This is a genomic window from Enterococcus spodopteracolus, from assembly GCF_030441955.1.
GTDB classification, from domain to species: domain Bacteria; phylum Bacillota; class Bacilli; order Lactobacillales; family Enterococcaceae; genus Enterococcus_B; species Enterococcus_B spodopteracolus.
In genome coordinates this window covers 57,672-115,342 of the sequence record NZ_JARJHD010000004.1, presented here as the reverse complement: position 1 = coordinate 115,342, position 57,671 = coordinate 57,672, and the positions used below count along the sequence as shown (strand labels likewise).

Annotated in this window: 55 protein-coding genes and 1 riboswitch (1 of these 56 only partly in view); of the genes, 47 read left to right on the top strand and 8 right to left on the bottom strand. The window is 35.9% G+C overall.

Annotated features, from left to right (window positions below; all coding sequences use genetic code 11):
- The 17 genes from P3R27_RS07205 to P3R27_RS07125 form a co-directional block, all read left to right on the top strand.
- A protein-coding gene (locus P3R27_RS07205) for a DUF7657 domain-containing protein (protein ID WP_034688520.1) crosses the window boundary here: on the top strand, positions 1-736 show its 3' portion. It extends 1,277 nt beyond the left edge of the window; the window shows 736 of its 2,013 coding nt (coding positions 1,278-2,013); its start codon lies off the left edge, out of view; the stop codon is at positions 734-736.
- 118 nt (positions 737-854) lie between these two features.
- A complete protein-coding gene (locus P3R27_RS07200) occupies positions 855-2,084 on the top strand; it encodes an EpaQ family protein (RefSeq protein WP_034688518.1) in 1,230 nt (409 codons plus the stop codon).
- 345 nt (positions 2,085-2,429) lie between these two features.
- Positions 2,430-3,236, top strand: coding sequence for an ABC transporter permease (locus tag P3R27_RS07195; RefSeq protein WP_034688516.1), 807 nt, complete (start codon positions 2,430-2,432; stop codon positions 3,234-3,236).
- An 11-nt stretch (positions 3,237-3,247) separates the two neighbouring features.
- Positions 3,248-4,468 (top strand): ABC transporter ATP-binding protein, encoded by a 1,221-nt coding sequence (locus P3R27_RS07190; RefSeq protein WP_034688514.1) that lies wholly within the window; start codon positions 3,248-3,250, stop codon positions 4,466-4,468.
- Positions 4,458-6,044 (top strand): class I SAM-dependent methyltransferase, encoded by a 1,587-nt coding sequence (locus P3R27_RS07185; protein WP_034688512.1) that lies wholly within the window; start codon positions 4,458-4,460, stop codon positions 6,042-6,044. The genes P3R27_RS07190 and P3R27_RS07185 overlap by 11 nt, the downstream gene beginning before the upstream one ends.
- A gap of 31 nt (positions 6,045-6,075) precedes the next feature.
- Positions 6,076-8,214 (top strand): glycosyltransferase family 2 protein, encoded by a 2,139-nt coding sequence (locus P3R27_RS07180; protein WP_301356525.1) that lies wholly within the window; start codon positions 6,076-6,078, stop codon positions 8,212-8,214.
- A 212-nt stretch (positions 8,215-8,426) separates the two neighbouring features.
- The gene (locus P3R27_RS07175; protein WP_034688507.1) at positions 8,427-9,818 is read left to right on the top strand and encodes a sugar transferase; all 1,392 of its coding nucleotides are present in this window, start codon (positions 8,427-8,429) and stop codon (positions 9,816-9,818) included.
- Between the two features lie 17 nt (positions 9,819-9,835).
- Positions 9,836-10,876, top strand: a complete 1,041-nt coding sequence (locus P3R27_RS07170) for a glycosyltransferase family 2 protein (protein WP_301356524.1) — start codon at positions 9,836-9,838, stop codon at positions 10,874-10,876.
- A 44-nt stretch (positions 10,877-10,920) separates the two neighbouring features.
- Complete coding sequence (locus P3R27_RS07165; protein WP_034688503.1) at positions 10,921-11,637, top strand: IspD/TarI family cytidylyltransferase; 717 nt, start codon at positions 10,921-10,923, stop codon at positions 11,635-11,637.
- 13 nt (positions 11,638-11,650) lie between these two features.
- Positions 11,651-12,709, top strand: coding sequence for an NAD-dependent epimerase/dehydratase family protein (locus tag P3R27_RS07160; protein ID WP_126134001.1), 1,059 nt, complete (start codon positions 11,651-11,653; stop codon positions 12,707-12,709).
- 65 nt (positions 12,710-12,774) lie between these two features.
- Positions 12,775-13,857: a glycosyltransferase family 1 protein gene (locus P3R27_RS07155; RefSeq protein ID WP_034688548.1), complete on the top strand. Its 1,083-nt coding sequence runs from the start codon at positions 12,775-12,777 to the stop codon at positions 13,855-13,857.
- Positions 13,858-13,869: 12 nt separating this feature from the next.
- Positions 13,870-14,685, top strand: a complete 816-nt coding sequence (locus tag P3R27_RS07150; protein ID WP_034688499.1) for a LicD family protein — start codon at positions 13,870-13,872, stop codon at positions 14,683-14,685.
- Between the two features lie 11 nt (positions 14,686-14,696).
- Positions 14,697-15,680, top strand: coding sequence for a glycosyltransferase (locus tag P3R27_RS07145; RefSeq protein ID WP_301356520.1), 984 nt, complete (start codon positions 14,697-14,699; stop codon positions 15,678-15,680).
- Positions 15,681-15,697: 17 nt separating this feature from the next.
- The gene (locus P3R27_RS07140; protein ID WP_034688495.1) at positions 15,698-16,648 is read left to right on the top strand and encodes a hypothetical protein; all 951 of its coding nucleotides are present in this window, start codon (positions 15,698-15,700) and stop codon (positions 16,646-16,648) included.
- Positions 16,649-16,659: 11 nt separating this feature from the next.
- The gene (locus P3R27_RS07135; RefSeq protein ID WP_034688493.1) at positions 16,660-17,721 is read left to right on the top strand and encodes an EpsG family protein; all 1,062 of its coding nucleotides are present in this window, start codon (positions 16,660-16,662) and stop codon (positions 17,719-17,721) included.
- A gap of 116 nt (positions 17,722-17,837) precedes the next feature.
- Positions 17,838-19,262 carry a lipopolysaccharide biosynthesis protein gene (locus P3R27_RS07130; protein ID WP_034688490.1) on the top strand — a complete coding sequence of 475 codons (1,425 nt, stop codon included), beginning with the start codon at positions 17,838-17,840 and terminating at the stop codon, positions 19,260-19,262.
- A 151-nt stretch (positions 19,263-19,413) separates the two neighbouring features.
- Positions 19,414-20,373 (top strand): NAD-dependent epimerase/dehydratase family protein, encoded by a 960-nt coding sequence (locus P3R27_RS07125; RefSeq protein WP_034688488.1) that lies wholly within the window; start codon positions 19,414-19,416, stop codon positions 20,371-20,373.
- 111 nt (positions 20,374-20,484) lie between these two features.
- On the opposite strand, the gene P3R27_RS07120 is transcribed toward P3R27_RS07125, so the two are convergent.
- The gene (locus tag P3R27_RS07120; RefSeq protein ID WP_034688546.1) at positions 20,485-21,639 is read right to left on the bottom strand and encodes a serine hydrolase domain-containing protein; all 1,155 of its coding nucleotides are present in this window, start codon (positions 21,637-21,639) and stop codon (positions 20,485-20,487) included.
- Between the two features lie 216 nt (positions 21,640-21,855).
- Here P3R27_RS07120 and mltG point away from each other — a divergent pair, with 216 nt between their 5' ends.
- The 10 genes from mltG to P3R27_RS07070 all read left to right on the top strand — a co-directional run bounded on the left by mltG (position 21,856) and on the right by P3R27_RS07070 (position 33,742).
- A complete protein-coding gene (mltG, locus tag P3R27_RS07115; RefSeq protein ID WP_034688486.1) occupies positions 21,856-23,031 on the top strand; it encodes an endolytic transglycosylase MltG in 1,176 nt (391 codons plus the stop codon).
- A 139-nt stretch (positions 23,032-23,170) separates the two neighbouring features.
- Positions 23,171-23,650 (top strand): transcription elongation factor GreA, encoded by a 480-nt coding sequence (greA, locus tag P3R27_RS07110; protein WP_010735922.1) that lies wholly within the window; start codon positions 23,171-23,173, stop codon positions 23,648-23,650.
- A 180-nt stretch (positions 23,651-23,830) separates the two neighbouring features.
- On the top strand, positions 23,831-24,562 hold the full coding sequence (gene liaF, locus P3R27_RS07105) for a cell wall-active antibiotics response protein LiaF (protein WP_034688484.1): 732 nt from the start codon (positions 23,831-23,833) through the stop codon (positions 24,560-24,562).
- Positions 24,559-25,632 (top strand): two-component system sensor histidine kinase LiaS, encoded by a 1,074-nt coding sequence (liaS, locus tag P3R27_RS07100; RefSeq protein ID WP_019723158.1) that lies wholly within the window; start codon positions 24,559-24,561, stop codon positions 25,630-25,632. The genes liaF and liaS overlap by 4 nt, the downstream gene beginning before the upstream one ends.
- The gene (locus tag P3R27_RS07095; protein WP_010735919.1) at positions 25,629-26,261 is read left to right on the top strand and encodes a response regulator transcription factor; all 633 of its coding nucleotides are present in this window, start codon (positions 25,629-25,631) and stop codon (positions 26,259-26,261) included. The genes liaS and P3R27_RS07095 overlap by 4 nt, the downstream gene beginning before the upstream one ends.
- A gap of 282 nt (positions 26,262-26,543) precedes the next feature.
- Positions 26,544-29,612: an N-acetylmuramoyl-L-alanine amidase gene (locus P3R27_RS07090; protein WP_271524572.1), complete on the top strand. Its 3,069-nt coding sequence runs from the start codon at positions 26,544-26,546 to the stop codon at positions 29,610-29,612.
- An 84-nt stretch (positions 29,613-29,696) separates the two neighbouring features.
- A riboswitch (M-box (ykoK) riboswitch) is annotated at positions 29,697-29,872 on the top strand.
- Positions 29,873-30,016: 144 nt separating this feature from the next.
- Positions 30,017-31,408 carry a magnesium transporter gene (gene mgtE / locus P3R27_RS07085; RefSeq protein WP_034688479.1) on the top strand — a complete coding sequence of 464 codons (1,392 nt, stop codon included), beginning with the start codon at positions 30,017-30,019 and terminating at the stop codon, positions 31,406-31,408.
- A 186-nt stretch (positions 31,409-31,594) separates the two neighbouring features.
- Complete coding sequence (locus tag P3R27_RS07080) at positions 31,595-32,260, top strand: potassium channel family protein (RefSeq protein ID WP_034688477.1); 666 nt, start codon at positions 31,595-31,597, stop codon at positions 32,258-32,260.
- A gap of 15 nt (positions 32,261-32,275) precedes the next feature.
- A complete protein-coding gene (locus P3R27_RS07075) occupies positions 32,276-32,578 on the top strand; it encodes a HesB/YadR/YfhF family protein (RefSeq protein WP_034688475.1) in 303 nt (100 codons plus the stop codon).
- Between the two features lie 216 nt (positions 32,579-32,794).
- Entirely contained in the window at positions 32,795-33,742 is a 948-nt protein-coding gene (locus P3R27_RS07070) for a phosphoglycerate dehydrogenase (RefSeq protein ID WP_034688473.1), read from the top strand.
- A 55-nt stretch (positions 33,743-33,797) separates the two neighbouring features.
- On the opposite strand, the gene P3R27_RS07065 is transcribed toward P3R27_RS07070, so the two are convergent.
- Positions 33,798-34,604: a DUF1189 domain-containing protein gene (locus P3R27_RS07065; protein WP_034688471.1), complete on the bottom strand. Its 807-nt coding sequence runs from the start codon at positions 34,602-34,604 to the stop codon at positions 33,798-33,800.
- 188 nt (positions 34,605-34,792) lie between these two features.
- On the opposite strand from P3R27_RS07065, the gene P3R27_RS07060 reads away from it, so the two are divergent.
- From P3R27_RS07060 to P3R27_RS07050, 3 genes are all read left to right on the top strand, one after another.
- Positions 34,793-35,266, top strand: coding sequence for a GtrA family protein (locus P3R27_RS07060; RefSeq protein ID WP_034688469.1), 474 nt, complete (start codon positions 34,793-34,795; stop codon positions 35,264-35,266).
- A gap of 80 nt (positions 35,267-35,346) precedes the next feature.
- Positions 35,347-35,949 (top strand): superoxide dismutase, encoded by a 603-nt coding sequence (locus tag P3R27_RS07055; protein ID WP_034688467.1) that lies wholly within the window; start codon positions 35,347-35,349, stop codon positions 35,947-35,949.
- Between the two features lie 128 nt (positions 35,950-36,077).
- The gene (locus tag P3R27_RS07050; RefSeq protein WP_010735910.1) at positions 36,078-36,278 is read left to right on the top strand and encodes a cold-shock protein; all 201 of its coding nucleotides are present in this window, start codon (positions 36,078-36,080) and stop codon (positions 36,276-36,278) included.
- 98 nt (positions 36,279-36,376) lie between these two features.
- Here the strand turns inward: P3R27_RS07050 and P3R27_RS07045 are convergent, their stop codons facing one another.
- Complete coding sequence (locus P3R27_RS07045) at positions 36,377-36,712, bottom strand: hypothetical protein (protein WP_051536175.1); 336 nt, start codon at positions 36,710-36,712, stop codon at positions 36,377-36,379.
- Positions 36,713-37,116: 404 nt separating this feature from the next.
- On the opposite strand from P3R27_RS07045, the gene P3R27_RS07040 reads away from it, so the two are divergent.
- From P3R27_RS07040 to P3R27_RS07010, 7 genes are all read left to right on the top strand, one after another.
- Complete coding sequence (locus tag P3R27_RS07040) at positions 37,117-38,331, top strand: LCP family glycopolymer transferase (RefSeq protein WP_034688465.1); 1,215 nt, start codon at positions 37,117-37,119, stop codon at positions 38,329-38,331.
- 681 nt (positions 38,332-39,012) lie between these two features.
- Positions 39,013-39,138: a hypothetical protein gene (locus P3R27_RS07035; RefSeq protein ID WP_301356991.1), complete on the top strand. Its 126-nt coding sequence runs from the start codon at positions 39,013-39,015 to the stop codon at positions 39,136-39,138.
- A 158-nt stretch (positions 39,139-39,296) separates the two neighbouring features.
- Positions 39,297-39,554 (top strand): glycoside hydrolase family 18 protein, encoded by a 258-nt coding sequence (locus tag P3R27_RS07030; RefSeq protein WP_235186321.1) that lies wholly within the window; start codon positions 39,297-39,299, stop codon positions 39,552-39,554.
- Complete coding sequence (locus tag P3R27_RS07025; RefSeq protein WP_241234795.1) at positions 39,551-39,739, top strand: hypothetical protein; 189 nt, start codon at positions 39,551-39,553, stop codon at positions 39,737-39,739. Before P3R27_RS07030 ends, P3R27_RS07025 begins: the two co-directional genes overlap by 4 nt.
- On the top strand, positions 39,718-39,912 hold the full coding sequence (locus P3R27_RS07020; RefSeq protein WP_271524548.1) for a hypothetical protein: 195 nt from the start codon (positions 39,718-39,720) through the stop codon (positions 39,910-39,912). The genes P3R27_RS07025 and P3R27_RS07020 overlap by 22 nt, the downstream gene beginning before the upstream one ends.
- Entirely contained in the window at positions 39,842-40,192 is a 351-nt protein-coding gene (locus tag P3R27_RS07015; RefSeq protein ID WP_271524546.1) for a fibronectin type III domain-containing protein, read from the top strand. The genes P3R27_RS07020 and P3R27_RS07015 overlap by 71 nt, the downstream gene beginning before the upstream one ends.
- A 102-nt stretch (positions 40,193-40,294) precedes the next feature.
- Positions 40,295-40,423: a carbohydrate-binding protein gene (locus P3R27_RS07010; protein ID WP_268745022.1), complete on the top strand. Its 129-nt coding sequence runs from the start codon at positions 40,295-40,297 to the stop codon at positions 40,421-40,423.
- Positions 40,424-40,599: 176 nt separating this feature from the next.
- Here the strand turns inward: P3R27_RS07010 and P3R27_RS07005 are convergent, their stop codons facing one another.
- Positions 40,600-41,082, bottom strand: a complete 483-nt coding sequence (locus P3R27_RS07005) for a TspO/MBR family protein (RefSeq protein ID WP_034688463.1) — start codon at positions 41,080-41,082, stop codon at positions 40,600-40,602.
- A 367-nt stretch (positions 41,083-41,449) separates the two neighbouring features.
- On the opposite strand from P3R27_RS07005, the gene P3R27_RS07000 reads away from it, so the two are divergent.
- The 3 genes from P3R27_RS07000 to P3R27_RS06990 all read left to right on the top strand — a co-directional run bounded on the left by P3R27_RS07000 (position 41,450) and on the right by P3R27_RS06990 (position 44,853).
- Positions 41,450-43,000, top strand: coding sequence for a fibronectin type III domain-containing protein (locus P3R27_RS07000; RefSeq protein WP_301356996.1), 1,551 nt, complete (start codon positions 41,450-41,452; stop codon positions 42,998-43,000).
- A 341-nt stretch (positions 43,001-43,341) separates the two neighbouring features.
- Positions 43,342-43,920 carry a lytic polysaccharide monooxygenase gene (locus P3R27_RS06995; RefSeq protein ID WP_034688459.1) on the top strand — a complete coding sequence of 193 codons (579 nt, stop codon included), beginning with the start codon at positions 43,342-43,344 and terminating at the stop codon, positions 43,918-43,920.
- 216 nt (positions 43,921-44,136) lie between these two features.
- Positions 44,137-44,853, top strand: a complete 717-nt coding sequence (locus P3R27_RS06990; RefSeq protein WP_126134009.1) for a YcjF family protein — start codon at positions 44,137-44,139, stop codon at positions 44,851-44,853.
- Positions 44,854-44,967: 114 nt separating this feature from the next.
- Here the strand turns inward: P3R27_RS06990 and rlmD are convergent, their stop codons facing one another.
- Positions 44,968-46,344: a 23S rRNA (uracil(1939)-C(5))-methyltransferase RlmD gene (rlmD, locus tag P3R27_RS06985; protein WP_301357410.1), complete on the bottom strand. Its 1,377-nt coding sequence runs from the start codon at positions 46,342-46,344 to the stop codon at positions 44,968-44,970.
- 105 nt (positions 46,345-46,449) lie between these two features.
- On the opposite strand from rlmD, the gene recX reads away from it, so the two are divergent.
- From recX to ntdP, 3 genes are all read left to right on the top strand, one after another.
- A complete protein-coding gene (gene recX / locus P3R27_RS06980) occupies positions 46,450-47,250 on the top strand; it encodes a recombination regulator RecX (RefSeq protein WP_034688455.1) in 801 nt (266 codons plus the stop codon).
- A complete protein-coding gene (gene mutY / locus P3R27_RS06975) occupies positions 47,243-48,427 on the top strand; it encodes an A/G-specific adenine glycosylase (RefSeq protein ID WP_301357409.1) in 1,185 nt (394 codons plus the stop codon). Before recX ends, mutY begins: the two co-directional genes overlap by 8 nt.
- A gap of 92 nt (positions 48,428-48,519) precedes the next feature.
- The gene (ntdP, locus tag P3R27_RS06970) at positions 48,520-49,053 is read left to right on the top strand and encodes a nucleoside tri-diphosphate phosphatase (protein ID WP_010735893.1); all 534 of its coding nucleotides are present in this window, start codon (positions 48,520-48,522) and stop codon (positions 49,051-49,053) included.
- A gap of 47 nt (positions 49,054-49,100) precedes the next feature.
- Here ntdP and P3R27_RS06965 read toward each other — a convergent pair whose 3' ends face one another.
- The gene (locus P3R27_RS06965) at positions 49,101-49,547 is read right to left on the bottom strand and encodes a GNAT family N-acetyltransferase (RefSeq protein ID WP_034688452.1); all 447 of its coding nucleotides are present in this window, start codon (positions 49,545-49,547) and stop codon (positions 49,101-49,103) included.
- A 135-nt stretch (positions 49,548-49,682) separates the two neighbouring features.
- On the opposite strand from P3R27_RS06965, the gene P3R27_RS06960 reads away from it, so the two are divergent.
- From P3R27_RS06960 to P3R27_RS06945, 4 genes are all read left to right on the top strand, one after another.
- The gene (locus tag P3R27_RS06960; RefSeq protein ID WP_034688451.1) at positions 49,683-50,807 is read left to right on the top strand and encodes an AI-2E family transporter; all 1,125 of its coding nucleotides are present in this window, start codon (positions 49,683-49,685) and stop codon (positions 50,805-50,807) included.
- 138 nt (positions 50,808-50,945) lie between these two features.
- Entirely contained in the window at positions 50,946-52,322 is a 1,377-nt protein-coding gene (locus tag P3R27_RS06955; RefSeq protein ID WP_301357263.1) for a hemolysin family protein, read from the top strand.
- A 245-nt stretch (positions 52,323-52,567) separates the two neighbouring features.
- A complete protein-coding gene (locus P3R27_RS06950) occupies positions 52,568-54,148 on the top strand; it encodes a peptide chain release factor 3 (protein ID WP_034688449.1) in 1,581 nt (526 codons plus the stop codon).
- Between the two features lie 244 nt (positions 54,149-54,392).
- Positions 54,393-54,620: a flagellar motor switch protein gene (locus tag P3R27_RS06945; RefSeq protein ID WP_235186316.1), complete on the top strand. Its 228-nt coding sequence runs from the start codon at positions 54,393-54,395 to the stop codon at positions 54,618-54,620.
- Positions 54,621-54,633: 13 nt separating this feature from the next.
- Here the strand turns inward: P3R27_RS06945 and P3R27_RS06940 are convergent, their stop codons facing one another.
- Both P3R27_RS06940 and P3R27_RS06935 read right to left on the bottom strand, forming a co-directional pair.
- A complete protein-coding gene (locus P3R27_RS06940) occupies positions 54,634-54,954 on the bottom strand; it encodes a DUF1827 family protein (protein WP_034688448.1) in 321 nt (106 codons plus the stop codon).
- A gap of 193 nt (positions 54,955-55,147) precedes the next feature.
- On the bottom strand, positions 55,148-57,385 hold the full coding sequence (locus tag P3R27_RS06935) for an ATP-dependent Clp protease ATP-binding subunit (RefSeq protein ID WP_126134011.1): 2,238 nt from the start codon (positions 57,383-57,385) through the stop codon (positions 55,148-55,150).
- Positions 57,386-57,671 lie beyond the last annotated feature (286 nt).

Here is a 57,671-nt window from a genome sequence, read left to right as displayed (position 1 = left end):
TATCGCGTACATTTGGAAACACGATGTCATCCCTACGTGGTATAAATTCGTCTTATTGATTACTAATGCAGGTATCTATTACTATGCGTTACAAGGTTCCAAGATGGAAGGCTATTTCTCTGGCTTTGAGTTAACTAGTGTGATTGTTCTGGGGACACTCCTTTTAGCATTTGCACTGTTTCGACAACGCGTCTTTTTCTACCTTTCATTTAGTGCATTGATCATTGCTTCTGGTTTCTTTGTGAATCCAGTTGTCCAAGGAACAGGTGCAATTTTTGAAAAAACGTTAGCCAAGGAAATTCAAAAAATCGATCAACAGGATCCAGGTCAAGTATGGTTAACCGAAGATGAGCTCTATAATTTCACACCGGCTTTAGGGGTGAAGGCATTCAATACGGTCCGCTTTTATCCAGACAAAGCTGCATGGCAATTGATTGATCCAGAAGGGGAATATGAGCGTTTCTACAATCGTTATGCCCATACTAGAGCTTTTATTGCCAAAGAAGATACAGCCTTCAAGCTAGATCGTCCAGACATGTTCTCAGTGACTTTGAATTTTGATGATGCTGAAAAGTTAGGCATCAAATATGTCGTAACCAAGCGTCCATTAGATGACTATAATCAGCGTAATGAAGCGCAGTTCACTAAATTATATGGACCAGACGACGATGGGCACATGATCTATGAAGTAGCGTATCCAAACTATGCTACTTGGCAAACACCTACTGGTCAATAAAAAATTTGTAGTTTGAAGAAGATGTGTGCAAAAAAAGGGGATATTGGATCAGTTAGAAATCATCGTGATAACGCTGATCCAATGATCCGTTTTTAAAAAGTGTTATTTGGAAGAGGAGGTGGAAACCATTCAAACATTTGTCGAAAAATTCATAAATAAAATGAGTACTGGGATCTTGTTACTGATGCTGATCGCTCTTTTTTCTGTCTGGACGATCGGTATAGGCTCACCAGCTACTTTATTTTTATATGAACATAGCGCACAGTTCGTCACTTTTGGTGTATTTGTCTTAACAGGACTGAATATCTATAAAGCAAGAGGATTTGACTTTTTTTATCTAGGGGCAGCAGTTGTAATCTTCTGTTTCTATACGTATTTCAGTGGAATACGAGAAGGTTCTTTGGCAGGTAATCTGTTGATCCCAATCTTGATTCTGCTTGGATTGAGTGTAAAGTGGATCGAATTTGACAAAGTAGATCGGGGAATTTATTTGCTTGTCTTCTCATTTTTCCTTGCTGTGACGGTATATCGAGTATTTACAGAGATTCAAGTACCTGAAGGACAAAGTATATGGAACCAAGATAATAAATTATCCGATATTTGGATCAATACAAATACGATCGGTAGCTCGTTGATGATGCTTGGACTACTGATCACTGGTTTCGCCAGTTCATTTGAACGTTGGTATATTCGGATTCTTGGAGTACCGGCGATCCTTGCTGCATTTTTAGGAATCTGGGTATGCCAATCACGCTCGGCATTGATTGCGATCATCATTTTTGCTTTATTGGATATCTGGCCTAAAAGATTCTTTAAATTTATTCGTGCACCTTTTATTGGCTATTTAGCTATTTTTAGCCTGGCGCTACCGATATCCTATTTAGCTGCCACTTCTGAAGAGATTAATCTCTTCACTGGAAGAGAGGGCATATGGCTGAAATTTTATCAAACGATTTCCGAGAGTACAGAGCAACTACTGGTTGGAATGAAGCCTTTTCTTTATTTTCGTGGGGATGAGGTTTTAGGTAATCACAATAGTTATAACTCTATTTTGAATTTATATGGATTGATAGGAATCGCAATTGTAGGAATTTTATTGCTTGTTTTTGTTGGAAGACTAACACTGAAAGCTGATTTTTCGAATGGACAACTTACATTCTTGTGGGCATTCATGGCAGTAATGATCCAATCGTTTATGGAAGATACATTGACTTCTTTCCCTTGGATACCTATTGGTTACTTGTTGTTAGCGATGGCAAGTCATCGTTATGATCAGTCACCAGGTGAGAAAATGAAAATACAAAAGGATAATCAACTGTCAACTTCAAGAGTTGCACGCTATCACTAAATTTGAAAATAAGGGGTGGGAAACAATAGTAATAGTCACTTTTGTCTGTCACCTTATAATCGAATAAATGATTGGAGCAGGAACAAGAGCAAGCGCTTCGGAAATAAGGCTAAACACTTATGTTCCAACCTCAATAAAAAAAATAAAAACGTGGGTAAGCCTTTTTTGGCAGACCCACGTTTTTTGCTTCATTGCAATTAAGTATCATCTTTTGTAAAATAGTAACGTTGATAAAAAGTTTGCTTAATAGAAAATTAAGAAACAACGAATATCGCAGTCCTTAGCTTAATATGTGGTAAAATGGCTGTTGACTGTAATTAATTGAAACTGCTTGGAGGAACACAAATGTTGAAAGATTTGTTTTTATTTATGAAGGATATTTATCAAAATCGAAAGCTATTACTTCAATTCTCGTTAAATGATTTTAAATCGCGTTTTGCGGGTTCATTTTTAGGGATTTTATGGGCGTTCATCAATCCCGTGTTTACGGTTCTCATTTACTGGTTAGTCTTTGGCTTCGGCTTGAAAGCGGCGATGACTGATGGGAAGTATCCGTTTATCGTCTATTTGATCACAGGGATGGTCCCATGGTTCTTTTTCTCAGATGCGTTTACCTCTACAACACTTGTTTTCCGAGAATACACCTATTTAGTGAAAAAAGTGGTATTCAATATCCGTATCTTACCAACAACTAAAATCCTTTCAAACTTGTACTCACATATGTTCTTTATTTTGATTGGTTTAGTCGTAACAATGGGCCATGGTATTTTTCCAACGGTCATGTCTTTACAATTGATTTATTATCTATTTTGTATGGTTGCCTTTTTGACCGGATTGACGTGGTTGACCGCATCGATTCAACCTTTTATACCTGATATCATGCAATTTATCACGATTTTGCTGCAGCTGATTATGTGGACATTACCGATTCTTTGGAGTCCTAGTCAATTTAATCCAGCAATCATAAAGATTCTAAAATTAAACCCATTGTATTATGTTGTTCAAGGTTACCGTGAATCATTCTTAAGTCAAGCTTGGTTCTGGGAACATGGTGCTTATACAATCTATTTTTGGGTAGTTACATTAATCATGTTCGTAATCGGTTCCTTAGTGTTCCGTAGATTGAAACCACATTTTTCAGATGTGCTGTAAGGAGTATAGTTATGACAGAATACGCAATTAAATTAAACAACATCACTAAATCATACAATATGTATGCGAAACCGACGGATCGTTTTAGAGAAGCTTTGAATCCTTTCAAGAAATCGTATCATGATGTGTTCTATGCATTGAAAAATATTGATGTAGAGATCAAAAAAGGTGAAATGATCGGTTTTGTCGGTGAAAATGGTTCTGGTAAATCAACGATGCTCAAAATCATTACAGGCGTTTTGACTCCAACAAGTGGAACCATGGAGATCGAAGGAAAGATTTCTGCCTTACTTGAATTGGGTTCAGGTTTTAATCCAGAATATTCTGGGTATGAAAATATTTATTTAAATGGAATGGTTCTTGGCTTTTCACGTGAAGAAGTCGATGCGATGGTGGATGACATCATTGATTTCGCAGATATCGGAGACCACGTTTATCAACCAGTTAAAACTTATTCAAGTGGGATGTTCGTACGCTTAGCTTTTGCGGTAGCGATCAATGTCAATCCAGATATTCTGATCGTTGATGAGGCACTCGCAGTAGGTGACTTGGAGTTCCAATTGAAATGTATGGAAAAATTTACGGAAATCAAAAATTCTGGGAAGACGATTTTATTTGTTTCCCATGATATCAGCTCGATCCGTCGTTTCTGCGACCGTTCTTACTGGCTAAAAAATGGTGAAGTTGTAGAATTTGGTGATACGATGGATGTGACAACCAATTACGAAAACTTCTTAAAGAAAAAATCAGTAAAAACAGTGGATCGTAACAAAAATCAAGTGGAGCGTTTTGCTGCCCCAGATATCGTCGATGTGCTAAGTGCTGAGTTACTAGATGAAAACAAGCAACCAATCGATATGTTAGAACAAGGGGAAGATCTTTATATCAAGGTTACCTATGAAGTGAAAGATGATACCATCAAAAAACCTGTATTAGGGATTGCCCTGCGAACGGTCGATAATTTCTATGTCTGTGGCTTGAATACCTTACTAGACAATATCACGATTCCTTGGGAAAAAGGAAAAAACGTTTTTTATCTCAAGTATAAGAAGTTAGGCTTACTTGCTGGCGAATACTATTTCGATGTGGCGGTTTTTGAAGAAAATGCCACTGTTCCATTAGTTTATAAAACGAAATATATGAACTTATTTGTGACGGGTTCTTATATTGGTGAAGGGATCGTGGTCTTAGATCACCAGTGGAAAGAAGGAGATCAAAACAATGAAATATGATTTCGAGATGGATTTAGATGAACAAAGTAGCGTAGGTAAGATTGTCGGACAAATCAAACCGGGAAGTAAAGTCTTGGAATTTGGTCCAGGCAATGGACGCATGACGAAACATTTGATCGGTGCAAAAAACTGTGAAGTAAGCATCGTTGAACTGGACAAAGAGCTATTTGATTACGTCAATGAAATTGCACAAGATGGTTTTTATGGCGATATTGAAAGTTTTGAATGGGCAAAATATTATGCTGGTCAAACGTTTGATTATATATTATTTGCAGATGTCTTAGAACATTTAGTGGATCCTTTGAAGACATTAAAAAAAGTCAGAGAGTTTCTAAATGAAGAAGGCGAGATTTTGATTACTTTTCCTAATCTCGTGCATAACTCTGTATTGATCCACCTCTTTAATAACGAATTGCCGTGGGCTTCGTTTGGGCTACTAGATGAAACACATAATTCTTTTTATACCCACGAAGGCTTTCAAAAAGTATTTGCAAATGCTGATCTGCACATCAACATTGAAGATTATTTATATCTAGCAGTAGGGGATACTGAATTGAAGTCAGCTTATACTGACTTACCGGAAGCAGTTCGTTATGATTTCAAAATGCGCCCATTCGGCGAAGTGTATCAGTACTTCTTTTCATTGAAAAAACACCCAAATGTAGAAGCTAAAGTCAATTCACCGCAAAATTCAAATTATGTCAAAATGATGGAGATCATTAAAAAGAGTACGCAAGAAGAAACATTACAGATCCCGTTCAATAATTATACGGGAGAAAACCAAGTATTGACTTTTCCACTTACAGAAGAACCAGCAAGTTTTATTTTTCAATTTGAAAAGCAACCAAGTTACCTTGAGTTCAGTGTTGAAGTAGACGGAGTAAAGCTTGATTTTATCGCATCGAATGCGGTCATCAAAACAGCGACAGACTGTTATATCTTTGATGGATCAGAAACACCAAGACTAAAATTGACCGATATAAGTGGAGAAACGATCAAAATCTCTTGCCATTATCGATTCATTGGTGAATTACCAGCAACAATGGCTGAAGTCCTTAGAGAAATCAAACCCATGGCTGCTGTTCAAAAAGAACTATCTGCTGAAAACGAGAGATTAACAAAAGAAAACCAGCACTTACAAATAGAGAATAAAGAGTTGACGAAAGTCTTGAAGACTACGACTGATCGATATTTTGACTTGTTGCAGCCTAACAATTGGGCAATAAAGCCAAAAGGACGATTGGTGAGACCAAAAGAAACGGCAAAAAAAATCCAAGCCAAAGATCTTTCTCTTTGTATCGACGAAAAAAATTGGGATCCAGAAACAAAATTACTCAAAATCATTGGATGGGGAATTTCAAATGCGGAACGTAAACCTTTATCTTATAAGTTGTCTGTAGATCAATCACCATTCTTCGAGGTTCAGCAGATTGAGCGAGCCGAAGTGAATGAAGCCGAAAAACTTCCTCCCCACACAAAAGCTGGTTTTGAGATCCAGATAGCGTGTGAACAAGAAAAATCATTTTTGATCGAATTGATTGCAGAAAATGGGCAGTCTTGGCTAGTTGAAATATAAATAACTTATTAGGTAAAGGAGTACCAAACCAGTGCAAAAAAAAGAAATTGCTGTATTTATCGATAAAATCACTCGTGAGCGGGCGACCGGCGATTTATTGATCGTTGGTTGGGCAATCGATGAAGTAACGAAAGAAATTCCGACGATCCAAGTTGAAAAAGAAAATATTATAGCAAAAAATACACCAGTCGTGCGATTAGATATCAATCATCTCTATGATTTGGATGTAAAAACGCAAAGTGGTTTTAATCTTCGATTATCTGGAAAGATGAAGGGAAAAGCAATTTTAGATTTTCAAACGAAAGATCATCAAAATGGAATAGCCGTCAAATTGAATGGACGCTATCCTTATGATGATGGTATCGAGTCGAGTTTGGAAAAGAAAAAACGATTGTTAAAAAAAGGCTTGAACTATGCTCGAACGCATGGCCTAAAAAAGGCTGTACGTCGTGTGAAAATGGAATTGAAACCAGGTTCGATCGACTATGCACAATGGATCGCTAAGCATGAACAAATCGACGTTGTAGCACAAAAAACAAAAGCGCAAGCCTTTGCCTATCGTCCATTGATTTCTGTCGTGATGCCAGTTTATAACGTAGAAATCAAATGGCTAGAAAAATGTATCGATTCTGTGATTGCTCAAACATATGACCATTGGGAATTGTGTATCAGTGATGATGCCTCTACCGATCCTAAAATCCATAAATGTTTAGAACGTTATCAGCAAAAAGACTCACGGATCAAAGTTGTCTTTCGTGAGGAAAACGGACATATCAGTTTAGCCACGAACTCTGCACTTGAGATCGCAGAAGGGGAATTCATGGCATTACTTGATAACGATGACGAACTTCCTGTCAATGCATTGTTTGAAGTAGTCAATGTCTTGAATGATCGACCTGAACTTGATTTGATTTATAGTGATGAAGATAAGATCGATGCAGATGGCAATCGCTTCGATCCTCATTTTAAAGCAGACTGGTCACCTAATACTTTGATGGGAAATAACTATATCTCTCATTTAGGCGTCTATCGATTAAGTATCGTCAAAGAACTAGGTGGCTTCCGAAAAGGTTATGAAGGTTCACAAGATTATGACCTAGTTCTTCGTTTTACAGAAAAGATCCCAGCAGATCATATTTATCATATCGATCGTGTCCTTTACCACTGGCGTACGATTCTAGGATCTACAGCTAGTAGTGGAGAAGCTAAAAGTTATATTTACGATTCTGGTGTGAAAGCTTTGACGGATGCATTAGCTCGCAGGAATATCAAAGGGCAAGTACGCCCAGGGAGAATCTCAGGTTTTTATGAGATCAATTATGATGTCCTACAAGAGGATCTAGTCAGCGTCATCATCCCAACCAAAAATGGGTATGACGATTTGAAAATGTGTATTGATTCGATCATCGAAAAAACGACTTATCCTAACTACGAGATCATTGTAGCTGATAACGGCAGTACTGATCCGAAGATGCAAAATCTTTTTGATTCCTACAAGGAACAACTGAAAGAACGCTTCATTGTAGAGTTGATCGATATTCCCTTCAACTATTCTCGCATCAATAACCTTGCGGCTGAAAAAGCTAGTGGAAAGTATTACTTATTCCTGAACAATGATACCGAAGTGATTGCTCCAAATTGGATGACAACGATGGTCTCATATGCTCAGTTTGATTCGATCGGCTGTGTTGGCGCTAAGCTTTATTATCCAGATGATACGACGCAACATGCGGGCGTACTCGTTGGCATCGGTGGCGTCGCTGGTCACGCGTTGAATAATTATGACCGCACACATTGTGGCTATTTCGGACGATTAGTGATCGACGTCGATTATTTAGCAGTGACCGCCGCTTGCATGATGGTCAAAGCGGATGATTTCAAAGCGGTGGGTGGCTTCGATGAGACATTACAAGTTGCCTTCAACGATGTAGACCTATGTCTTAAAGTCTATGAACTTGGCAGAAACAATGTGTATGCTCATCAGGTTGAACTATATCACTTTGAGTCAAAATCTCGCGGGTACGAAGATACGCCAGAAAAGCAGAAACGCTTCGCGGGTGAAATCAAAAAAATGCAAGATAAATGGCCTAAATATATCGCACATGATCCTTTTTATAATGACAATTTGACAAAACAAGGAATTGGCGATTTTTCATTACGACCAGATTAACGAGTAGTTGATATACCTTAGGAGAGACTTGGAGAATATCCAAGTTTTACTTAAGGTATATTTTTGTATGACTCATTTTTATAGCAGAATCAAGCATATAAATCTGTCGCGAAAAACTTTGAATTTAGGTTACAATTTGGTTATTCACTATGTTTTTAAAGTGTGCTATGGTAAGATGATAGAGGTATTATTTTGTGGTTAGGAGTGTATACATGAATAAAAATGGAGAATGGAATGCTGCTCGTCGGATATTCATTATCATGCTGGATGTCTTAGTTTACAATGCAGCGATATATATAAGTTTCTTATTGAAATTTCAAGGAGAAATTCCCGCACGGAATTTCGAGACCTTTCAACATTCTGCAGTGTTTATATCTATTATCTTTATCGTCTTGAATATTTTATTAGGGGCATACGTCTTTTATAATCGAATGATCAGTGACATTATATTTGTGACTGTAATAGGGCAAGTATTGATGTCTTTAGGCGTAATGGTGGTAACTTTCGCTGGTCGATGGTTTGCTTTTCCACGGGCAGTTATTCTTTTATCTTTGGTAGTAGGAACAGTTTTACTAAGCTTATACCGTATCTTGGTCTACAAATTATATTTGAAAGTCAGTAGAGACAAGAAAGTAGTGATTGTTGGACTTGAAAAAGATGTTGCTCCAGCAATCCAAAATTTTCAATCCAAAAAAAATAATAAACATAAAGTTGAAGCGGTCGTTATCGATAACTATTATGAGAACATCAAGAAGATGATCGATACGATCGATATCGTCTACTTGTCATCACATATTGAAGAAAATGAAAAAATCAAGATCTATCAATTGATCACTAAGAAAGAAAAAAAATTATTCTTGAATACGACTTTTGAAAACTTAACAATGATCAATCCCAACATTATGAACTTTGAAGATGAAAGTATCATTGAAGCATCTGGTTTCAAGATACAACCAGAAGATGAATTGTTCAAACGCTTATTCGATATTATCATCTCCTTTATCTTACTGATCCTTGCATCACCTTTCATGTTGCTTACAGCAATACTAGTCAAAGTGACTTCACCAGGACCAGTGATCTATAAACAAGTCCGTATCACTAAAAATCAAAAAGAATTTTCAATCTATAAATTCCGATCAATGACAGCGACAGCGGAAGCGAAATCAGGACCTGTCTTAGCGAAAAGTAATGATGCGCGAGTGACACCAGTCGGTAAATTCATCCGTGCTGTACGTTTTGATGAATTGCCACAGATTTTTAATGTATTAAAAGGCGATATGTCGATCGTCGGTCCACGCCCAGAAAGACCTTTCTTTGTGGATCAATTCAATGCAGAAAATCCTTATTATTATTTGAGACATAATGTCCGTGCAGGCATCACCGGCTATGCCCAAGTTTATGGGAAATATGTTTCTGACTATAACAGCAAGTTACGCTTTGATTTGTTGTATATCAAAAAATATTCGTTAATGATGGATCTAAAGATCTTATTGCAAACGATCAAGATCCTTTTTGATAAAATGTCTTCCCAAGGGTTAGAAGAGGATGAAAATGCCAGCTCATTAAAAGAAATAGATTTTCCCCAAGAAAAAATTTATAGTTGAGTTGGAGGAGCTGAAAAATGAAAAAACCGATTTTCAGTATTATCGTTCCTGTCTATAATGCCAAAGATACGATCGAGCGTTCGATTAATAGATTGCAATCGTTAGAATTTAATGATTATGAAGTGATATTAGTGAATGATGGCTCTACGGATAAAACAGAACAGTTGATCCGTCAATTAGTCGACAAAAATCCTAAATTTCAATGGGTGACAACTAAAAACAAAGGACCAGGATTTGCACGTAATGAGGGGCTCAATCGTGCGAGGGGGGAATATATCCTCTTTTTCGATGCAGATGACACTCCGAATCGAGCAGTATTAAAAGAATATGAACAACTTTTGAAAAAACAACCGAATGCTGATTTGATTGTGAGTTCCTTCTTATTTCGAACTATTGATGATGAAAAAGTAATCTCTGAAAAGATAAATCAGGTCACCGAACATCGATATACGAAGCGAGAAGAATTTTTGCAGGACATGTACACATTGATGAATCAGCAGCTGATGTATGTTGTTTGGAATAAATGCTACCGTAAAGATTTGTTAGATAAATATAGTGTTCGATTCAAAAATTATAGTAGTTGTGAAGATCGAATTTTTAATTTAGATTATTTTGAATACTGTGATGAGGTCCTAATGAATCCTAGTATTGTTTATACCTATGAATTTCAAGGTGGCAAAGGAATAACAAATAAATATAATAAAAATAAGTTTCAAACATTTGAAGACTTTTATTTACGAGCAAATGAAGTGACAAATAATAATAATAAAGCAGGAATGGCTTCCCTTTTATTAAAAGGAACAACGTCAGTTCTTTTATCGATTGCTGAAACGTATCAGTTAACTAATATCGAAAAGAGACATGCAATAAAAGAAATTTTAAATAGTGATGTAATAAGAGAAGCGCGCTCGATTGCGTGTACTGATTCGATCATTAAAAAATTGACAAAGTTTTATTTCAACCTACCGAGTACAATCGCTTATCATACTATTATTTTTGCAAATAAGTTCCAGCGAATTAGCCCGCGATTAATCGCTTTATTAAAAAGAAAATATTAAGTTCTTACAGTTAGTTAAGATCACGAAAAGGAGAAAAACATTTTATGAATATTGCTTTATTAACTGCTTCAGGTACTGGAACTAGAACAGGACAAGATATTCCAAAGCAATTCATCCATGTGAATAATATTCCAATCCTAGTTTATACACTGAAAGCTTTTGAAGAACATCCAGAGATTGATGAAATTTGTGTGGTTATTTTAAAAGGTTGGGAAGAAATGCTGACTGCTTATGCTAAGCAATTCAATATCACAAAACTAAAGTATATTGTTGAAGGTGGTAATTCTGGACAAGAATCAATTTATAATGGATTGAAAGAAATCTACAAAAAAAGAGCAAAAGATGATGTTGTATTGATCCATGATGGTAATCGACCTATGGTCAGTGAAAAAATCATCAGTGAGAGTATTGCAGTTTATAAAGAAAATGGAAATGCTGTAGCAGTTATTCCTTGTACAGAAGTTGTTTTCACATTAGAAGAAAAAGGAGAGATAAGTTCAGTAAATTCATTGAATCGAGATCTTTTAGTTCGTACACAAACACCGCACACGTATCAATTGGGTGAAATTATCGAAACCTACCAATTAGCAGAAGAAAAAGGAATTAATGATATGGCAGCTTCATGTCAGTTGATGCAAGTTTTAGGAAAAAAATCTTACTTTTCACCTGGATCAGAGAAAAATTTAAAAATCACTACTCTAGAAGATTTAGAAATTTTTAAAGCATTATTGAATTCAACAAATGATGACTGGATCAAGTAAGGAAGGTAAGAAAATGAATCTATTAGAAAACGAAACTTATCTTTCAAATCTAAAAATGTGTGTTCAAGAAACTACTGATATATTTCAAAAATTCAAAGACAAATCTGTCATGATCACAGGAGCAAGCGGATTGATTTGTTCTGCGGTGGTCGATTTATTGATTATCGCTAATCAAGAACTTGATTTGCAGATGACAGTATACACTCTTGGAAGGAATATCGAAAGATTAAACACACGTTTTTCTACTTATTCGGCAAGTAAATGTATTGTACCAGTATTGTATGATGCGACGAAAGAGTTCACTTTTACTAATAAGGTAGATTATATTATTCATGGAGCGAGCCATGCGAGTCCTGAACTTTATTCAGAAAAACCTGTAGAGACAATGCAAGGCAATATTTTTGGGCTAAATTCATTATTGGAATTTTCAAAGAAAGAACAAGTTGATAGACTGTTATATGTATCATCAAGTGAAGTCTATGGAGAATTTAGTACAGATAGACCTTTACTTGAATCTGATTATGGTTATATTGATTTATTGAATCCACGCTCTTCTTATTCTATGGGGAAACGTGCAGCTGAAACATTATGTGTTAGTTATTTAAAAGAATACTCAGTCAAGAGTGTAATTGTTCGTCCAGGACATATTTATGGTCCTTCAGCAAAACAAGAAGATAAACGTGTTTCCTCAGCATTTGTTTTAGATGCTTTAAAAGGTAAAAAAATTATTATGAAAAGCACAGGTAGACAAATAAGGTCCTATACTTATAGTCTGGATTGTGCTACTGCCATGCTATATGCACTTGTTAAAGGAAATCCTGGAGAAGCCTACAATATATCTAATCCATGTTCAATTATCAGTATTGCAGAGATGGCTAAAACGATTGCGGAAATTGGAAATGTTGATTTGGAGTTTGATTTGCCTACTGCAGGTGAAGCAAAACAATTCAATCCTATGAATAACTCTAGCTTGAATAGCGAAAAGCTGAGTGCTTTAGGATGGAAAGCATTTTTTGATGCAAAAGATGGATTTAAGAATACTTTGGATATCTTATCAGAGAGTATCTCATAAAAATTCGTTACTTTTAACCGTTATAGAGTATTAAATATAGAAAAATAGGTGATCAAGTGAACAAAGTGAAAAGAGTGTTACATTTTCAGGGGAGAATGGGCAAAGGTGGAGCCGAATCCTTCATGATGAATCTATATAGAAGAATCGACCGTCGTAAAGTACAGTTCGATTTTTTGATTTATGATGATTTTGCACATGTGACAGATTATCATGAAGAGATAAAAAAACTGGGTGGAAGAATATTTGTAGTGACTAATCCAAAAAAAAACATCATAAAGTATTGGTTTGAGGTTAGAAAACTTTTAGCAGAACAGCATTTCGATATCGTTCATAATGAAGTGTATTTTGGCGGAGGAATCAACCTGTTATTAGCTAGAAAACGAGGAATAACACAACGAATAGCACATAGTCATGCCACTAGTGACGGGAAATCGTCTAATTTTTTAATGAATTTACTAAGGAAATATTTACATCATTTACTTATTAAAGAAGCAACTGATTTTTTAGCTGTTAGTAAAGAAGCTGGAGATAGCTTATTTCAAGGTCATCCTTATGAGATTATTCATAATGGTATTGATTTATCATTGTATAAGACGGATGAAGCTGTACGTGCGGAGAAAAGAGCGGAGCTGGGACTTTCCAAAAATGATTTTGTTATCGGGAATATTGGACGTCTCGAAAAGCAAAAAAATCAAACCTATCTCATTGATATCGTTAGCGAACTATTACAAAAGAAACCAGACGCAAAATTGTTGATTGTTGGAGCGGGTTCGTTGCAAAAAAGTTTAGAGAAACAAATAACTGAATTGAGCCTATCAAAAAATGTGTACTTGCTAGGTGAAAGAAATGACATTCCAGAGTTGTTTCAAGTTATGGATGTATTTTGTATGACATCTTTGTACGAAGGTCTTCCAATGGTCGGCTTAGAGGCTCAGGCAAGTAGAAAAAAACTCGTATTATCGAGTACGATTTCTCCAGACACGAAATTGACTCCAAACGTTACTTTTATTGGTCTTGATGAAGCTAAGGCAACTTGGTGTGAAGCAATTTTAAGTCAGCCTTGGAATAATGAAATAACACAAGAATTAATGGAATATGATGTTAGCCACACATTACAACAAATGTTAAAGGTATATAAGGTTTATTAGAGGGAGTAAACAATGTCTGATTATTTAAGTACAAAAGAAATCCATGAAGGTTTGCTAGATTTATTAAAATTTTTTGATCAGTTTTGTCAAGAACACGATATGACATATTTTTTAGCTGGAGGAACCTTACTAGGGGCCATTAGACATAAAGGCTTTATTCCATGGGATGATGATGCAGACATCATTATGCCAAGAAAAGATTACAATAAACTTATCAGCTTAGCACATAAATTGCCAGATTTTCTAGAATTAAAAGCTTTAGAAATCGATAATAAATGGGAATATGCTTTTACAAAAATAAACGATACACGAACGTATATCGATGATGATTATCGAGTTGCTCAGCATGGATTATTTTTAGATATTTTTCCGATTGATTCTGTACCAGAAAAAACTTTTAGCCAAAAATTTTTAGTAAAAAGAATGAAGTTATTAGATGTTTTTAGAGGTGCAGAGAGTAAGAAAAAGTTTAAACCAGAAGAAAAATTTATTTTTATCAAAAAAATGATTGCTAAGTATGCTAAACGTAAGGGTGCGAATCACTTTGCTAGGAAGATGGATCAACTCGCTAAAATTACGAATGAGCGACAGATTGATTCTAGTTTAAAAGGAGTAAGTGTATCAACTATTTATGGAGTGAGAGAATTCTTACCATCTAGTACTTTTTCTGAAGCTATCTATGTAGAGTTTGAAGACGCGAAGTTATCGATTCCAAAAAATTACAAAGTTTATTTAGAGAGTTTATATGGAGATTACATGCAATTGCCACCTTTAGAAAAGCAAAAAGGAGATCACTATAAAATAAAAAGACATAAGAAAGAAAAGTAGGTAATGTAAATATGAGAGATAAATCTTTTACAGTTTCAGTGATTATGCCGACTTATAATGGTGAAAAAAATATCATTGAACAATTAGAATCAATCAAAAATCAAGAACGTATGCCTGATGAAGTATTATTATGTGATGATGGTTCAACCGATCGCACGGTTGAGATCGTAACTAATTTTATAGAAGAACACCAATTATCTGGATGGCAGTTGTTGATCAATGAGGTAAATATCGGTTGGAGAGAAAATTTCATCCGCTTGATTCACCAAGCAAAGGGGGATGTGATTTTTTTTAGTGACCAGGATGATATTTGGTACCCGCACAAAATCAAACATATGTCTGAAAAGATAATGTCCGACCCGGAAAATATAAAAGTACTAGTTTCTAATTATGATGAGCTACTTGAAGAAAATGGTGTCTCTTATCCATGTGAAAAGAGAAAGATACCGACAAAACAACCAAATGATCATATTTGTTTTTCTAAAAAAAATGTATTTTTAAATCGACCAGGATGGGTTTATGCTTTTCAAAAAGACTTTATTCCGACTTTCGATGAGTTCCTCGAAACATCACTTTATCCAGTTCATGATATGGCGATGTGGTCTACAGGTGTTTTAACAGACAAGTTGTATCTACTAGATGAAAAAACAGGATTATGGCGAAAACATGGAAGTAGTGCCATGCAGATTGAAAATGAAGAAACAGAAAAAACTGCAGAAACTAAGAAAAATATACGGTTAGGAAAACTGGAGTTATTAAAAATTCTAACAGAATCAAATTTGAATTTTGTTCAACGAGTTGATGTGCCAAATAGAGAGTATAAAATAAAAACATTGAAAGCTTTATTAAAGGAACTAGAAACAAGATTAAAGATTATCGAAGAAGATAAACCAATGGCTGTATTGACATCTTGGAACTCTTATACAGTTTTGCATTCTTTTCTAGCTGATATCTTATACTTTACAAAAAGCAGAGTGAATAAAAAATACCGGTAATAAATGGAGGAAAATACATGTCCAATAATAGTCTGTCGCCTAAAGATATATATTCTTTTTTTAGAGATCATTTAAAAGTATATGTTGTTTCATTTATAGTAAGTTTACTTCTTGTAGGTGGGTTATTCTTCTATTCAAATTATTCTCAAAGTAAGATTGAAAATAATAATCAAATAAATCGTCCACTATTCTCATTTATTTTAGAAAATAGTCAAGGTAACATCATGACTGCTTCAGGGGCTGTAAAACAAGTATTTTTAACTAGTTTACAGGAAAAAAATCAATTTTCAGATGAGACACTTGAAAAACTAAGTGTAGGATACAATGATATCCAAAATACGATTGATGTTCAGTTTACAGATGATGTCCCAGAGCAAGAACAAAAACAAATATCTGAATTATTGCAAAAGGAAATGACTAATAATGAGTTACCATTTTTTGATAATAAAACGTTCTATTATATCAACAAAGATATCCAATTTAATAAAACATTGCCAGCACAAGTGAGTGAAGGAATCAGTACAAAAAAAATCATTTTGTTAGTATTAGTAATGATAGTTATTACATTGGGGCTAGGAACTCTTTTAGTAAGTTGGAAAGAGTACAGAACCAAAGTTATCACGCAAAAATTCACACTGGGAAATGATGTTCAAGCGATTGATATCAATTCCTTAGACTTATCAACAGTAGAAGAAAAACTAAATATTATCAATTCACTATTGAATGGCACATCTGAAAATAAATTCTTGATTTTAGAAGAAAATAATACCATTGATAAAAATAAAATTTCCAAGCGTGATAATACAAATATTTATTCAAATTTAAATCATATTATTGAGCCTGTGTCGTTTAAACCAGATGAGATTTTAATTGTTTGTTTCAAGAAAAATACGACAAAAAAATGGTATAGAGAACAATTAGAGATTGCAAAAGCTTTAACTAATCTCATTAAAATAATCTATATATAAGGAGAACAGCATTGTACATTTATGTAGGAACATTCGCACTGCTAGCGGTATTGTCAGTTTTGGAATATTTTACTAGAAAAAAAATATTTTTTTATGCTGGTATCGTATTTTTAACGTGTTTAGCAGGTTTTAGATTTTCTACGGGATATGATTTTTCTTCCTATAACAATTTTTTTGATAGGTTAATTAATTGGGATAAAATATTCGATGGTAGTATTGATGCAGAACCTGGATATCTTTTATTAAATTATATCGTACGTGAGCTAGGAATGAATTTTTCAACTTTTATCTTATTATTTTCTATAATAAGCATGCTATTGCTCGCTTATGCACTTAATAATTATTTTCCAGTTCCATCAATCGCACTACTCTATTACTACTCTAGATTTTTTCTAGTACGTGATATGGGGCAAATAAGATCTTCTATTGTGGCTATCATATTCTTATTGGCTTTACCAGCGTTCAAAAAAAGAAATTTAAGAAATATTATTCTACTTTCGTTAGTAGGTTCATTATTTCATATTGTTTCTATTTTTATTATTCCTGCGTATCTTTTCGTACAGATTGTTAAAGAGATCAACGTCCCTAAAGAAATATTTCTGATTTCATCTAGCGCATTTGTAGGAATCATTTTCTTTTTCCCAAATTTATTTAGGTTTATGATTCCAGATCGTTACTATGGTTATTTATCTGGGTACTATGCACAAGGTAGTTGGATTTTTAATCCGGTATTCATAATGCAATTAGTCATATTGATTGGCGCAACTATTTTCGTAAAAAACAATAATACAGTTTTTACAGAAAACTTTAATATAATATTGTCTTTATATTGCTTATCGACGATTCTGTTAGTGTGTTTTGGACCTTTAGCAACAATTGGTGGAAGAATCAGTACAATATTTTCAACAGTAGAAATTTTTATCGTACCCATTGTACTGGAGAAACTTTTTAAAAATAAATTTCTATTCTTGATAACTTTTATTTTGTTCAGCTTCTGTATATTTATTTTGATTTTTATTGTTTCTGGAGCATATAATTCATATGTACCATACAATACGATATTCTTTAATTAATAGTATTTAATAGCTTAGCTTAAATACTACTAAGGTTAATTTGGAAGAAATATAGAGGCACAAGCACTATATATAAGATGGTTTTATTAAATAGTATGACAAAGTAGGTATTAATGATGAATGATAAAGCAAGAAACGTAATGAAAAATTTATACTATACTGTAGCTGCAAATTTTGCTACTTTAGGAATATCAGTGCTATTAAATCTATTTGTGCCAAAACTTTTAGGTGTTACTGAATATAGCTATTGGCAACTTTATGTTTTTTATTCGTCTTATGTAGGTTTTCTACATTTTGGTTGGATTGATGGCATCTACTTAAAAATTGGCGGAGAAGAATATGATCAGTTGAATAAACGAGATTTGGGTACACAGTTTTGGTATCTAATGATCTTTGAACTATTCTTATCTTTTTTTGTAGCTATATGGGCCTGGTTGTTTCTTCCTCATTCTGAGCAATCAGTCATACTCATCTTAACAGCAATAGTGTCAGTTGTGACAATTATCAAAACATTTGTTTTATATATTTTCCAATCGACGAATCGAATCAAAGAGTATGCACAACTTTCAAGAAATGATCGATATCTATATGTTTTATTTATTGCTATTTACTTTTCTTTAGGTGGTAGAAATTTCTTCTGGTTGATTTTATTAGATATCCTTTCTAAATTGTTGGTAACATTATGGGGAATGTCTTTGATTAAAGATATGTTAAATGTCAAACTAATCAATTTGCGAGTTTTATTCCCAGAAATACTAGATAATATCAATATTGGCAGCAAATTGATGATTAGTAATATTGCAAGTATGCTGATTATTGGAACAATCCGTTTTTTTGTGCAACAAAAATGGACAATCGAAACATTTGGTAAGTTATCATTCACACTAAGCCTTTCAAATATGTTTTTGACGTTCATCAATGCCATTGGCATTGTGATGTTTCCTTTATTAAGAAGGACGAATAAAGAGAGATTGCCTGAATTGTTTCGAATTCTTAGAGGATTGTTTGTCCCATTAACGTATGGATTATTAATATTTTATATTCCTGCAAAAATCATTTTAAGTTTATGGTTACCTGAATATGCAGAAAGTCTAAGGTTTATGGGGATTTTATTCCCAATTGTCATTTATGAAGGAAGAATGTCATTACTAATCAATACGTATCTAAAAACTTTGAGAAAAGAAAAAACGATTTTATTTGTTAATATCATTACGTTAGGAGTAACATTACTTGCGTCTTTGTTTGTGATTTTCATTGTTGGAAATTTAGATTTGACTGTTTTACTCATTTTGATTAGTTTGTCCCTACGTTGTAATCTGGCTGAATTTTTCTTATACAAAGATTTGCGATTAACAATAGGTTGGAAGCATGTTATTGAAACATTATTAACTGTGCTATTTATTTTAAGTAACGTACTATTCAATGCATCTTTTACAAGCATGGTTGTATACGTCGTTATTTATATTGTATATCTTGCTTTTATACATCGATCAATTATTGCTAGCTATAAAGATTTTCGTATCTTACTAAAAGAACGTTAATCTAAATTTCTGTATAAAATCATTCATAAAAACGTCTCGTAAAAAATATTTTATTTTCTACGAGACGTTTTCGATTACACTGCATAGTGTTCAATATCTTATCATGGTAAAATAGGTTTATATTTTTTAATAAATAATTGGAGTGAATAAAGTGGATAAAATATTAATTACCGGTGGAGCCGGGTTTATCGGTTCAACATTGGCAAATCATCTAGGAGATCATAACGATATTGTAGTTATTGATGATTTATCAATGGGGAATAGAGAGAATTTAGATCAAACAAAAAAAATCACTTTTATTGAAGGTGATGTCAGTGATAAGCAAAAAATGGAAAAGATTTTGCAATCTCACCGTTTTGACTATATCTTTCATTTAGCTGCTATAGCTAGTGTTGCTGATTCTGTTGAACGGCCATTGGAAACTCATCGAGTGAATTTTGATAGTGTCTTGATGTTACTTGAGTTGATTCGTAAGTATCAGCCAAAATTAAAGCGTATTGTATTTAGCTCTTCTGCAGCTGTTTATGGAGATGAACCAACACTCCCTAAAAAAGAAGAGTCAGTTATTCGACCGTTGACGCCTTATGCTATTGATAAATTTGCCGCTGAACAATATGTACTTGATTATTGTCACTTGTATGATGTGCCAGGAACTGCGGTACGTTTCTTCAACGTATACGGTCCAAATCAAAATCCAAATTCGCCATATAGTGGTGTGATCTCGATTCTAGTGGATCGCTATAAAAAGCAACTTGCTGGTGAAAAAGCGTCATTTACTTTATTCGGAGACGGCAGTCAATCAAGAGATTTTGTCTATGTCGAAGATGTTGTGCAAGCTTTATTACTTGTTTCCAAAGAAAAAAAAGCATTAGGGCAACAATTCAATGTTGGAACGGGAAACAGTACAACTTTACTTGATTTGATCCAGACAATCAATCAGATTCTTGAAGTTGAATTACTGTTAGATTATCAAGAGGAGAGAGCAGGAGATATCCACGACTCTTTAGCTGATATCACTAAGCTTTCAACCCTGGGTTACCAACCCAAACATAGCATACTTGATGGCATGAGAAAATATTTAGCAACAGAAATAAATACGACAAAATCATAAAGTTTCTATATCTAGGTAACAACTGAGTAAACCTTGTATCAAGCAAAATTGCTTATACAAGGTTTTCTTCATTCTTATTCAATTATCACAGATGACAGGTCAACACATTGCTTATTCATCATTTCCCATCAATTTATAAATCTGATCTCTAAGATCGGTGGCAGTTGTTTTATATTTTTTGTCAGCTTGGATATTACTTTCTAGCACAACTGCATCAGAGGTATCTTTTTTCATTGCTAATACCGCATGGAAACGATTGATGTTTCCTTGAGCAAATATTGTATCTCTTCCACTGTAGACCCCACCATTATATGGACGCCCACTCAAATTCTTTCCCCAAAGAGAAAAAAGTAAATCTTTTGGAATCAATTGCCCTTTTAATACTTTTGTAAAAAATTCATTCAAGTCATAGACGGACATACTGATATTTCCAGTTCCTAATTCATTACGTATATCTGTTTCAGATTCAGTCAAAGCTTGATGATAATCATCGTCTGGACTCATTTGATAAGAGACTGCGTGTTCTGAAGTGTTTTTGACTTGGTCATAGAAGGTCGTCTGTTTTAATTGTAAGGGAGTGATGATTTGGTCATACACCAGCTTTTCGTATAGCTGACGGGTCAATTTCATTAAAATACCTGTTAGTAATGTGAAATTCAATGGTTCATATTTGTAACTTTGATCATTGGTATATTCGAGATGGTCTAGGGCAAACTGGATCACCTCTTGATCATTCATCGGTACGGTCGGAGAAGCTGTTTTTTTCAATCCTGATCGCATATATAATAAATCTTTGATCGTGATTTTATTGCTACCATTGATTTGGGGATAAAATTTAGCCAGTTTTGTATCTAAAGAAAGTTTCCCTATATCAACTTGTTTTAGAATCAGTAGTGCAGTCATTGCTTTTTGGATCGAACCGATTTGATAATACAAAGATGGAGTATTTGGTTGCTGTGCTTCTTCGTTAGCGTATCCGTAGCCCTTTTCAAGGATCATTCGATTGTTTTTGCGAATAAAGACAGATCCGACATAATCATTTTTTTGTAACAAATGGTCGATTTGATCGGCAAGGACCTGTTCATCTTTGGTCAAATCGAGGGAATCGTTTGCCACTTGAATCGAGGCGGATACTCTTGACTGGGCCATTTCATAGGTAGACCAAGTGATAATTCCAATAGTGACGACTAAAATGAATAAGCAGATTTTTTGAGAGAAAGAAAAATGGGAAGCATGTTTTCTTCTTAAATGTTTCTTTTTGTTCATGTACATCAATCCTTCCTGTCTAAGAGCTTAGTGATTAAAATGAGCAGATTATTGTTATTTAGTAAATAAGAATCATTTTATTTTCTATTTTAAGCCGAAGATAATCGATTTACTACTTACAATTTTGACATAAGAATTGTTAAAAATAATTCACCTCTGCCTGAATTTCATGTATAATGAATAAAGTTATGAAGTTGATAGTAAGGAGGAGTTGTTTTGTCAGAAAACAAACAACATCCAGATGAAAAGAAACGACGACGAAAGAATGCAACTGATTCGACAGATGTAGTCAGTAAACGAAAAGACCTACGAAAAAAAGAAGATAAAATCGTAGGAAAAATTATTTTAGTGATTGCGCTTACGTTGCTAATTATTGGATGTGTATTTGGTTTTACCGTCTATCGCTATATCGATAGTGGCTTAAAACCTTTAGACCCAGAGAATGAACAATTGGTTTCAATCGAAATCCCTAGTGGCTCTTCAAATAAGCAAATCGGAGAGATTTTAGAACAAGACCATATTATTAAGAGCGGTATTGTATTTAATTATTATACAAAATTTAAAAATATGACCGGCTTTCAGGCTGGCTTCTACCAATTAGCCCCTAACATGACGTTAGACGAAATCGGTAAACAGCTTCAAGAAGGCGGAACCTCAGAACCAACGGAAGTAGCAGATGGAAAAATCACGATACCAGAGGGATTTGATGCAGAGCAGATTGCAGAACGAGTAGCAAAAATCACTGGGAAAGATAAGCAGGAATTTTTAGATCTACTAAAAAACGAAGCCTTTTTCACGGAGTTGACTCAAAAATTTCCTGATTTATTAGAAAGTGCAGCTAAGGCAGAAAACACGAAGTATCGCTTAGAAGGTTACTTATTCCCAGCGACTTATGATTACTATAAAGATATGTCACTCAAAGATTTGATCATTCAGATGGTCGATAAAACGAATACCGTGTTACAACCATACTTCTCTACGATCAAGCAGCAAAATCATACGGTTCAAGAAATCATGACACTTGCTTCATTGATTGAAAAAGAAGGGGTATCTGAATCAGATCGTAAAAATATTGCCAGAGTTTTCTATAATCGGATTGATATAGGGATGCCTTTACAATCAGATATTTCTATTTTATATGCGTTAGGTGAGCACAAAGAATTTGTCTCTTATGAAGATACGGCAGTCGATTCACCATATAATCTTTATACAAATAAAGGATACGGTCCAGGACCGTTCAATAGCCCGAGTGAAGCAGCTATCCAAGCTGTGGTTCAACCAGCAGATAATGATTATTATTATTTTGTTGCAGATATCCCTACAGGTGAGGTTTATTTTGCAAAAACATATGAAGAGCATATGGAATTAGTACAAAAATACGTAAACAATTAAAATTTAGCGTTGTCTGTAACTTTATTTATTTTTAGAAAAACATTTACATTTTAGAAAAAGCATGGTAATCTTTTTTGGACTGTAGTCCGTAAAAGATTACCTTTTGCGGTATTCCATAGAAAAAGGAGAAGAGTTATACATGGTAGAAAAAGTATATCCTATGACGCTTGAAGGAAAAGCGAAATTAGAGCAAGAATTAGAAGAATTAAAAACAGTTAAACGGGGAGAAATCATTGAACGTATCAAAATCGCCCGTGGCTTTGGTGATTTATCTGAGAACTCAGAATATGAAGCAGCTAAAGATGAACAAGCTTTCGTAGAAGGACGTATCACGACAATCGAGAATATGATCCGTTTTGCACAGATCATTGACAATGATGGCGTTGATTCGGATGAAGTATCTATTGGTAAAACAGTGACGTTCATTGAGTTACCAGATGGTGAAGAAGAAGAGTATACGATCGTGGGAAGTGCTGAGGCAGATCCTTTCTCAGGAAAAATCTCAAATGATTCACCGATTGCACAAGCCTTGATCGGCAAATATAAAAATGATGAAGTAACGATTTCAACACCTGGTGGCGATATGCAAGTAAAAATCGTCAAGGTCGCGCAAGCATAAGTTGACATTTAGACACAGATAATCAATTATTGGTTTGTCTATACAAAAAGGTCTGGGACCATGACACAAAGTCCCAGGCCTTTTGCTGTAGAAAGCGATAGTTACATCTAAAGTCCTATAGCATCTCGAAACAAAAATAGGTATGATAAAAAAGAGAATGAAAAGGAAAGGAGAATAGCGATGAATAGCTCTTGGCGCTTTTTTATAGTAGTAGAAGCCTTACTATTGATCTTTGCCGTTTGGCAAATCGTAAATAATGTTGAATTATTACTGTTAGTTTTGTTTGGTATTTTTAATATCTATCTTGCATTGCGAAAATCACCGAGATCGGGATTTCAGAATTTTCAATTTGTACTAGGCGGACTAGTTATTTTTTTCAGTTTGATCAATAGTCCTGCGCTATGGGTAATGACAGTCTTTGCTGTCTTGTTCATTGGTCTTAAAGGTGTAGAGATTTCTGGAATCGATCTAACAAAAAATGCTTTTTGGCGAAAAAAACAAATCATTATGGTTCAAACAGAGCAAGTGAAGGCCCACAATAATGAACGAAAAAAACAACAATTATTCGGTAACCAGCGAATTGGTAATGATGTGTATGAATGGGATGATATCAATATCGCTCTACTTTCAGGAGATACGATCATCGATTTAGGGAACACCTTGTTACCTAAAGACGATAATATCGTTATCGTCAGAAAAGGAATCGGTCGGACACGCATCTTAGTTCCTTTAGGGATTGCCATCAGTCTCGAACATGCAACGTTAGTAGGAAATGTACAATTTGAAGAAGAACAATTTGCATTGAAGAACGAGTCGATTAAAATCTATAGTAACGATTACGATGAAAATCCACGTCGTTTAAAAATCATTACGAACACATTACTTGGGGATATTGAGGTGATTCGAGCATGATAGAGAAACTTTCTCGACCGATGCTAGCTATTTATGCTTCGATCGCCTCATTTATCGTCATTTTATTTTCTTTTTTTACTTATTTTTACGCAAGTAATCAAACTCATTTTTGGCGTACTTTATTAAGTGCCAGAATTTTATACGTGCCATTGATCTTTCACTTACTAGCAATTTCGTCAGGTGTCGGTTTAATTGTTTTTTTGATTGTGTCTCTTTTACAAAAAGCACGTTATGGGAAAATCGAAGAACAGTTGCGGGCAATTTCTTCCGGTAACTATGAAGCAAAAGTGTTAAATGATTCCTTACCAAGTGCATCTGACGATATATATGTTAAAGAAATTGAAAAAGAAATCACTAAAATCAAAGAAAAAATGATCGAAGTATCAAGTGAACTCCAAATACTGACGAGTCGACCTCAATATGTTGATGGACAAACAAAAGAAGAAATCTTAGAATTAGAAAGACATCGTTTAGCGCGTGAGCTACATGATTCAGTTTCCCAGCAATTATTTGCAGCGATGATGATGATGTCTGCTCTGACGGAACAAGCAGAAAAAAGTGATACGCCTGAAATGTTTCGTAAACAACTAAGGATGGTAGCAGATATCATCAATGCTTCACAATCTGAAATGCGTGCATTGCTACTACATTTGCGACCAGTCAACCTTGAAGAAAAAAGTTTGAAACAAGGGATTGAGCAATTATTAAAAGAATTAAAAAACAAGATACAAATTGCATTGAAATGGGATATTGAAGATATTACTTTGTCTGATTCGATTGAAGATCATCTCTTTCGGATCGTTCAAGAACTACTTTCAAATACGTTGCGCCATGCAAAAGCAAATGAATTAGAAGTGTATCTGCATAAAATCGATAATAATCTTTTATTACGAGTGATCGATGACGGTACTGGCTTCAATATGAATGAAACAAAAACCGGTAGCTACGGCCTAAATAATATCAGAGAACGTGTAGCAGGTATTGGTGGGACAGTAAAAATCATTAGTTTCAAAGGACAAGGGACAAGTGTAGAAATTAAAGTTCCTTTAATAAAGGAGGCGGAAAAATGATAAAAGTATTACTAGTCGATGATCATGAAATGGTACGTTTAGGGGTTTCTTCCTATTTGTCGATCCAAGAAGATATTGAAGTAATCGGAGAAGCAGAAGATGGGCGAAAAGGCTACGAAAAAGCCATGGAACTTCGTCCGGACGTGATTCTAATGGATTTAGTCATGGAAGAAATGGACGGGATCGAATCTACAAAAGCAATCCTCAAAGATTGGCCAGAAGCAAAAATCATTATTGTCACGAGTTTTATTGATGATGAGAAAGTATATCCGGCTATTGAAGCTGGCGCAACAGGCTACTTACTTAAAACATCGACAGCCCATGAAATCGCCGATGCGATCCGCGCGACTCAAAGGGGTGAACGTGTGCTTGAACCTGAAGTAACCTCGAAAATGATGGAAAAGATGAGTCGACGTAATGAGCCAATCTTGCACGATGATTTAACGAATCGTGAGAATGAGATTCTTATGTTGATCTCTGAAGGAAAGAGCAATCAAGAAATCGCAGACGAATTATTTATTACTTTGAAAACAGTCAAAACACATGTTTCTAATATTTTAGCAAAATTAGAAGTGGAAGATCGTACGCAAGCTGCCATATACGCATTCAAGCATGGATTAGTAAAGTAAGTAGACATGTGACTTATCATCTAAACAGTAAGCACATTTTTACTAAGTATAAATGGGACATAAATTATCCTTGATTTCACATTGAAAAGGGAAAACAGTACCCTGATCCAAAGCAAAAAGTTTATTGCTTTTGCTTTGGATTTATTTGTGTTTGCTAATTACAAATTACATTGTTTGTTATTTTGAATTCTTTGTTATCATGTTCTTTTCATTTGGGTCTTTTTATAGTTTAATATATTATAGGACAATATAAGTTCGATTTAAAAAATAAAGGAGAATGTCATGAGAAAAAAATGGATAGGCATGTTATTAAGTTTCTTATTACTGTCAGGCTCGATCACGCCAAGTGTCTACGCAGTATCGATAAACGATAGAATAAATACGTCACAAGAAAGTACTTCGCAAACAAACGACACTACAGCAACATCATCTAATACCCCTTTGATAGAAAGTACTAATCCCACAGAGGAGACCACAGGAACAACAGAAAACTTTGCAGAAAATTCATCTAAAGATATTTCTGTTGATGAAGTTCATTTCCCAGATCAAAATTTCCGTCAAGTATTGATTGAAATGATGGAGGAGAATCATAGCAACGTATTATCCGATGAATTGTTAGCTACAACTGAGTTGGATCTTAGTGGTAGAAATATCCAATCATTGGATGGTATCGAATATTTTAAACAGTTAAAAAAACTGGAAGTTCAAAATAATGAGTTAGAACAAGTAGATGTCTCGGCTCTTTCAGAGTTAACATACCTTGATATTTCTAAAAATAAACTGCCAACAATTGATTTATCGATGAATGATCATTTGACTTATTTTAACGGGAAAGAACAATTGATCAATGCAGAAGCATCAAAAGATGATCGTGAATGGGTGATCAATCAAGACAATCTAAAACCGGAATTAAATAAGATCGATATTAACTCAACTAATTGGGAATACAATGGATCCGTTTTTACTACTGTGGAACCTTCGGCACTAAATTATAGTTACCAAGTAGAGTTTTCACAAAAAGCAATTTTAGAAGAAACATCTAATCGCTCACTAGATATCACTGTGGACGTAAAATTTTTAGAACAAAATAGCGTTGAATCAATTATTCCAAAAGAAGAAAAAATAGAAATGGTCCAAGGCGAAACTAAACAACTTGAGTATTCGCTCGTTCCAGAAAATGCTGAGATTATTAATCCAAATTGGGTATCAGTAGACAAAAATATTGTTGATGTGGATGAAAAGGGTCTGGTGACAGCAAAAGCAATAGGTGAAACAGAAGTCTTATTAAAAGATGGCGAGAGAGCATTAGGAAAGTTCAACATCCAAGTAGAAAAAAATAACAATGATTCAATAACCCAAGCGAATCGCCAAGAACAAACGGTGAGCAATCGTGCAGCAGTTGCTAAACCATCCGTCAGTTATCAAACACACGTGCAAACTTACGGTTGGCAAAGTACCGTAGCTGATGGTGCTACTGCAGGTACGATTGGTCAAGGTAAAAGAATCGAAGCCATTAAAATCCAATTACCAAATAATTCATTAAATGGTGATATTGAATATAGTAGTCATGTACGAACGATTGGCTGGCAAAATTATGTGAAAAATGGTGCTACATCAGGAACAACAGATCTTTCTTTACGAACAGAAGCAATTAGGATTCGCTTGACTGGAGAGATAAGTGAACAATATAGCGTCTATTATCGTGTGCACTCAGCTTATTTTGGTTGGTTAGGTTGGGCAAAAGATGGCGAAGATGCAGGTAGTTCAGGATTTGGTTACCAAATGGAAGCTATCCAGATCCAACTAGTCAAAAAAGGAGAAGTTGCCCCAACTCAGAGCACAGCTTTCTATGATAAAGATAAACTCTCTAATCCTAATGTCAATTACCAGACGCACAGTCAGTCAGTCGGGTGGCAATCCTATCAGTCAAATGGTTCAACTGCTGGAACGCTGAATCGTGGATTAAGATTAGAGGCTGTAAAAATAAATGTTTCAGATACACCAATCCCTGGCTCCATTGAATATTCTAGTCATGTGCGTTCTATTGGTTGGCAAAATTATGTGCGAGATGATGCGATTTCCGGAACAACAGATCGTAAACTTCGAACAGAAGCAATTCGAATACGTTTAACTGGTCAGTTAGCAGAACACTATGATGTTTATTATCGTGTGCACTCAGCTTATTTTGGTTGGTTAGGTTGGACAAAAAATAATGGCAATGCAGGAAGTGTAGGATTTGGTTATCAGATGGAAGCTATGGAAGTAAGGCTGGTAGCCAAAGGACAATCTGGACCAGCAGCTAGTACTGCATTTTATGATAAGGATACAATACAAAATCCTAATGTTAATTACCAAACGCATAGTCAATCGATTGGCTGGCAAGGTTATCAAATGAATGGTGCAACTGCGGGAACAGTGGGACGTGGTTTTAGATTAGAAGCATTACGAATGAATATCTCTAGCACACCTATTCCAGGAACAATAGAATATAGTACACACGTCCAATCGATTGGCTGGCAAAACTATGTGAATAATAATGCTCTTTCGGGAACAGAGGGTAGAAAATTACGAGCTGAAGCGATAAGGGTGAGATTAACTGGTCAATTAAGTCAACATTATGATGTCTATTATAGAGTTCATTCTGCGCAACTCGGATGGTTAGATTGGGCCAGAAACGGTCAAAACGCTGGGACGTCCAATGTAGCATTACAAATGGAAGCTATCCAAGTTGTACTAGTTAAAAAAGGAGCACCAGCGCCAGGACCTACGTCAAACCCTTACCAAACCTCAATCAATCATCTATTTGTAATGGGACATGGTGCAGGAGATCCAGGGGCTTCGTATAACGGTATCAACGAGCGAGACTTTACAAGAAATGAACTTATGCCATATTTACAAAAGTGGGCAGGGCGCTTAAAAACAAATCGTATAACCTTTTATGATACAAATGCGGATATGTTCCAAGATACTCGTAGAATGCAGGGTGCGTATACAATTAGTAGTAGTTTTTCTTCTGTAACAGAATTTCATTTAGATGCAGGAGCGATTGGTATTAGTACTGGTGGGCATGTGATTGCGCATCGTAACGGCAACTCGTATACGACACAAAATTATGCCATTGCTAATGTGATCCGCACACATGTAGGTTTATGGGGCGCTGTCCAAAATACCGGTGGTATCAACTTGAGAAGTGATTTATTGAATTTGAATGTACTACATTCTCGTGGTATCCCTTATCGACTAGCGGAACTAGGGTTTATCACCAATACTCGTGATGTAGAAAATATTCGTAGAAACATGGATCAAATTGCTAAAGGGATTGTAGAAGGAGTGACAGGAGAAAGATTGTAAAGTGATCATTTCTGTTTTATCAATTTTTTATCAAATATTAATCCTTTTATTGACAAAAACCAATTTTACCTGTAGGGTTTAATTATAAAAACTTGTTAGGTGAGGCTCCTAAAAGAACACAGGCTACTGCCCTTAAACGTCGAGAGACGCCACAGGGTATAACAGGCAACGTCGGCTTAAGGCGTGCTTAACGTAGCTATCTGGATCATATTTCCAGAATTACGTCTTTTAGTGCTAAAGCTCAGACGAGAAGTTCGTTCAGGTAAACATTGATACCATTTTGATGGGATCTTATGAGACGGCTTCTTTTGGAAGCCGTCTTTTTTATGTACTTCCTGTTTTTCTAAACGAATTTATCCAACAAGTTTATATCGAAAAAACGATGTAACAAAGGAGAATACGAGATGAGAACATTAAATGATACAAATAACTTAGAAACACAATTGAAGATTCTTAATTATCTGGAGCAAAAAAAGCTTGAAGAATTGAAGAACTATTTAGCAACAATCGAAAAAGTGGAATTGATCCAACTATTTGTTAGGCTACCTTTAGATAAGCAAGTACTGGTCTTTCGATTATTATCAAAAGACAAAGCCCTCGAAATCTTTGAAACATTTGAACCGTCTGTCCAACAAGATTTGCTTCGTTCGTTTACGGATGATGGAGTGATTGAATTTGTGAATGAGATGGCCCCAGATGATCGGGTAAGGTTATTTTACGAACTACCAGCAAGTGTGACTAAAAAACTATTGGCAGAGCTTTCTGAAGAAGAGCGAGCAACGACGAATCGATTGATGGGCTATGAACATGAGACGGCCGGACGGATCATGACGACTGAATTTATTTCAATAAAAAAAGAAATGACTGTTGAAGAAGCACTGCATAAAATCAGAAAATTAGCGAAAGAAATGGAAACAATCTATATTTTGTATGTGACAGATATGGCGAAAAAAATTGAAGGAGTACTATCATTAAAGGATCTAGTCATTGCAGAGAGTGATCAACGGATTGAAGAAATCATGATCAAGCACGTCGCTTATGTAACCACAGATACAGACCAGGAAGAAACTGCACGATTGTTACAAGAGTTAGATTTGATCGCTATTCCCGTCGTGGATAAAGAAACACGATTAGTAGGTATTGTTACAGTGGATGACGCCATCGATGTCTTAGAGCAAGAAACGACCGAGGATATGTTCAATGCTGCTGGTTTAGCAGACGTCGCCTCTGTAGAAGCTGATCGTAGTACAGTACTGATTAACGGGAATCTTTGGCAAATCTGGAAAGTCCGGTTGCCTTTCTTAGCGATCACATTGGTTGCAGGGATGTTAGCTGGTCTAGTAATCGATGAGTTTGAACAAACGTTAGAATCAGTGGCTGCTGTTGCTATTTTCATTCCGTTGATCATGGATATGGGTGGAAATGTAGGGACGCAATCATCGACGGTTTTTGTTCGCGGATTATCTTTAGGACACATTGATCTCAACACATTTATCAAGCACTTTTTGAAGGAAACAGGTATTGGGCTAAGTTTAGGAATTGTTGTAGGGATCGTATCTGGAATAGTCGCTTCTGTGTGGCAAGGGATACCATTGTTAGGTGTAGCTGTGGGGATCTCTCTAGTCTTTGCAATGACCTTAGCTGCCGCCCTTGGTTTTTTGATTCCTTTTATCTTATTGAAATTGAATATTGATCAAGCTGCTGGATCTGCACCAATCATTACGTCGATCAAAGACATTGCTGGATTGTTTATTTACTTTATTTCAGTTAACGTATTCTTAGGCTACCTATTGTAGGAATAATTACTGATATAGGCATACTTTTTTAGTAGAAACACCAAGGACTATGCTATGATCAACCATAGTAGCCCTTCTCTTGATCCTCCATTAAAATGAGTCTTTTCCATAAAGAAAAGCAGGGTTGCTTTTGTTTTTAGAGTGGCTTTGCTATACTTGAAATGGAATGGAAAAAGGAGGAGAAAAGTGAAACAGAATTTTGCAATCGTAGGACTTGGACGTTTTGGTGGCAGTATCTGTCGTACGTTAGTCGAAGCTGGTCAAGAAGTTTTAGCCATTGATAGCAGTGAAGACCGAGTGAATGAATATATGAATGTCGCAACACATGCAGTGGTTGCGAATGCACAAGATGAAATGACTTTACGATCTTTAGGAATCAGAAATTTTGATCATGTGATTGTAGCAATTGGAGAAGATATCCAAGCAAGTATTTTAGTGACACTGATGGTCAAAGAAATGGGCGTTCCGAATATCTTAGCCAAAGCACAAAATGAGTATCATGCTCGTGTTCTTGAAAAGATCGGTGCAGATCGCGTTGTTCATCCTGAGAGAGATATGGGGATACGGATCGCACATAATCTTGTTTCTAAAAATATTTTGGATTATTTAGAGCTGTCAGACAAATTCTCGCTCGCTGAGATTCGGGTATCAAATCCCAAGTTCTTTAATAAAACATTAGCAGAACTAAATTTCAGACAGCGATTTGATTTGACTGTGGTAGCCATCCGACGCTTCGATCGTTCTGTCGTAGTGTCACCAGCCGCAGACGAATATGTACGTGAAAATGATAATTTACTTGTTATCGGAGAAACGGAAGATGTAGATATACTTGATGATAAAATGAATCAATAAAAAGGGGCTCATCACATGCAATTAACAATAACGGACAAAGCAAAAGAATGGTTTCAAGCAGAGGTAGATTTACCTGAAAATTATGGTATCCGTTTTTTTGGGAAAGTATATGGCAAAACAGAAGTACATGAGGGATTTTCAATCGGTATGTCTGTGGAGTTACCGGAACGTCCGATGAAGCAAGAAACGATCGATGGTCTATTATTCTTTATTGATGAAGCCGATGATTGGTTCTTCAAAGGATATGATTTGATTGTTGATTATGATCCACAATTAGAGGAACCAACGTATCGTTTCCGAGAAACAACAGATGTATAAGGTGAGAGATAGTCTTTGATTTTTAGGAAAATAAGCCTGACGAACGAAAAGTAAGTTTTACTTACTTTCGGATTGTTAGGCTTTTTTTAGACAGTCAAACGCTGATCCACTTTTACTGTGTTCATTATAGGAAAAAGTCATTCAAGGAATGAAGTGCAACATATTTCATTCTTTTAAGAAATTAAGCTAGACTGATAAGTAGAGAGGATGGGTGTGATGACAAAAAAAATAATTTATTCAGTACGTTCATTTCGTGAAGAATTTATTGAAAAGATCAAAGAAATAGCACCAGAATATTCATTTCAAACGGAAGTAGCATCCGACGAACTTTCTGAAATAGCGATCAGTATCGGTTGGAATGGTGATTATCAAGAGGATATATTCGCTTCTGACAGCTTAAAATGGGTCCAATCGATTTCTGCTGGAGTAGATAATCTTCCATTAAACGAATTCGCTGACAAAGATATCTTACTTTCCAATGCGAGTGGTATCCATGTAGAATCAATCAGCGAGCATACCATGGGCATTATTTTAGGCTATTCTCGTGGATTGTTCCAAGCCCAACGAGCGCAGTTCCATAAAGAGTGGCTAGGGTCAGATATCCATTATCAAGCATTGGCAGATCAAAAATTACTAATTATTGGAACTGGACATATTGGAAAAAAATTGGCACAACATGCAGCTGTATTTGGTTTAGAATGTATCGGCATCAATACATCTGGACATCCAGTAGAAGGATTCAAAGAGACTTATCCATTAGAGAAATTAAAAGAAATCTTACCGAAAGCAACAGTTGTGGTGAATATCTTACCTTTGACAGATCAGACAAAAGGGTTGTTTGACGCAAAAGTATTTGAAGCTTTTGATAAAGAAGCGCTATTCATCAATGTAGGACGTGGGCCTTCCGTAAAAACATCTGATTTAATAGCTGCGTTAGACGATGGACAACTGGCTTTTGCGGCTTTAGATGTGTTTGAAGAAGAACCATTAGCAAAAGATAGTCCATTATGGGAAAGAGAAGATGTGTTGATCACCTCTCATATTGCAGGTCAGACACCACATTTTCAAATGAAGTTTATGGATATTTTTCTAACAAATTTAAAATCCTACGTAGACAAAGCAGAATTAGAAGTAAATGAAATCGATTTGAATGAAGGCTATTAAATGAAGAAGAATCTCTAGAAGAGGTGTGTAGTGACTACCTCTCCCAGAGATTCTTTTATTTTGGTAATTGGATTTTTGGCCAGCCTTTGACTGCTTGGGCAAAAATGAATATGCCTGCAAATGCAATAAACGCTGTTGTATCAAAAGTTGGTGCAAAGATCATCAGGATCGTTGCAATAACAGTGGGTAATGATATCGCATAGATCATTGTTTTTAGACAATCAAGAAAAGTTACTTTAGCTAAACGTAATCTTGCGTATACATAAGCTGCAAAATTTGCCATAAGTAAAGTGATGATCAGATTTAAAAAGCTAGGATAAATGGAGATCAAAAATACTAATGCTTTGATCCAAAAAGGGATCGTTGCTTCACTTAATGTACTACGTAATTTTTCGCCAGTTAGATTTTTTAAGGCATTATTCGTATACTCAAATTCAAACTGATTATTGTTCAACAATGCCGAAGTTGTGCCAGTATTTGGTAAAGCTAGAACCAATTTATCCTTTAGCAGACCGACACTTAGGAAATTCCCTATCAAATCTGAAGAGACATCTTCAGGGGTACGTTTTCCTTCGGGGTCAAAGGTAAAGATGATCGAATCTGTTTGATAAATAAAGCCTTCATTTGTTGGTGAATCGATTTGTCCATCACGAATCTTAAAATCTGGAATTTCGGCTGCAATTTTTTGACCATCGGACTTGATTGTGTCCAGCACTTGAAAAATTTGGTAAGAAATAGGTAATGCCATTAGTACACTCAAACATAAAAGATAGACTAATGATTTTCCAAATGATACGTTTTTAGCATTTTTAAGCTCGGTGAATCGAGCAAATGAGCTAATGATTAGTTGTTTTGTTGTCATAATTACTCCTTCTGTAGAATTGTCATCACTAGCAATTCTAGCGGAGTATGCTATGAATTACAAGAGTTCTAAAACATTATCTCACGTTAGATAAAGTTATATTCTTATCGTTCATTGTTTCCTAGAGATGAAAATTATTAGCAGATAGAGTATGATAGGAAAGAATGATAAATAAGGTAGGTAGAAAAATGAAGATTTATGTTCAATTTAAAAGCTATTTAGAAAGTAAAGGATATTGGGAAGTTTTCACCTATCTATTTTTTGGTGGATTAGCAACAATTGTCAACTTCGTCAGTTATGCAATCGCGCAACAAATCTTCCAGTTATCGATGCCAGTATCGAATACGATTTCTTGGATTTGTTCTGTTTTGTTTGCATTTGTCACCAATAAGGTATGGGTGTTTCGATCCAAATCTCCTAGTTATACGCATTTATTTATCGAATTTGGGAAATTTGTTTTTTACCGAATCGTTTCTTATGGACTAGACATGGGCGCCATGATCTTGATGATCAATGGTTTGGAAATGAATGATTATGTCGCTAAAATCATTACACAGATCTTAGTTGTATTGGCAAATTATGTCTTTAGCAAATTATTTATTTTCAATAAGACAGAAATTATCGAAGAACCAGCAAAAACCAGTAAAAAATTGGAAGACTAGGCATAACAATTGAAGAATTCCCCTCACTTTGTTACTCTTTTAGTGTAAAGAGACCCAACAAATTTGAGGAGGAATTTTTTATGACTTACACATTACCAGATCTACCTTATGCATTTGATGCATTAGAACCATATATCGACGAAGAAACGATGCATTTGCATCATGACAAACATCACAATACTTATGTGACAAACTTAAATGCAGCAATCGAAAAATATCCTGAACTAGGTGAAAAAACAATCGAAGAATTGCTTTCAGACATGGATGCTATTCCATCTGACATTCAAACTGCTGTACGTAATAATGGTGGTGGACATGCGAACCATTCATTCTTCTGGAAAATCATGGCACCAAATGCTGGTGGCGAGCCAACAGGAGCAATCAAAGACGCAATTAACGAAACATTCGGCGATTTTTCAACATTCAAAGAAGAATTCAAAAAAGCAGCGGCAGGACGTTTCGGTTCTGGCTGGGCGTGGTTAGTACTTGAAGATGGCAAACTTGCAATCACTTCTACTGCCAACCAAGACTCACCATTGATGGAAGGCAAGAAACCTGTTCTAGGTTTAGATGTTTGGGAACATGCTTACTACTTGAAATACAAAAATGTACGTCCTGATTACATTGAAGCTTTCTGGAATGTTGTGAATTGGGATGAAGTGAACAAGCATTTCGCAGACTAAAATAGCGTTCTTCCATTTACTATAGAATTTAGAAAATTAACGGGGCAATGCTTGCGAGCGTTTTCTAAATTCGGTATAATGTTTTTGCAAGGGTTACTTGCAAGAACTTTTTTGGAGGCTATATATTTATGGAACACGGAACAGTAAAATGGTTCAACAATGAAAAAGGATTTGGGTTTATTACAGTAGACGGCGGAGACGATGTATTTGTACATTTCTCAGCAATCCAAGGCGATGGCTTCAAAAGCTTAGAAGAAGGCCAAGAAGTAGAATTCTCTATCGTTGAAGGTGCGCGTGGTCCTCAAGCTGCTGAAGTATCTAAATTATAAGATCATGTTGACGAAAAAAGAAGATACGGCTTGTCGTATCTTCTTTTTGTTTCTTTCTTTTTTCTTTCTGGAAAAAATGGTGTTATAAGAAAAATGAGTTAATTTTGATTATTGCCATACATAATTTCTTTGATTTTTTGGACTAAGTGCTTATTATCTGAAGTAGAAAAATCATTGTGGGTAGTAATATAAGGAATTTCATTTTCATAGCTGATTATTTTGGTGGTGGCCTCAGCTGTACGAATAATCAAGTCAGGATTCAGCAATAATTCATTTGTGAAAAGGACATTCAAATAAAAACGTAAATGGTTTTGTAAAATTTTTACATATAATAATTCGATAGTTAAAGGATAATCACTTTCTAATTTCACTTTGATCTCTTTATCAAAAAATATCGGTGGGGCAATGACTAAAAATACTTCGATCTCTCGCATATGGAGAGCTATTAGGTTGTTTTAATAATATTTACTTGAACAATCACTTATAATAAATTAAAAAAATGGAGAGAACGGAGAAGTTGTTTCATTTCCGGATTTCTCCGCTTTTTTTTTGCTGGAAATGCATAATAGGAAGGCATAAACAAAGCTAAAAAAACTAGTTTTTTTTATGTATTGAACAAAAATCATAAAAATCCAATAAAACGTATAAAAAGAATTGCTTTCTTTCTTTTCTGTTTATGCGCCCTATGGTATGATAATTAAGAATTTTACAAAAAAATACATATAAATCACGAAGAAAAACACTATTTTTTAAAGTTTTATTAGAATTAAGTAGTTGGATTGCTGAATGATTAGGTGTATGAGAGAATAATCAAGAATATGTATGATAGAGGTGTAGTATGAAGCGGTGGCAAAAAGTGATATTGACTTTATTGGGAATAATCGTACTTCTCATCGGCGGAGTTTCAGCTTATGGAATCAAGTTTATGGGAGAGGCGAGCCAAACAGTCAATCGGATTTCAAAACAATCTGATCGTGTATCAGCAAAACGTGACGATCAAGTAAGTATTGATGATCAAGAACCCTTTTCAGTTTTATTATTAGGATTAGATACAGGAGGCCTTGGGCGAACAGAACAAGGAAGATCCGATACGATGATGGTCGTGACCGTCAATCCACAACAAAAGAAATCAACGATCATTAGCTTGGATCGAGATATCTATACGAATATCGTCGGGTATGGGACGGTCGATAAGTTGAACCATGCCTATGCATTTGGTGGTGTAGAGATGGCAATGGATTCGATTGAACAATTACTTGATATCCCTATTGACCACTATGTCACAATCAATTTGGATGGTATGAAGGACTTGATCGATGCAGTAGGTGGGATCGAGATCGACAATAAAATCGACTTTACTCTAGATGGCGTCCATGTTCCAGAAGGAAAACAAACAGTTGATGGTGAAACAGGGTTAGCATATGCAAGAATGCGTCATGAAGATCCTGAAGGTGATATCGGCCGACAAGCACGTCAACGAGAAGTTGTGACGAAAATTGTCAATAAAGTAGTCAGTCTTGATGGCGTTAGCAATTATCGAAAACTTTTAGATGCGGCAGGTAACAATGTGACAACTGATTTGGATTGGGATGACATGCTAGATATCGCAACGAATTATACCTCTGCTTTCCAAACAATCAAGCAAGATCAGCTAAAAGGAAAAGACACGATGATCAATGATGTGTACTACCAAATACTAGGTCAAAATGACTTATTATCGATCCAAAATCAATTGAAAAAACAATTAGAGATCAAGCCAAGTGATACGTTGCCTAACTTAAAAAATGATAATGCCTATATGATGTTTTATGATGACTCAGAAAATGGTGAAGGTGATACCGCTGCTAATACCACAACCGGTGAGACATCTGAGTATTCACAGGATACGTACAATCAATATGGCACCGATGGGTATGGTCAGCAGTCGGTCTATTCAGAAGACACCTCTCAATACTACGACCCAAATCAGTATAACCAGCAACAATATTATGACCCATATGGCGGTCAACAAAATGATCAAAGCACAGAGACTTGGACAGGCAATGGCTATTAATAACAAAGATTTGTTCATCTGATTCAAACAAAAAATAAAATGAGTAGGTATCGAAATTTAAGGATACATCCTTAAGTTTCGATATTTTTTGTTTTATTTTTTAAATCATGTTATTTTTTATGTTTTTAGTTTTTTTATAACGGGAAAAATTAAAATGATCGATAGATTTAATTTGATTACAGAAATGTCTTTAAAATGTTTATTTAAAATATTTTTTACATTTATTTAATAAAAACCGAGTATTTATATATATATTTTTTTTTTATACTCAAAATAAAAAAAATTATTATTATTTAAATATGTTATATTTTTAGTTTTTATTTGTTATGATATCGTTGTGTAAGAGGGAAATACATAGCACGAGATAAAATTGTTGATAGGGGATAAACAGATTAATAAAAAAATGTTCGTCTAAAGAAATTATTGGCTGACGCTGCATTATGCAGTTTGCTAGTCGCACCATTGTTTTTGAATGAACAACAAAGTGCTGCAACAGAACAAGCAATCAAAACAACACCTGATTTTGGTGTAGGTTAAGGTGTTGAATGGCCAGAACAAGTCGTTACACCATTTGTTGATATGACGGCTTATACGTCAGATACAGAGTTATTGAATAATGGCGCGTTGAATCTAGCAGCAATCGCAAAGGAAATTGGGTGAAAATTCTTTAATTTAGGATTCATGCAAGCTAAAGGAATCAAAGATGGTAAGATCGATTGGGCGTGGGGCAGATTTGCCGGATTGCGTGAGAATGACAGTGATCAATGGCAATATGAAGGTATCAAAAAAAAACGATCCGTGAATTAAGAACGGTTGGTGTAGATGCTGCTGTTTCATTTGGTGAACTGAACACAGGTGCTTTCTGGCAAGTCAGCCATGATGAAGATATGCTTTATGATGCTTATATGAAAGTTGTTTAAGGATATGGCTTTGCTCGTGTAGATTTTGATGTGGAAGTAGGGGCGATGGGCTATACAGAAAACTTACTCAATGCGAAAGCAGTCAAACGACTACAAGATACTATAGGAGTGCAAGTAACGTTGACATTGCCTGTTATGCCAACTGGTTTGATTTCAACTGGACTATCCGTATTGCAAGCTTATTTAGAAGCAGGTGTCGATTTGACCAATGTCAATATTATGACGATGTGTTATGGTCCAAGTGTCACTGATCATGCACAAGGATCATTAGATGCGGTCGACCATACTATGTGGTCCAATTGAAGAATCATTATCGCCAAAATGCTGGTATCACTTTGACTGATGAAGAAGCGTATACAAAATTAGGTACAACTCTTTCGATTGGTTTTGAGAATGAAAAACATCATACTTCACGACAGAAATGTTCAATCAAGTTGTCGAACATGCAAGAGAACGTAAAATTGGAATGGTTTCTTATTGGTCGATGAACCGCGATGCAAAAACAGATGGTGGACAAGGGCAAGTAAAGAACCAATTTGAATTCTTAAAAGTGAGTGAAACAGTTGCTGAAGGTAAAGAGGGCGGTGGAAGTGAAACTCCGGAAGATAAAGAAAAACCATCTGTTCCGACAAATCTTTCTGTTTGGAACATTAAAAAATAGTGCGCATGTCAACTGGATGGCGACGACTGACAATGAAGGTGTGGCAAAATATAACTTGAGATTAGCAGGGAATGGACAAACGATCAATGTTACGACTACTTCTCTTTCATACGCGTACACAAACTTAAAAGATGATATAAAATATACGGTAGAAATCAATGCTGAAGATCGTTCTGGAAATATTTCGGATACGGCAAAAGTTGCATTCACAATTTTAGCGAATGTAGTAGATCCAGGGGAGCCGGGAGAACCAGGCGAACCAGGAGAGATTCCTGCATAGGAAGCGACAAAAGTTTACGTAAGTGTTGATGTTGTTTCTTACAAAGGAGCATTATACCGTGCCAAATATTGGGCACAAAACAGTATTCCAAGTGAGTTAGGTTTGTATGGTCCTTGGGAATTGATTTCAGGAATGCCAGAAGGTGACCATGAGATCGCCGCGTGGGAAGCGAATAAAGTTTATGTACAAGGAAATCGAGTGACGTATAATGGGATCGTTTATGAAGCGTAAGATTGGACACATAACAACGAGCCAAGCGAATCTAGTTTGTACGGTCCTTGGAAACAGATTGGATAAAACATTCGAATAATAGGATCGTATAAAAAAGCTACGTGGGCATTCACGTAGCTTTTTTTCATTGTTGTGTGATTCATTCTAGTAAGTTGTTATTAGTTAAAACCTATCGATTAATTCAAAATAAAAATCGCGTAATTCAAGATAGATGCAAAAAATACCCATAAATAGTAAGGAATCGTCAACCACATGGCTGTACGATTGTGCAGCCATAAATGATAGACCAAAGCTGTTAAGAAAATCATTAATAAAGTGATATCGATTGCTGAAATCAACGTATTTCCAAGGTTGAAGAATAAAGCTGACCATAAAAGGTTGAAGATAAATTGAATAGTAAAGAGCCATAGTAGTTTAGAGCGGTGTTTTTGATTTTGTGTATTTAGAATAAAGTACAAAGAAATACCTATTAAAATATAGAGGACCGTCCACATAGGGCCAAAAATCCAACTAGGTGGTGCAAAAGCTGGGAGTTGTAACGAGTAATAATATTTTCCTGGATTGCCGCTAAGAATGCCAGATAAAAATCCCAAAGCAACGATTCCGATCATGCAAACCCACAAACGATAATCTTTTAATCGATTGATAGTGTATACCATAAAAAAACTCCTTTCTTTAGACAGTTTAACATAATTATTTATAACAGCATCTATTTATGGCTTGTGATTCATTAAGTTATTTTAAAAAATGTTAATATAGCGTACATATTGACCAAAATAAATTAGTAACGAGGTGATTAAATCATTGTTAAAAGCATTTTTGTGTTGATTTTCAAACATTTTTGCAATGCCGGACATTTTATTTTTTACTTTTTTATTTAACTATAAAATGGAGATAAAACGATTAAATAACCTTAATTTCTTTTTTTTATTTTGTTATATTATTTTGAGTTATCTGATATTATAAAATTTGTAATCGATTACGAACAAGGGAAATAAATTAGTTGAATGGGGAGAGTTTGAAAAAATGAAGAAAAAAAGTTTAAAAAAATTATTAGCTGGAGCAGCTTTGTGTAGCTTGTTAGTAGCACCATTGTTTTTAAATGAAGAGCAAGGAGCGGCAATAGAGCAAACAGTTCGCGCAACACCTGATTTTGGTGTTGGTCAAGGAATCGAGTGGCCAGAACAAGTCGTAGCACCATTTGTAGATATCACAGCGTATACTTCAGATGAAGTACTGTCGAATAAAGGTGCCTTGAATATGGCAGAAATTGCTAGAGAAACAGGGCAACGTTTCTTTAATTTAGGATTTATGCAAACTAGAGGAATCAAAAATGGTAAACTTGATTGGGCTTGGGGAAGCTTCAATGGTTTGAGTGAAAGTGATAATGACAAATGGCAATATGAAGGAATCAAGCAATCGATCCGTGAGTTAAGAGAAGTAGGCGGAGATGCAGCTGTGTCATTTGGTGGATTAAATTCTGGAGCCTTTTGGGAAGTGGCACAAGATGAAGACATGCTTTATGATGCTTATATGGAAGTGATCCAAGGTTATGGTTTTACACGTATTGACTTTGATGTAGAAGCAGGTGCTATGGGATACCACGAAAATTTAACAAATGCTAAAGCGGTAAAACGATTACAAGATGCAACTGGTGTTGATGTAACGTTGACATTACCAGTTATGCCTACAGGATTGATTTCCACAGGATTATCTGTCTTGCAAGCTTATTTGGAAGCGGGTGTTGACTTAACTAACGTGAATATCATGACGATGTGTTATGGATCAAGTGTTACAGACTATGCGCAAGGTTCATTAGATGCGGTAGACAATACAATGATCCAATTAAAAAATCATTACAAACAATACGCTGGTAAAACATTAACGGATGAACAAGCTTATGCAAAATTAGGTACGACTCCTTCTGTAGGATTTGAAAATGAACAACATCCTTACTTTACAACAGACATGTTCAACTTAGTTGTACAACATGCCAAAGAACGAAAAATCGGTATGGTCTCATACTGGTCAATGAATCGTGATGCCAAAGTAGACGGTGGTCAAGGGCAAGTGAAAAACCAATATGAATTCTTAACTGTCGGTCAAAGATTTACAGATGGTTCCGAAATGCCTGAAGATACACAAAATCCATCAACACCGACAAATGTAGGCTCAGATTTCATTACGACACAGCGTGCGCGTATCAATTGGACAGCATCAACGGATAATGATCGCATTGCTCGTTATAATCTTAAATTAACAGGTGCGGGGGAAACAGTATCAGCGACAACAATGGCTGTGTCTCATACCTTTGAAAACTTGAAGAGCAATACGACTTACACCGTTGAAGTGATTGCGGAAGACCGTTCTGGAAATATTTCGGATGCAGCAACTTATACTTTTACTACACTTGAAGAATCAGAATCTACTCTACCAACTTGGGATCCTGAAACTGTTTATTTTGAAGGGGATCGTGTTACATATGAAGGGCTGATCTATGAAGCAAAATATTGGACACAAAATGATATTCCGAGTGAATCTGGCCCGTATGGTCCATGGAGCCTTGTGACTGAATAATCGCTCCCTACTTATTACTTCATAGAAAAATGATATATCGTAAAAATTATTAATAACTTATATGAAAAAATGATATTTAAGTTATTATTTATATAAATCTTAAAAAGAAGAGAGCCTGAAATAAGCTCTCTTCTTTTTGTTGAAATGTTAAGAAAACATTAATTATATCATAAAAATATTTAGGTGATCAACTATCTTTACCGCTAGTTAATCCTTGTTAAATTAATGTTTTATTCTTTTTTTAAAATTAGTTTATCCGAGATAAAGTTATAAAAGCATAATGTTTGTTTTTATTTTAGAAAACGTTTACAATGAATCTATCAAATATAGGAGGTTCAGTTATGAAAAAGTTTAGTGTTATGATGTTCGTAGGAATTGTTATGTTAGGTTTGTTTGGTTTTGGTACATCTGGTTATGCACATGGTTATGTAACATCTCCAGGGAGTCGTGCTTATTTTGGCACAGCAGCCGCAGGTAATTTGAATCAAAACGTTGGACGCGCACAATGGGAACCACAAAGTATTGAAGCGCCTAAAAATACATTTATCGATGGAAAAATCGCGAGTGCAGGTGTTAGTGGATTTGAACCATTAGATGAACAGACAGCAAGTCGTTGGCATAAAAGTGTAATTAATTCTGGTGCTTTGAATATCACTTGGAACTTAACTGCACAACATCGTACAAGCACTTGGGATTACTATATTACAAAACCAGGTTGGAACCAAAATCAACCTTTGAAATTCAGCGATTTTGAATTGATCACAAAAATCGATGATAAAGCAACAATTCCACCAAAAACAGTAAATCAAACAATTACTGTTCCTCAAGATAGAAAAGGCTACAACGTGATTTTGGCTGTTTGGAATATTTCAGATACAACAAATGCGTTCTATCAAGTAATTGATGTCAATGTTCAATAGAGAACCCTTGAAGAGAACTCTTTTTAACTGATCATATAAAAGAACACCCATGAAGTGACTCTCGTTTTCATTTCATGGGTGTTTATTTGTATGCTCGAACCAGCCCAAATCAAACGGTGTGGCGTTAGATGAGGAGCCCATTTTTTGGCGAACTTCAGGTTGTATTGTATGATAGAAATAAGGATATAAAAAGGGAAGGGTTACGGAGGAAATCAAATGAAAAAAATTTTACGAAAAAAAAAGAAAAATAAAGAATCGATTGAAGATACTGTAATCGAAAATGAAGAAACAAAAATAGAAGAAATATTGGAACAAACACCTGAAGAACAAAAAGAATTTGCTTCCTTTTTCGCTGAAACAATGAAAAGACTTCCTCAAAAAACATCCTCAGCTATTTTACGAAATTTTGATTCGTCAAAAAGCAAAGCGGAACAAACATTAGCAAAGAGTAAAACACAATTCGATCGTTTATTTGAAGAATTCTTAAAAGGGGTAGATGAACCCTTACGTAGAAAATGCCATGCAACGATTCATGCGGCCTCTTTGACAGCGGCGATCATCGGTTGTTCACCGATCCCATTTTCAGATGCTTTTTTACTTGTACCTGTTCAGCTAACGATGATGGGACGTCTCCACAAGTTATTTGGACAATCATGGTCTGAATCATTAGGTAAAAGTGTCTCAAAAGAGTTGATCGTTGTCAGTTTAGGTAGAAGTGCAGTAGGGAATATCATTAAAATCATTCCGGCAGTAGGTACAGTGGCTGGTGCAGCGATCAATGCAACAGTCGCTAGTACGATCACCGAATCATTAGGATGGATCACAGTAAAAATGTTGAATGATGGCGAAGATATTTTTGATGATGTCATGTCTTTCAAGGGGCAAGTTCAAACACTTTTTACTTTATTGAAACGAAAAAAACAAATGAAATAAGGTTTGATCAGAAATAATCGAATAAAAAATAAGCATTGACCTCGGAAATAGTTTTGACTATTAAGTAGAGGAAAGTGCTTATTTTTTATAAGGATTCCGGCTGGCGTAACTGAATTATTTTTTTGTTAATTTCACGACGACTTCACAACGTGCTATTTGAGGGAACATGTCGACAGACTGCAGATACTCGACGTGAAATACTTTCGCTAATTGGACGAGGTCTCTTGCTAAAGTCGAAACATTGCAAGAAATATAAACGAATTTTTGTGGTGGATTTTTTAAAATTGCTTGGATCAACTGCTCATCCAAACCAGTACGTGGCGGATCAACGATGATCCCATCCGGACGAAAGCCTTCATTCAACCACTTTGGTAAGAGCTCTTCTGCCGTCCCCACTTCATAACGAGTATTCTCATATCCTAATCGTTGTGCGTTTTTCTGTGCATCTGCGATGGCTTGAGGGATAGTATCCATTCCACGCACTTCTTTTGCTTTGTTTGCCACACTCAAACCAATTGTCCCAACACCACAATAAGCATCTACGATTGTTTCTTCTGGTTGGATGGCCAAAGCTTTGATTCCCTCACCGTATAAGACTTCTGTTTGTTGAGGATTCAACTGGAAAAAGGCACGAGGCGAAAGATCAAAAGTTACTTCATTGATCCGTTCCTCAATAGCTTCTTTTCCCCAAAGGTGTTTTGTTTCGTCACCCATCACGAGGGAGGTTTTTAAAGGTTGCACGTTTTGCATGATCGAAACGACTTCAGGGAGTTGTTGATTGATCTCACGAATCAGAGTATTTTTTTGTGGGAATTTTTGGCTCCGGGTGATAAAGACAACTTGTAGCTCACCTGTCTGTATACCCACTCGAACCATGATTGTGCGGAAAATTCCGCTATCCGCACGTTCATCATAAATCGGTAAATCATATTTATTCAATAAATCGACGATTGTATTCATCACTTTTTGTGTTGCAGGCTCTTGCACTAAACAATCAGTAATCGCCACTAAGTCATGAGAATTGGCTTGATAGAGTCCAGCTTCAATTTTATCTGTCTGTTTATTTTTTCTCAATTGAAATTGCGCTTTGTTCCGGTAACGCCATGGATCCTCCATTCCAATCGTAGGTAAAAGTGGATACTTATGATAACCGGCGGGTTTGAATTTTTCTAAGGCTTGCAAAAGCAAATCTTTTTTGAAATCGAGTTGTGCATGGTACGCTAAATGTTGCAATTGGCAACCACCACATTCATAGTAGACTGGACATGGAGCAGTCACACGGTCACTACTTGTTTTTTTGACTTTGACGAGTTGGCCTTCGGCATAGCGAGGGGTCGCTTTGGTGATCTTCACTAGAACTTCTTCTTTAGGAAGAGCATACGGAACAAAGACGATCATGCGTTTAAAGTAGCCGATTCCTTCTCCGTTGATCCCTAAACGTTTAATTTTTAATGTGATCGTTTGGCCGTTTTTAACAATTGCTTCTGGCATAGGTATCTCCCTTTTTATCATTATGTGGCTATATTCTAACATATTATAGCGAAAGTTGGGGATTTTCTATGTTATGATAGGAATATATGTTCGAGGAGGGATAGTTTGCTTTCTATTGCAAGAATCAGTAAAGGCAAGGGGCCTTTTTATCAGATCGATCTATCAGATGGCGAAACACTACAAGTATCAGAAGATATTTTAGTACGCTATCGTTTATTAAAAGGACAAGAATTGACAGAAGATAAATTAGCTGAAATCAAAAAAAGTACAGGTTATGATTTTGGTTTACAACAAGCATTAAATTATTTGAGTTACCAATTACGAACGGAAAAAGAAATTCGGATCTATTTAAAAGATAAAGAGATCGGACAAGAAGACCGTCATAAAATCATTGAAAAATTAAAAGGATTAGGTCTTGTTGACGATTTGACGTTTGGTGAAAGTTACGTCCGAACGAATATGCGTTTGAGTGATAAAGGACCAAAAAAATTAGCTCAACAAATGCAACAAAAAGGGCTCTCACCAGAAGTGATCGAGCAGTCTTTAAGCCAGTACCCATTTGAAGAGCAAGTAGAAAATGCACGGCAAACAGCGGAAAAGACTTACGAAAAAAATCGAGCCAAAAGCCAAAAGGATCTATTACGGAATATCCAACAGAAATTGATGACAAAAGGATTTACCAATGATGTGATCCAAGAAGCGATGCAAACCTTACCTCAAGAAACCGATCCAGAAGCTGAATATGAGCTTTTAGTACAACAAGGAGAGAAGATCTGGCGTAAGAATAGTCGCTTTGAACCTCAAAAGAGAAAGATGAAAGTAAAGCAGGGTCTCTATCAAAAAGGCTTTGATTTTGAGATGATCCAGCGCTTTATTTTAGAAAAGGAAGAAGAAGCAAGTGAGTAGAGAATGGGAAAAGTGGTCCTTAGAAAAAACAACAGAATTTCAAGAACGTTTTATTGAATGGTATGAACTTGAAAAGAGAAATCTTCCTTGGCGTTACAATCAAGACCCTTATCGTATTTGGATATCAGAAATCATGTTGCAACAAACCAGAGTCGATACAGTCATTGATTATTTTTATCGCTTTATGGAGTGGTTCCCAACCATCGAAGCGTTGGCGCAAGCACCCGAAGAAAAACTTCTGAAAGCTTGGGAAGGCTTAGGTTACTACTCGCGGGCCAGAAATATTCAAGCTGCTGCAAAACAAATTATGGAAGATTTTGACGGAAAGATGCCACAAACGCCGGAAGAAATCAGTACATTAAAAGGGATTGGACCTTATACAACAGAGGCAATCGCAAGTATTGCTTTTGGGCTACCTGAACCAGCGATTGATGGAAATGTCATGCGTGTAGTTAGTCGGCTGTTCTGTATTGAAGAAGATATTGCGAAAGCATCGAGTCGCAAAGTATTTGATCAAGCCATGCGAAAAATCATTGACGAAGAGCATCCGGGTGAGTTCAATCAAGCATTGATGGATCTTGGCTCAGCAATCTGCACGCCGACCTCGCCTAAATGTGAGGAATGCCCGATCCAAGCTTTTTGTTTAGCAAAAGAAAAAGGGATCCAAACCGCCTATCCTGTCAAAACAAAAAAAGCAAAGCCGCGAAATGTTTATTATGTTTGTGCAGCGATTGAAAACGCAGAAGGTGCTTTTTATTTTGAACAACGAGATCACCAAAAATTACTGGCTGATATGTGGACATTTCCGATGGCAGAAGTAACGAAAGAGGTATACGAAAAACTAGAAGCAGACTGGCAACCTAAGAACGAAATCAGTTTGTTTGATGAGGTTTTAGTCGCCGAAGATGTTGCTTCAGTATTGCCTTTTGCTCATGCGGATAAAATCGTATGGCAAAAACGTCACTTAGGGGAAGTGACGCATATCTTCAGTCATCTGAAATGGCATGTTTTATTGTTTTATGGTCGGTTGCCTAAGACTGAAAAAGACCTATCTGAAACTGGCAAACAGACGCAGTGGCTGATACCAGAAGCATTTAAACAAGTGGTTTTCCCAAAAGTACAAATGAAGCTAGTCGAGCAGTTGAATAAAAATCGAAACAATAGTAATCCTTTCTAGGCAAAGATGATTTTTATTGCTATAATAATTACGATGTCGGTGTAATGAACACCCCAACACAAAGCACAAAATGTTGCTAAGGAAGGATTGCGATGGGAGTTCCAAAAGAAGGAGAGTTTGTAACGATCCAAAGTTATAAACACGACGGCAAATTGCATCGAACGTGGCGTGATACCATGGTATTGAAAACAAGCGAACATTCAATGATCGGTGTCAATGATCATACTCTTGTAACAGAGTCTGATGGACGCCGTTGGGTGACGCGAGAACCAGCGATTGTATACTTTCACAAAAAATACTGGTTCAATGTAATAGCAATGATCAGAGAAAAGGGGGTTTCCTATTATTGTAATCTGGCTTCACCTTTTTTATTAGATGATGAAGCATTAAAATATATTGATTATGACTTAGATATCAAGGTTTTTCCTGATGGCGAGAAGCGCTTGTTAGATGTCGATGAATATGAAATGCATAGTCAAATGATGAATTATCCAAGTGATATTGACTTCATTTTAAAAGAAAACGTGAAGATTTTGGTTGACTGGATCAATAATGGAGATGGCCCATTCTCAGAAGGCTATATTGATATTTGGTATGACCGTTACAAGCAATTGTCGCAAAAGTAAACGAAAACAGTAAGTAAGTGAAGGAATCTTCATCTTACTTACTGTTTTTACTTGGATGCTTCACAAGTTTTTTTCATGTTGAGATGTTGGATGCCCGCATCTTCGAAGACTTCACCGTAGGCTTGATAATCAAGCTTCTCGTAAAAAGGAATAGCGGTCAGTTGAGCGCCTAATTTTATCGTATCAAAGCCTTGGTTTTTAGCAAAAGCCTCTGCTTCTCTTAGCAAGACTTGCCCCAAACCTTGTTGACGATATTCAGCAAGGATTGCCATACGTTGGACTTTTATCTGGCCATTTTCGAGTGGTAGTAAACGAACAGTACCTTGCGCCTCCTGTGCATCTGTATAAAGGACGAAATGGATACAATGTGCCTCATCCTGATCGATTTCTCTCTCAATGGGAACACCTTGCTCGACAACGAAGACTTGGTTTCTGATACGTACAGCATCGAGATAGATCGGACTCATCGTATCTTTTGTATGAACTACTTTCATTAAACAGCCACCTTTCTTTTCAGTAGTATACTGTAAAGTGATCGGAATGGAAAGTGCATAAAATAAAATCAAAAATAACAGATTTTTTCAAAAGAATGTTATATACTATCTTAAAAAAGGAAAGAAGTGAATTATTTGTTCGATAAGTTAAAACAATCAAAGTTGATGTTCTGGTCATTTGAATTGCTGATTTTAGCAACATTGATCTTAGTCTCCTCGAAAATCAGCTTTGTCTTCCAACCAATCGGGACATTCTTCTCCACATTATTTGCACCAGTTTTGATTGCTGGTTTTTTGTATTATATTTTGAATCCAATCGTTGGATTATTGATGAAAACAAAAATGAAACGGATCTGGGCAGTAGCAATTGTACTGTTATTGTTAGTTGCCGCTCTGATCTGGATCTTGTTAAGCGTCATCCCAAGTTTAGTCCAACAAATATCTTCCTTGGCCTCTAACACGCCGAACTTTATTCGCCAAGTAGAGACTTGGTTAGGAGAAGTTGCACAATGGTCCGTATTCAAAGATGTCGATATCAATAAATATTTTGAACAACTAGATATTTCATATGGCACGATCATCCAACAATTTCTGAGTGGCTTGTCTAATAGCTTAGGTTCGATCGTTGGAACGATTGCTTCAGCGACCATCGTTATTATTACCGCGCCGTTCATCTTGTTTTACATGCTGAAAGATGGTGAAAAACTTGTACCGAACATCAAACGTTTCTTTCCAGAAAAACGAAGAGAGCAAATCGTTGAGTTGTTAGGGCAGTTGAATAAAACGTTAGCTAATTATATTAGTGGCCAAGCAATCGAATGCTTATTCGTTGGTACATTCACCTTTCTAGGTTATTTTGCACTAGGCGTAGATTATGCTTTCCTTTTCGGAGTAATTGCTGGATTGACTAACCTCATTCCTTATTTAGGGCCATATTTAGGTTTAGCTCCTGCCTTTTTAGTGACAGTATTTAATGATCCATTCAAAGCATTGCTATGTTGTGTGGTCGTTTTGATCGTTCAGCAACTAGACGGAAATATCATTTATCCGAATGTCATTGGTAAATCATTGAAGATCCATCCACTAACGATCATTATTGTTTTACTTGTTGCGGGAAACATTGCCGGTTTACTAGGGATTTTTCTAGGTGTACCTTTTTATGCGATCTGTAAAACAATCATTTCTTATGTCGTCAAGATCGTAAAAGAAGATAAACAAAACGAGAACAAGAAAAAAATTGCGACGACTCTTGAATCTTAATGATCTTCTTAATGATCTAATGGGTATTTTTATTGCAAAGAAAATCGCTTTATGATACCATTTTAACGTGGCTAACTTTAGCCACGTTTTTTTCTTTAAAAAAATAAAAATTTAAATGAATAAGGAGAGAATGCGATTATGAATGCTGACCCTGAGAGTCAGTCGCTGTTAGCGCAAATTTTATTATTGATCATTTTGACATTGATCAATGCTTTTTTAGCAGCTTCCGAAATTGCAGTTGTATCGATCAATAAAAATCGGATCGAACAAAAAGCGGAAGAAGGAGATGTTAAATCTAAAAAGCTTTTAAAAATATTGCAGAACCCAAATAACTTCCTATCAACTATCCAAGTAGGAATCACTTTGGTCAATATTTTATCTGGTGCATCTTTAGCTAATACTTTATCCGTAAGATTAGCCCCACTATTAGGTGGCGGTGCCGCAGCAAGAAGTATTGCAAATATTATCGTACTGGCTATTTTGACCTATGTTTCGATTGTTTTTGGAGAATTATACCCGAAAAGGATCGCTTTGAATAAATCAGAAGAGGTAGCGAATTTTACCTCAGGTATGATCCGAATGATCGGTGTCGTAGCGAAACCTTTCGTGTGGCTGTTATCTGCATCTACCAGCTTGCTGGCACGGATAACACCAATGACTTTTGACGATGAAGATTCAAAGATGACCCGCGACGAAATGCGGTATATGCTTGAAAACGAAGGGGTATTGAACAACGAAGAGTTGGAAATGCTTCAAGGTGTCTTTTCTTTAGACACAAAAGTTGCAAGGGAAGTAATGGTTCCTCGAACAGATGCTTTTATGATCGACATTAATGACTCCATTGAAGAAAATGTCAACGAAGTACTATCGGAGAATTACTCAAGGATTCCTGTTTATAATGAAGACAAAGATAAAGTTGTTGGAATCCTTCATACGAAAAATTTATTAAAAGGTGCCCATAAATTTGGGTTCGAAAATTTAGAGATCAAAAAAATCATGCAAGAACCACTTTTTGTTCCAGAAACGATTTTTATTGATGATCTATTATATGAAATGAAAAAAACACAAAACCAAATGGCGATTCTATTAGATGAATATGGCGGAGTCGTAGGTTTAGTGACACTGGAAGATCTACTTGAAGAAATCGTTGGAGAAATCGATGACGAATCAGATGAAGTAGAAAATCTCTACGAACAAGTCGGTGACTATGAATATATCATTCAAGGTCGAATGCTGATCGATGAATTTAATGAGGCGTTTGAAAGCAATCTCCATATGAGTGATGTGGATACGATGGCTGGCTACTTGATCACAGCTTTGGGCATGATTCCCGATGAAGGAGAAAAACTTTCATTCGATGTTGAAAACATTACCTTGATTTCTGAAGAAATGGAAGGTTCTAGAATACTTAAAATTCGTGTGATCTTCCATGATCCAGAAGAGATAGAAGCTGAGCCTGAAGAAGAACGTCGCTATTTCAAAAAAGATTTTGAAGACGACGAACCACGAAGATAAGACACCTTCGATGATCTTTTAACGAAATGAAGAGCGGATATATTACTTGCTTTCTGAAGTGATGTATCTGTTCTTTTTTTGGAGATATCAAATGAAAAGAAAAAGTAAAACTGTTTCGCTTACTTTTTCAATCAGAAGATCCATGCTATACTATTTGAGTTGAAGAAAAGGATAGAGGATCTATCGAATAGTTGAAGGGTTTCTTTTTATTGAAGCAATAGACAAATGAAGAATGGAGTAAATATATGAACAATCCAGAATTAAAACAGCAAGTGGACAATCGACGCACATTTGCGATCATTTCCCATCCGGATGCGGGGAAAACAACGATCACCGAACAACTGCTTTTATTTGGTGGTGCGATTCGCCAAGCAGGAACGGTCAAAGGAAAGAAAACAGGTAATTTTGCAAAATCCGACTGGATGGAAATCGAAAAACAACGTGGAATTTCTGTTACCAGTTCAGTGATGCAATTTGATTATCATGGTAAAAGAGTCAATATTCTAGACACACCTGGGCATGAAGATTTCTCAGAAGATACGTATCGTACCTTGATGGCGGTAGATAGTGCGGTCATGGTCATCGATAGCGCAAAAGGGATTGAAGCACAAACGAAAAAACTTTTCCAAGTAGTCAAAAGAAGAGGAATTCCTATCTTCACCTTCATCAATAAATTGGATCGAGATGGTCGAGAACCGCTTGATTTATTAGAAGAATTAGAAGAGTTATTAGATATCGAATCTTGTCCAATGAATTGGCCAATCGGTATGGGGAAAGGACTGGAAGGATTATACGATATCCATCATAATCGAGTAGAATTTTATCGTCCTGAGAATTATCAAGATGAACGCTTAGCTCAATTAGATGAAGAAGGCCACTTGCCAGAGAATCATCCGCTCAGAAATAATTCATTGTACGAGCAAGTATTAGAAGAAGTAGAGCTGTTAAAAGAAGCCGGGGATTCCTTTAATGAAGAAAAAATCGCACGTGGGGAGCAGACGCCAGTATTTTTCGGTTCAGCTCTAACTAATTTTGGTGTTCAGACATTTTTAGAAACATTCGTTGATTTGGCGCCATCTCCTTATGGACATAAAACACGTGAAGAGCAAGTAGTCAGCCCGTATGAACAAGAGTTTTCTGGGTTTGTCTTTAAGATCCAAGCCAATATGAATCCAGCTCACCGAGATCGTATTGCATTTGTACGAATCTGTTCAGGTACATTTGAACGTGGAATAGACGTTTCATTAGAGCGGACGAACAAAAAATTGAAATTGAGTAATGTCACGCAGTTTATGGCAGATGCCAGAGAAAACGTTGAAAATGCTGTGGCAGGAGATATCATTGGTGTGTATGACACTGGAAACTATCAAATCGGTGACACATTATATGAAGGAAAACTAAAAGTAGCTTATGAAGAATTACCTTCATTTACCCCTGAGCTTTTCATGAAAGTAACGGCTAAAAATGTGATGAAACAAAAATCATTCCACAAGGGAATCAATCAATTGGTACAAGAAGGTGCCATTCAATTATATAAAACCTATGTGACCGAAGAATACATCATCGGAGCAGTTGGACAATTGCAATTTGAAGTTTTCCAATATCGGATGTTGAATGAATACAATGCAGAAGTGATCATGTCGCCAATGGGTAACAAGATTGCCCGTTGGATCGAGCCGGAAGATCTGGATGAAAAAATGAGTTCTAGTCGTAACATCTTAGCGAGAGATCGCTTCGATCAACCGCTATTCTTATTTGAGAATCAGTTTGCAGAGCGTTGGTTTGCGGACAAATATCCAAACGTAAAATTAAAAAGTTTGATGTAATCAGTGATTCCTATTGCCTGTACAGTGGTTCCCTTTTAAAATAAAAACTTAAAAATATTCATTTAGCATATAAATTAAAACGAACACACGACGATTCCTGTTTTCAGTGAATTGTCGTGTGTTTTTGTTGGATCTTAACGTTTTTTTGTTTATTTTGAAAAAATCAATTAAAATCAAATAAAAAAACAGATTAGAATATTTTTGCGTACATATATATAAAATAAGCAAAGAAAGTAGGGATCAAATGGAAACAGAAATCGAAAAAAAACAGCGTATTGAAAGAAAAAGAGCAAAAATGCGTCGAGTATGTCAAATGTTGGATATTGAGAATTGGGAAAAAAATGAACGAATCGTCACAGAAATACGCTCGATCATCCAAACGGATCGACCTGTAAAGGGGAGGGAAGTTGGAAATAGGAAAAAGAAAAAAGGGAATGCCAAGTACCTTCGACAAAACCCTTTTGATTCATGATTTATTTTTTTACCTACATAGCAATTGGTGCATTTAAATTTTTTTTTGGAATAGAGATTTCTACTAAGCCCGGTAACTCGATCACTTGGATGTCTTCAGGATGGTACTCAGCGTCATGGATTTTTTTTAAGAAGTAATGTTGGATTTCTTCAATTTCCTTTGGTTGGATATTGCGATTTTCATTCATCAGGACGATTTCATTGTGCTCGGGAGCTTCTGTATAAATAACGGTTGTGTTTCCTGCGGTATACACCTTCACCATATGTGCATCTGTATTTTCTAATTGATTTAAAACTAATCGTGAATGACTGTTTGTTACATTAACTAGTTTCATGGCGCTCACCTCTCTTATGTATTTAAGAAATAACTTACATTAATTATAATTTTTTTTTAGTAAAATGAACAGCATTTTGTCTTCTTAAAAATGAACGGATGAGAAAAAATCGTTACTTCTTTTCCAAAAATAAAAACAAAAGCGGAGAGTGACAAACTCTCCGCTCGATTTTTACTACCATACTAACAAGGAATTATTCTGTCGGTTCGTTGTTTGCTTCTTTGACCAAACGTTCAGGTTTAGACGTAATGACGATTTTGCCGTCTTTATCTAATTTTGCTTTAAGATCTGAGATCGTTGGATGATCAAGATAGAATTCGGCAATGCCGTCTTCGATTTGTTCTTGAATCGTCCGACGTAATGGTCGGGCACCCATTGATGGATCGTAACCAAGATCAACCAGCTTTTCTTTGACATTCGTAGGAACGTCCACATGTAATTGTTGAGCCGCCAACAATTGATTGACATCATCAAGCATGAGAGTAACGATCGTCATCAAGTTTTCTTTTGATAAAGCACTGAACTCGATGATTCCATCAAAACGATTCAAGAATTCTGGTGTGAAGTAGTTGTTCAATTGATTCAAGACAGAACGAGTCACACCTTCGCGAGCAGCACCAAAGCCAACATTGGCTTCTACTTTTCCAGTTCCTGCATTACTTGTCATAATGATGATTGTATCTTTGAAGCTGACCGTACGACCTTGCGCATCGGTTAAACGTCCATCATCTAAGATCTGTAGGAACATGTGTAAGACATCTGGATGTGCTTTTTCTACTTCATCAAGCAGAACCAGACTATACGGGTTTCTACGTACTTTTTCAGTCAATTGACCAGCTTCTTCGTAACCGACATAGCCTGGAGGGGAACCAATCAATTTTGCGACACTGTGTTTTTCCATGTATTCTGACATATCAAAACGGATCATCGATTCTTCAGATCCAAACAATTCATAAGCTAGTTGCTTCGCTAATTCTGTTTTACCAACACCAGTAGGACCAACAAATAAGAAAGAACCAATCGGACGGTTTTTCTTGCTTAGACCAACTCGATTACGACGAATGGCTTTGGCTACCCGGTCAACCGCATCGTCTTGCCCGATTACATGTTTTTTCAAGTCGTCCGCTAAGTTTTTCAATTGAGTTTGTTCTTTTTCTTTCAGTTCACCAACTGGGATGCCTGTACGTTGTTCAACGATTTTTTCCATATCCTTTTCAGAGATTACTGGGATTTCTTCTTCTGAGAGTTGCCGTTCTTGCATTTTTTTTAATTTATTGATTTGATCGCGATAATAAGCTGCTTTTTCGAAATCTTCTTCTTTAGAAGCCAACAACTTTTGTTCTTCCGCTTCTTCCAATTTCTTTTCGATCATTTTTGGATCAACGATTTGGATCGTTAAGTTTTTCTTAGATCCTGTTTCATCCAGTAAATCGATGGCTTTATCCGGTAAAAAACGATCTTGGATATAGCGATTGGACAATCTAGCCGCAGCTTCGACTGCAGCATCTGTGTATTTGACATGATGATAGTCTTCATAGCGCTTTTGTAATCCTTTTAAAATACTGATCGTTTCATCTACAGAAGGTTCATCAACACGAACAGGTTGCATGCGGCGTTCTAACGCAGCATCTTTTTCAATGATCCGGTATTCATTCAATGTCGTTGCCCCAACCATTTGTAATTCGCCACGAGCTAACGCAGGTTTTAATATGTTTCCGGCATCCATGTTACCATCGCCAGCTGAACCAGCCCCAACGATTTCATGAACTTCATCTATAAATAAAATGACATTTTCGGCTTGTCTGATTTCTTCGATCAGTTTTTGCATCCGTTCTTCAAATTGGCCTCTGATTCCTGTGCCTTGGACAAGTGAAACAACATCTAAGCGAATCACTTCTTTATCTAGTAATTTTTGTGGAACATCGCCATCAACGATTTTTTGAGCGAGTCCTTCAACCACAGCCGTTTTACCGACACCTGGTTCTCCAATCAATACAGGGTTGTTCTTTGTGCGACGATTCAAGATTTCGATTACGCGCTTGATTTCATCATCTCGGCCGATGACTGGATCGATTTCACCTTGGCGTGCTTCTTCTGTAATATTGATACCGTATTCGCCTAAAAGACCATCTGAAGCGGGTCCTTGTGGTGGTTGTCCACCATTGAAGTTGTTGTTCCCACCAAACTGAGTAGGGGGTGTTTGTTCATAATTTCCTTGTTGTTGCATTTGACGAGACATCGAACGAAACAGATCGTCCAGACTCCCAAAGCCAAATGGATCATTTTGGGCCATACTTGTTAGACCTCCATTTTGCTGATTTTTGATTTTTTGGTAACAGCTCTGACAATAGTCAAGTTGTGTACGTTGGCCATTGACAGTCGCATACAAGTGAATCGTTGCTTCATTTTTTCCACAGTTTTGACAAAGCATAAAACATTCACGTCCTTTCAAACATTAGTCATTAAGTCTATTTTACATCGCGCCTATCTTTGGGTAAAAGAATAACACTCGATCAACAAACCTTATAAAAGTCATACCTCGTTGACCATTACTGACCATTTAATTTTATTATACTAATTTTTTGAATTGACGCAAGCAATTGGTTCTTTTGTTCATACAATGTGACAAACCATTTGGGTAAGAACCTTAAGTTGTCGACGAATTTGTAGGGGATCTAGCTGAAATTTCAAGAATCGTTCAATTACTCGACAAACAA

Excerpts from the sequence above, each read along its gene's own strand:
- P3R27_RS07195 (WP_034688516.1), top strand. The coding sequence starts at position 2,430 with ATGTTGAAAGATTTGTTTTTATTTATGAAGGATATTTATCAAAATCGA.
- P3R27_RS07190 (WP_034688514.1), top strand. The coding sequence starts at position 3,248 with ATGACAGAATACGCAATTAAATTAAACAACATCACTAAATCATACAAT.
- P3R27_RS07185 (WP_034688512.1), top strand. The coding sequence starts at position 4,458 with ATGAAATATGATTTCGAGATGGATTTAGATGAACAAAGTAGCGTAGGT.
- P3R27_RS07175 (WP_034688507.1), top strand. The coding sequence starts at position 8,427 with ATGAATAAAAATGGAGAATGGAATGCTGCTCGTCGGATATTCATTATC.
- P3R27_RS07170 (WP_301356524.1), top strand. The coding sequence starts at position 9,836 with ATGAAAAAACCGATTTTCAGTATTATCGTTCCTGTCTATAATGCCAAA.
- P3R27_RS07165 (WP_034688503.1), top strand. The coding sequence starts at position 10,921 with ATGAATATTGCTTTATTAACTGCTTCAGGTACTGGAACTAGAACAGGA.
- P3R27_RS07160 (WP_126134001.1), top strand. The coding sequence starts at position 11,651 with ATGAATCTATTAGAAAACGAAACTTATCTTTCAAATCTAAAAATGTGT.
- P3R27_RS07150 (WP_034688499.1), top strand. The coding sequence starts at position 13,870 with ATGTCTGATTATTTAAGTACAAAAGAAATCCATGAAGGTTTGCTAGAT.
- P3R27_RS07145 (WP_301356520.1), top strand. The coding sequence starts at position 14,697 with ATGAGAGATAAATCTTTTACAGTTTCAGTGATTATGCCGACTTATAAT.
- P3R27_RS07140 (WP_034688495.1), top strand. The coding sequence starts at position 15,698 with ATGTCCAATAATAGTCTGTCGCCTAAAGATATATATTCTTTTTTTAGA.
- P3R27_RS07130 (WP_034688490.1), top strand. The coding sequence starts at position 17,838 with ATGAATGATAAAGCAAGAAACGTAATGAAAAATTTATACTATACTGTA.
- P3R27_RS07120 (WP_034688546.1), bottom strand. The coding sequence starts at position 21,639 with ATGAACAAAAAGAAACATTTAAGAAGAAAACATGCTTCCCATTTTTCT.
- greA (WP_010735922.1), top strand. The coding sequence starts at position 23,171 with ATGGTAGAAAAAGTATATCCTATGACGCTTGAAGGAAAAGCGAAATTA.
- liaF (WP_034688484.1), top strand. The coding sequence starts at position 23,831 with ATGAATAGCTCTTGGCGCTTTTTTATAGTAGTAGAAGCCTTACTATTG.
- liaS (WP_019723158.1), top strand. The coding sequence starts at position 24,559 with ATGATAGAGAAACTTTCTCGACCGATGCTAGCTATTTATGCTTCGATC.
- P3R27_RS07095 (WP_010735919.1), top strand. The coding sequence starts at position 25,629 with ATGATAAAAGTATTACTAGTCGATGATCATGAAATGGTACGTTTAGGG.
- P3R27_RS07090 (WP_271524572.1), top strand. The coding sequence starts at position 26,544 with ATGAGAAAAAAATGGATAGGCATGTTATTAAGTTTCTTATTACTGTCA.
- mgtE (WP_034688479.1), top strand. The coding sequence starts at position 30,017 with ATGAGAACATTAAATGATACAAATAACTTAGAAACACAATTGAAGATT.
- P3R27_RS07075 (WP_034688475.1), top strand. The coding sequence starts at position 32,276 with ATGCAATTAACAATAACGGACAAAGCAAAAGAATGGTTTCAAGCAGAG.
- P3R27_RS07070 (WP_034688473.1), top strand. The coding sequence starts at position 32,795 with ATGACAAAAAAAATAATTTATTCAGTACGTTCATTTCGTGAAGAATTT.
- P3R27_RS07065 (WP_034688471.1), bottom strand. The coding sequence starts at position 34,604 with ATGACAACAAAACAACTAATCATTAGCTCATTTGCTCGATTCACCGAG.
- P3R27_RS07060 (WP_034688469.1), top strand. The coding sequence starts at position 34,793 with ATGAAGATTTATGTTCAATTTAAAAGCTATTTAGAAAGTAAAGGATAT.
- P3R27_RS07055 (WP_034688467.1), top strand. The coding sequence starts at position 35,347 with ATGACTTACACATTACCAGATCTACCTTATGCATTTGATGCATTAGAA.
- P3R27_RS07050 (WP_010735910.1), top strand. The coding sequence starts at position 36,078 with ATGGAACACGGAACAGTAAAATGGTTCAACAATGAAAAAGGATTTGGG.
- P3R27_RS07045 (WP_051536175.1), bottom strand. The coding sequence starts at position 36,712 with ATGCGAGAGATCGAAGTATTTTTAGTCATTGCCCCACCGATATTTTTT.
- P3R27_RS07040 (WP_034688465.1), top strand. The coding sequence starts at position 37,117 with ATGAAGCGGTGGCAAAAAGTGATATTGACTTTATTGGGAATAATCGTA.
- P3R27_RS07035 (WP_301356991.1), top strand. The coding sequence starts at position 39,013 with ATGCAAGCTAAAGGAATCAAAGATGGTAAGATCGATTGGGCGTGGGGC.
- P3R27_RS07030 (WP_235186321.1), top strand. The coding sequence starts at position 39,297 with ATGGGCTATACAGAAAACTTACTCAATGCGAAAGCAGTCAAACGACTA.
- P3R27_RS07020 (WP_271524548.1), top strand. The coding sequence starts at position 39,718 with ATGGTTTCTTATTGGTCGATGAACCGCGATGCAAAAACAGATGGTGGA.
- P3R27_RS07005 (WP_034688463.1), bottom strand. The coding sequence starts at position 41,082 with ATGGTATACACTATCAATCGATTAAAAGATTATCGTTTGTGGGTTTGC.
- P3R27_RS07000 (WP_301356996.1), top strand. The coding sequence starts at position 41,450 with ATGAAGAAAAAAAGTTTAAAAAAATTATTAGCTGGAGCAGCTTTGTGT.
- P3R27_RS06995 (WP_034688459.1), top strand. The coding sequence starts at position 43,342 with ATGAAAAAGTTTAGTGTTATGATGTTCGTAGGAATTGTTATGTTAGGT.
- P3R27_RS06990 (WP_126134009.1), top strand. The coding sequence starts at position 44,137 with ATGAAAAAAATTTTACGAAAAAAAAAGAAAAATAAAGAATCGATTGAA.
- rlmD (WP_301357410.1), bottom strand. The coding sequence starts at position 46,344 with ATGCCAGAAGCAATTGTTAAAAACGGCCAAACGATCACATTAAAAATT.
- ntdP (WP_010735893.1), top strand. The coding sequence starts at position 48,520 with ATGGGAGTTCCAAAAGAAGGAGAGTTTGTAACGATCCAAAGTTATAAA.
- P3R27_RS06965 (WP_034688452.1), bottom strand. The coding sequence starts at position 49,547 with ATGAAAGTAGTTCATACAAAAGATACGATGAGTCCGATCTATCTCGAT.
- P3R27_RS06955 (WP_301357263.1), top strand. The coding sequence starts at position 50,946 with ATGAATGCTGACCCTGAGAGTCAGTCGCTGTTAGCGCAAATTTTATTA.
- P3R27_RS06950 (WP_034688449.1), top strand. The coding sequence starts at position 52,568 with ATGAACAATCCAGAATTAAAACAGCAAGTGGACAATCGACGCACATTT.
- P3R27_RS06945 (WP_235186316.1), top strand. The coding sequence starts at position 54,393 with ATGGAAACAGAAATCGAAAAAAAACAGCGTATTGAAAGAAAAAGAGCA.
- P3R27_RS06940 (WP_034688448.1), bottom strand. The coding sequence starts at position 54,954 with ATGAAACTAGTTAATGTAACAAACAGTCATTCACGATTAGTTTTAAAT.
- P3R27_RS06935 (WP_126134011.1), bottom strand. The coding sequence starts at position 57,385 with ATGCTTTGTCAAAACTGTGGAAAAAATGAAGCAACGATTCACTTGTAT.